We start from the raw sequence: 57,671 nt of genomic DNA on the forward strand, positions 1-57,671 counted from the left end.
CTGGAGTCGCCGCCGTTCCGCTCCAATCAACGAAATATGCTAGCTAATTAGCATTTAGCTAAACGAACCAATAAGAAATATTAGAATCGCTGCACTAAGGCAAAAGTGGCAGCTATCACTAACTGAAAAAATTGCTTATTAAACAGTGAACATGATCTTCACTATATTATGAATCAACAAATAATGTATATTTCCTTAACAGTAATGAGTCGTCTCTAATAAAGTAAACTCTTCGATATGGGAATTCACTGCTTACTTACACGAATTGGTTGAAATGGTCAATACTGGACAATTGTTCTTGTAATACTAATTAATAATGGATTTTTGCTTCGATTCTAATAAAAATTTTGGTATATAAAGTGAGAAAATAATTATTCAGCAAGCTCCTTTGATTTTCGCGGAAGGGCGGCGACTCCAGCGGGATGAAGTGAGACAGATGAAACTTCACATCGCACGCGTAGCGTCGGTGAAGGTTCATCGCTCACCCCGCGGAAAGCGTCCGCCTTGTAGCAAAAATCATTGCGGACACTTTATTCAACTTGCTAAGACGAGTTATCACTGTATTGCAATTAATAAAAATGGCATTCCTTATATTATTTGGGGAAATTATAGACAAAACATAAATTTTATAACTTCTTCAAACATGAAAAAAGCAAAAAGAAAAGCGGAACTTTTCTTCTTGCTTGTTCTATATATAGCACATTAAACACACTTCTATATTGAATTCCATATCCGCTTAAATGTTTTTTGGCCTTCCTGAACTTCAATCAAATAAATGTCAGGATTCGTTATCGTCTGCCACTGATCAAATCCAAAATTTTCATCAATACTATTTAATAATAAAGACATAATAGCCCCATGTGTGACGAGCATCACATTTTCTTCAGGGGAACTTATAACTTCCTCAATGACTGAACTGATTCTAAATAGCGCTTCATTACTAGATTCGCCTCCGATGAATTTTAATGATTTATCTTGAAATGTCATATTAAGTTTATCAAGCCAATCTGAGTAATCCTCCGTACTTAGAATCCTCTCAGAAAGTCTAGTATCTTTTATTATTTCAATTCCTTTATATATACCCAAAGGTTCAATTGATTGAACTGCCCTTACATAATGGCTAGAGACTATTTTGTCAATTTTCACATTTTCAAAATAGTCTCTCAGCATTAATGCTTGAGAATCCCCCTCAGAGGTCAGCTTCGCGTGTTCTTCCTGCCCCTCCGCTTTACAATGTCTAATCATATATATTCTTTTCATCATTTAAACACCTTATCAATTTTTTTCCGATCATAATTTAAGATCCATTCATTATATGTATCGTACATAGTTCGAATTGACTCAGGAGATGTTGCGATCAAATCGCATCCTCGGTCGTCATATACATGAAAAATTGTTCCTCGTTCGGTGTTAATAAAGAAAATGTCATGAAACATAATCGGTTTTAATCCCATATCCTGATTGCAAATTGCTTCTAACAGCGTAGTATACTGGATATCAGAGGACCTACATTCTAGCCAGAACCGCTCGGTTGTCCATTTACCTTCCTCATTATCCTCAGGAAAAACATAGGGTATCGTTTGATGTTGCAATTGATACAAAACAGATTTATTTCGAATATATTTCGATAAAGTAGGAGATTTTCGTGTCCTTCCAAAATAATGTACATTTGCTACAACAAAAATCTTTTCATCATCCTTATGTAATGCACGAAACAATGTAATCGCGCGGTGATACACATCCCTCATATAATGACACTTCTCAGTCATGTCAACACCAAGTTCAAACCGAACCCCAATATCCCATTCATAAAATAAAGGTGGTCTTAACATAAGATTTGGATAATTGCTCCCCATAAATTGTTCTAAATCCATTTTTAATCCCCATTTCCTTCTTCCCAAAAAATACTTGGATATTCCACAATTCCTAATATGTTCGGAAGCGTATCTTCTTTCAATTCCAGTACCATAAATGCTTCATCGGGCACATCGAAAGGAGCTTTTATATGTTGGATGCCCCATTACAATGCCTGGTTAATCAAGAGTTTACCTATTCCTTTGTTCTGTTAAATAGACAATTCTGTAATAGGAGCAAGCGCAAGAGACTCGAAAACTTTATGATCACTCCTTATTTTTAATTTAGATAGAAGGATATGGCCAACGAGTTAAATTAATGTTTTCATTTATCGCAACTAATGACAATTCGGGAACGGAAACGGAAACATCGGATTTTCTAATTCTTGCTACTACCTCATATTCTTTTTTATTACTTAGCTCCATGCTAGCAAATGCATTCTTTACAACATGCTCGGTAATTATATATTCCTCTGTCTGTTCTTTTCTGATTGTGATGTTCAACATTGTTCCCCCTAATTTCACTGGTAGTTATAAGTTACCTAAGTGTATCAAAATATCTTTCATTAAATTGCTTAGAAAATAAAACTAAAACTTGCCTAGAAAACCATTTACTCGGCCCAATCTATTTAATAATAGGAAAAACACCCGAAGAAAAATCAATATTTTTCTTCGGGCGTTATTTTAGCTATTTATTTCTTCTTTTATTTCACCAACATAAACGGATTGCGGGCGGAAAATAGTGTTGTCTCTTTGCTGTTCAATCACATGGGCAGTCCAACCAACCATTCTAGCGACGCTGAATGTCGGAGTAAATAGTTCTGCTGGCATATTAATAGAACGCATGATGGCTGCTGCATAATACTCGACATTCGTATACAATTTACGACCTGGCTTATGTTCAGCAAGTAAATCAATAATCTCTTTTTCAGCTATTGTTGCTAGATCTAACCAGGCATCTTTTCCTTGTAGCTTCGAACATTTTTCACGTAACAAAACAGAACGTGGATCCTCCGTTTTGTATACACGATGACCGAATCCCATTATTTTTTCCCCATTTTTGATTTTATTCTCTACAATTGTTCGAATGGAGGAAGGATCTTTAAACTCATTTAGTAAGTCAATAACTCCAGATGGGGCACCACCATGAAGTGGCCCTTTCATCGTCCCTAGTGCTGAAGTTATAGCTGCTGTTAAATCAGATTCAGTAGAAATCGTTACTCTTGCAGCAAAGGTGGAAGCATTTAACCCGTGCTCCATTGTCAGTTTTAAATACGTCTCTAGTGCTTCCACTTGCACTTCCCTCGGCACTTCCCCAGTCAACATCCATAGATAGTTAGCCGTATGTGACAAGTGCTGATCCGCCTCTATTATTGGGAGGTTATGCTTATTTCGGTAATGCCTTGCAACAATAATTGGAAGAGCTGTTGTCAGGATAACAGCTTGTTCTTCTATGGATTTCTCATTAAACTCTTTATGTCCATACGCGGAAATTGCCGTCCTCATAGCATCCATTAGCGATATTTCTTTAGGAAGTGAATCAATAATTTCTTTAATATGCTTAGGAAGTGCCCGATCATTATTTAGAGGGATGTAATTATTTGACCTGTTTCCAGTCCATAGAAAGTTCGCTAGCTCCTCAAATGATAAGTTAGGTACTAATTCATCCACTCTAACTCCGCGATATCTTAGTTCCCCTATGTCACCTTCCACTGCCGCAATATTCGTGTGCACTGCTACAATATCTTTTAATCCTCTTTGATACATACGTAACCATCTCCTTTTTTATTATTGTATTAGAAAATTTTGATAATTAAAATTAAATATATATAATTATATTAATTAATATTCTTAATTGAAGAGGTGCATATAATGGAATACCAATGGCTTAAAACATTTTGCATTGCAGCAGAAACACTTAATTTCCGAAAAGCATCGGAAAAACTGATGATGTCCCAACCAAGCGTTACAGTTCATATACGATTATTAGAAGAGCATCTTGGTAGCACTCTTTTTGATAGACTAAATAATCGGGTGACGTTATCGGATACTGGGAAATTCTTTTTACCAGAAGCGTTGCAAATAGTGAGAAATATCGAGAATAGCGTAAGTAAAGTACAGGCGTTCGCACAAGGGTATAGACGTAACTGGAGTATAGCAATATCTCCATTAATGGCAGAAACAATTCTTCCAAATGTTTTACACTCATTTATGAAATTACATCCTGATATTGAGATAAGCATCCGAGTTGAAGAATCCCATATGATTGAGGAATTAGTCGACCAAGGGGAAGTAAATATTGGTGTTTCGGCACTGGATGCTATGCGAAAAAGCGTACAATCTATCCCTATGTACGAAGATCCTATATTATTTGTCATGCCCTTCGATGAATATGATGAAGAAAGTGGCCCACCGATTGATGTACAAGATGTACTAAAGAAAAGTTATCTATTTACCCATCACCACCCCGTTTTTTGGGACGATCTTTTAATAAAGTTGAATAAGCATGTGATTGGACTCCGCACGATGAAAGTAACACAAGCATATATAGCCAAAAGATTTATCCAAGACGGTCTTGGTGTTTCCTTTCTTCCACACTCCATTGTGAGACGCGAGTTAATCGAGGGAAAAATTATGCAGCCGCATTTTGACATATTTGAATTACCTTCTGTTTCCACTTTCATCATAGTTAAAAAGAAAGGTGATTTAGAAAAAGAGTTCATCGAACGCATTTCGAAGTACTATTTTGGATAAGATAACCTGTAAATATAAGAAGGGATGCACTATCATACGCTTGTGCTTCCCCTCATATGAACTATTGCTAATATGTATTATCGAGTCTCACATTAAAGTTGTTCCCTCTTTTAGTACCTTTCCTTCATTGATCCATGCTTCTATCATTCGATTAAAGAAAGTAGGATTTGCCATAGGCACCCCATGCCCAATATTGGATATTATCACGCCTCTACAGTTTGGGTTATTTTTCACAATATCCATTGCAGACTTTTTCATCACTAGATTTTCAAATTCCCCTACTGTCACGAGAATTTTTCCCTTTGCTTTATTAAAATTATCAGGTAGTTTAAACGACATATTCTCCTCTAAAATTCTAATAAGGGTTTTTACTTTCATTTGACTACTTTCTTTATAATATTTGTCGAAGTAATCTTCATTAATATAAAGTGTTTTGGATTGAATTTTTGAAAACGTTTTATTTTTTATTAAAGGAAATGTTAATAGAATAGAAGGGGTAATTAGCTTTTTCACAAATCTGATTGGCCTTACTAAGGCACTATTTATAATTGCATGATTGATTAAATCAGGTTTCATACCTAACATTTGAATCGTTATTTGAGCACCTAGTGAAAATCCAATAACATTAATTTCTTTTCCCGCCGCTTTTTCTTCTAATATATCAATGAGTTGTTCAGCACTTGTCTTGATTGAGAAATTAGTTCCGTTCGTACTCTGCCCTTGTTCTTGTAAATCAGGCACGATACAGTGATACTGAGTGAAATATTGAATTTGTTTGTCCCACATCCAGCCACTTACTCCTCCACCATGTAAAAATAGCAAAAGTGGTCCATTCTTATCTCCATATTCTTCATGGTGCATTGGCAAATCACTTCCTCTCTTTTACTATTTACGATAAATTCTAAAGAAAGTTTCAATTTACCCTTCCAATAGGAAAAAACCTTTTTGGAGAAGTACTTTTCTAACTAAGGGTGGTTGCTTCAATAAGGCCCTATTTCCCATCATCTTTGCTCGATATTTTTCCAAATCTCACTAAACCACAATTAAACTAGCAAACGCTTCTGTGAACATTAAAGATTCGAAAGTTTCATATAGCAACATCTCCTTATCATTTATCCCGTTGCTTTTGTAATTAAAAAAAGATTGCCTACAAGTAGATAACTACTTCTGAGGCAATCGTTCTGGTTTGTTTATAAAGGCTTTCTAACTAAGATGTGTGTGAAGATGCTTCCATATCTCACTAATAACGAATCCTTTTCGTATTGGCAAATTGTGCGATTCTTTCTCCAATTTCATCTCGGACACGCTGAAAGAAAGTCCATCTTTCTGCTTCTGTTCCTTCTGCTTTCGCTGGATCATCAAAGCCCCAGTGCTCTCTTTTTACATGAGGTGGCGTCATCGGGCATTTGTCGGCAGCGTCTCCACATAATGTAACGACTAAATCTGCACTGTTTAATATTTCAGGATCAATAATATCCGAGCTTTGCGCAGATATATCAATTCCAGACTCATTCATTGCTTTCACTGCGTTCGGATTTAATCCGTGTGCTTCGATACCAGCACTGTACACTTTCCATTCTTCCCCTAAATATTTCTTTGCCCAGCCTTCCGCCATTTGGCTTCTGCAAGAATTTCCTGTACAAAGGAAATATATTGTTTTTTTAGTCATCATTTCAATCTCCTTTAGAAAAATAATAATGTTAAATACAGTCCAAATAGCGTAATAAATAGAATTGGAATCGTTAATATAATCCCTGTTTTGAAATAAGTACCCCATGAAATTTTAATATCTTTTTGAGATAAAACATGCAACCACACGAGCGTTGCTAGAGAGCCAATAGGTGTGATTTTTGGCCCTAAATCTGATCCAATTATATTTGCATAAATAAGTGCTTCTCGTATTTGTCCAGAAGTATTTGTTTCTGCTATCGCTAATGCATCAATCATTACGGTAGGCAAATTATTCATAACCGATGATAAAAATGCCGCGATGAAGCCCATCCCAATCGTCGCAGCGAATAGACCCTGGTCTGCAACAAATTGAACGACACTTGCTAAAGAACCCGTCAGCCAAGCATTTCCCATTCCATATACAACGACATACATACCTATAGAGAAGAAAACGATACTCCAAGGTGCTCCCTTCACAACAGCTTTCGTATTCACTGCATGACTTCTTCTCGCCATTATTAAAAACAAAATAGCAACTACCGCTGCAATAATAGATATAGGCATTTCAATAAATTCACTAACAAAGTAACCAACAAGTAATATGAATAAAACACCCCAAGATAAATGGAACATCCCGACATCTTTTATTGCTTCTGAAGGCATTCGCAATTTCGATAAATCATATGTTTTCGGAATACTTTTTCTAAAATACATATAAAGTATCGTAATTGTTGCAATTAATGAAAATAAATTGGGGATAAACATTCGAAAAGCATATTCCACAAATCCAATGCCAAAGAAATCTACAGACACAATATTCACCAAATTACTAACGACAAACGGCAAAGATGTCGTATCTGCAATAAACCCACTCGCCATAATAAACGGAAAAATCATCTGCTCTTTAAAATTCAAATGTCGAACCATCGCAAGTACAATAGGTGTTAATATAAGTGCCGCACCATCATTTGCAAAAAGGGCTGCAACAATTGCACCTAATATACTTACATATATGAACATTTTCACGCCATTACCTTTTGCAGCCCTCACCATATGGAGTGCTGCCCATTCAAACAATCCAATTTCATCTAAAATCAATGAAATAAGGATAATCGCAACAAAAGTTAATGTTGCATTCCATGTAATTCCTATTACTTCTTGTACATCTTGAATTCCTACAACTCCTACTAATAAAGCAAGTAAAGCCCCGCCACATGCAGACCATCCAATGGATAAGTTCCTAGGCTGCCAAATGACTAATGTTAGTGTCAGAAGAAAAATCAAAGATGCTAAAATCGCATCTGTCATATTGAAGCCTCCATTAATCTAAAAATTCTATCGTTTACATAGTAATAAATCATCGTTTTGACTAAATTAGCCTTAACTACAGCACGATTTTGCTGATTGTAGCGCAGTATTTACGGTACAGACACCAGTTTCCGGTAATTCCAGTTCTACCCGTTTAGAAGAGTCAATATCTCCAGTAAGATAAGCAACAATTGAACGAACTTGCTCATAACCTGTTGCCATTAAGAAAGTAGGCGCACGCCCATAGCTCTTCATTCCGACCATATAGAAGTTCTTTTCCGGTTGTCTTAATATCTCTTCCCCGTGTGGCCTTACAGTTCCGCAACTATGAAGGTTTGGATCAATTAAAGGAGCAAGAGCCTCGACACTTTCAGTGGAGGAATCTATACTTAGCCTAATTTCTCTTAACAAAGAGAAGTCTGGACGAGTACCGGTATTCGCAATTATTTCATCTATTCCTTGTAAAGTAAATTCCTGTCCATTTAATTCACCAGTTATTTCTATTCCATTTTTCGTTTTGTTTAGTTGTTGTATATGAAATGGAGTAAATACCTTAACTTTATCTGTATCCACTATTTGGTGAATTCGACTTCCTAGCTCTCCTCTTGCTTGAAGAGCATCTTTTTCTTCTCCACCATAAGCGTCTTCTACTTTTTTCTTTCTCATAATCCAATAAATTTCTACTTGTTCACCTAGCTGTGAAAGCTCTAGAATCGTATTAATCGCTGAATGTCCACCACCCACAACGGCTACACGCTTACTAATGTACTTTTCGCGATCTTTCCCCGCTACGTCTGGAATTCCATAGTAAATATTTTGATTAAGGTCTTTTTCTTCTTTTGTCCAAATGCTATCCGCATTAATTGGATTTGGTTGTAACCAAGTCCCAGTTGCATCAATTACAGCTTTAGCTTCGATCCGTTTTGTTTCCCCTTGTTGGTCTATATATAAAACGAATGGTTCTTGATCTCGATTAGCCGTTTTCATTTTATCTGTACTTCTTTTACTAATGGAAACTACGGTTGTGTTCAATAAAATATTAGGAGAAATTTCAGGTAACTTTGATAGATGCTCTAAATAGTTTTCCACTATCTCTTTGCCCAATGGTAATTGCTCTGATGGTGGTGAAACCCATGATCTTTTTTCCAATAGTTTTTTTGCTACTTTATCAATATTGTATTGCCATGGTGAAAATAATCGTACATGACCCCATTTCAGAATATTACTCCCAACTCGAGACCCAGCCTCCAATACAATAAAATCCTCTTCCTTTTCGGCTAAATGTGCAGCTGCAGCTAAACCGATTGATCCGGCACCAATGATAGCAACAGGTAATTTTTTATGGAAACCGTTTGAACTATATTGTTTAGTTTCTGTTTTAGTTCCGCAGCAACTCGAAATATCGATTAAATCAATACTTTTCATGACAGTACCTCCAAATAATAATATTATTTGCAATATGCAAGTATCTAGCTAACCTTTGTTCAAAATTAACACATAGGGGAGCAACAAACATGAGATTTCGACATCGCTTTATTCAGTAATTCTATCGAACGAATGACTGTTTCACGCTCGAATTCATTCATATGCGAAAACACCTCATCCAAATACGCATTCATTGATTGATCGATTGATGTAGCAACAAACTTGCCTTGAACTGTTAGACTTAAAATGTAGATTCTCTTATCTTGTTCCGAAGGTGTTTTTTTTACTAGTTCCATCTTTACTAATTTTTGAATTTGTCTGCTGAAAGTTGTAATATCCATCGCTAATGTATCAGCCACTTGTTGCATAGAAGGTGCATGTTGTTTGTCTATCTCATAAATTATGTGACTTTGAACAGTTGAAATATCCACGCTTCCAATAGAACAACAATTTTTATTTAATAATCCAAATCGCCGAGTTAGAACTTGGAACAATTCACGCTTATTTTCCATGACTTTCACCTCTACATTATTTATAAAAGGATTACTTGTAAAATGCAACTAATACTTCTCTTTATTTTTTACTCTGTATTCTATACGCTACTCAAATGTTCATGAATTAATTTCCATTCTCCATCCTCTGCTCTTATGAAGATATTCGTTGCTCTCCCACTACCAGCAACAAATTCTCCATTGTAATATCCTTCATAATGATACGTATAAATGCATGTTGCTGATCCTTCGTCTACTGTAATCCACTTAACATCTTCTGCTGAATAGACTTCCTCTATTATCAGATTCCATGCATTTTCGAAATAACTTTGTATTTCACTTATAGTCGTACAAGTTGCGTTCGAAAACCAGTAAATTGCCTGTTCATGAAGAAATTTTCTGACATTATTAAAATCATGCGTATTTGTTGCATCTATATATTGACTTAATGCTTTTTCATAGCCCATCGTACAAAACCCCCTAATATATTATAAATCATTTTACTTTTTCAGTTATTAAGCACTCGCACCAAAAACGTTCGACTCCTGGATATTTCTCTCCTATGCTTGTAACGCAAAATCCAATCCTTTTATAAAAACTCACCGCATCTTGATCCGTTTCGGCAGAAATCAAGGAAAGAGAATGTTTAAGCATAATAAAATTTATCATTCTCTTCCCGATTCCAGCTCCTCTTTCAAATGGTGATACGGCTATCTGTTTAATTTCGCAGCCTTGTTGTTCTGTTAATTCAATTCCAATGCAGCCGATGAATTTTTCATTTTGTTTATACCCGTATAATTTTCTATTTTCCAATTGCTTATATAGCTCATACTCTGCGTCAATTTTATTTACAGAAATTGCATACGCTAATAACTCTCTGATAGAAAAAGGAAGAACACTTGTATTTATTTCTTGCACTTCATTTACTTCCTTTTTCATCGTGAATATAGCACTTTGTACGTGATGAAATAAGTTATAAGACCGATTATCGGCAGAGCTGCAACAGCGAACACGGAATACGCTGCTAGTTCATTGAAAAATGAGATAGCCATTGGGAAAAGTGACAGTATGACAAAAGAAAAGACAATAACGACGGAAAATGCTGCTTTAGCCGATTTACCTGTAATTTCGGATTCCCTTTCATCGTCATCCAGGTTTGTTTCTGGAATGACAATTTCTTTCATTAGTATTCTACCGTTATTCCGTTTTTTAGAATTAAAGTATGTGAACCAAACGTTCAGCAAGACTAAGATGAAAAATGGAATAGAATAATAATTAGAATTAATCTGATTTGACACATAAAAATCGTAACTTATCTGTTTATTCATAAGCATATTTGAAAGTTGAGTTGATTTCACAGAAGGGAGCATGTGCATTGCAAATGTTAATATTAGTAGAATGCGTAAAATAATAGTTATTTGTAAATTCCTCATGGTATCCCCCTATTTTATCTAGCATGAAAGTATTTAAACGTTAATAAATAGATGATCAAACCAAAAACCGGTATGGATGCAGTCGTAAATATTGGATACCACGGATAATCTAGAAAATAATTTGGTATAAACATATATGATCCAAGTAGTAGAAAAGTATAAAATAGAATAAAAACAAATGCAAAGCGAACAGCTTTTCCTGTAATCTCGACCGCACGTTCATCAGCGACATCATACTCTGGTAGAATGTACTCTTTCATCTGGGTATGTTTCTTTTTCTTAACTACAATAAAGTCAATAATATTAATAACGGCTAGAAGAATTCCAACTATAAGAAAAAAAGTACCTCTCCATGTTGATACATATACGGAAAATCCATCGATGTATCCTCTTCCCATCATTTCGAAGTACATATCAATTCTTACATAGTCATAAACCATCAATGCAAGTGAAACATAAAGCAAGCATCTTAAAATAACTGTAATATACATCCTCATTTCGTTTCCTCCTCTTTATAAAAAATTTGTTCAATCGGTTCTCCAAACACTTCCGCGATATTCATAGCGAGCAATAATGAAGGGGTATAACTCCCTTTTTCCAATGAAACAATCGTTTGTCTCGTTACGCCGGTTTTTTCTGCAAGATCCCCTTGCGTCAAATTGAATTTAGCACGTAATTCCTTCACTCGATTTTTTAGCAATCTGCTCCCTCCAAACTTTCTTTTATTATTGTATAGTTTATTAGTCATTTTGTATAGTTCATTTTACTTTTTGATTAGTTGACTATACTTCGGCGGTAATAAAAATGACTGAACAAGTAAAAATTATTGATTGGTCCTAGCATTTCTTTTATTTAAATTAGCCATCAGGAACAGGTGAATTAAAAGTTCTTGTTTGAAGTAGACAGTCATTAAATTTACACAGAACCCGCATCATATATCAGATTATGTAAAGTATTCAATGAGAGAAGTCTATAAAATTGGATAGCCCTAAACAAAATCGAGATATACTTGATAACATCCCCCAGCCCATCCGAAATAACGGTGCTGGAGGCTACGATACTGGCCCACGGGATACAATGAGAGATCTTGAAAACCCCGATTTGTTAGTTCCACCTATAACCGATGCAGGCTTGCTCCCTAACATGAAATTTTCGTTTTCAGATACTTCCATGACTTTAAATTTTGGGGGATGGTCTAGAGTAATCACCGTAAGAGAACTACCCATCGCAACCACATTAGCAGGGGTAAATATGTGTTTGACCCCCGGTGGTGTTCGAGAGCTTCATTGGCATCAACAAGCTGAATGAGCCTATATGATATTAGGTCGTGCCCGAATCACTGCAATTGACGCTGAAGGAAGGAACTTTATTGCAGACATTGGACCTGGTGATCTATGGTACTTTCCCGCTGAACTTCCACATTCCATTCAAGGATTGGAACACTGTGAATTCCTGCTTGTCTTCGATGACGGTACCTTTTCTGATTTGAATACCTTATCTATTTCCGATTGGTTTGCTCATACGCCAAAAGACGTACTGTCTTCCAATTTCGGAGTTCCAATTAGTGCCTTTGATCACATTCCTCCAGAGCAGGTATATATCTATTAAGACAAGGTTCCGGGTCCATTGGAAAGTGAAGAAATTGAGTCCCCTTACGGAACCATTCCCCAAAGCTTCAAGCATAAGTTGCTTGCGAAAAAACCAATTATAACACCGGGTGGTAGTGTACGAATCGTAGACTCTACTAATTTTCCAATATCCAAGAATATAGCTGCTGCACTAGTAGAGGTTGAACCATGAGCAATGAGAGAACTGCATTGGCATCCGAATAATGATGAGTGGCAGTACTACCTTTCAGGACAGGTACGTATGACAGTCCTTGCTGGGGATGGCACAGCCCGTACATTTGATTATAGGGCTGGGGATGTCGGATACGTGCCCTTTGCTAATGGACACTATATTCAGAATATCGGTGACCAAACGTTTTGGTTTTTGGAAATGTTCAAGAGCGATTGGTTTGTGGATGTGTCATTGAACCAATGGATGGCGCTTACACCTCGCTACCTGGTTAAAACCAATTTACATGTTGGTCCAGAATTATTGGATGCGCTACGTAAAGTGAAGTATCCGGTCGTCAAATATCCGGGATTTACTTACTATCCTAAATAACGATTGAATAAGTGTTGATTATTCACTAACAATCACACACTAATTAAAAGGTCCTGCATACAATCGCAGGACCTTTACTATTTTGTAACTAATAAAAAAAATTTCCTATTACATAAACAAGCGTAAAATCATAAATGAAATAACACCTGCAAGTACTGTTGCAAGTAAACTACGTGTTTTGATCGCAATGAGAAAAGTAGGTAGCGCTGCGAAAAGTTCCACGTTATTTCTTATAGAAGAAATCTTACCGTCATGCAATAATATTTCCTGGCCTACCAAAGCAGCCATAATAGCAACAGGGACAAAACTTAACCACCGCATTACCCCTTCTGGTAATTCAAAACGGCTAAGTATCATAAGTGGAACAACCCTCGGAACAAACGTTACAAATGCTGCTCCTATAATAATTAAAAAAATATCCCATCTTACTTCCATTTCTCTACCACCATCCCAATCGTTGCAGCTATAATTGTACCAACAATAATACTTAGACTGCTCGACAGCATTAAAGTACTTCCTACAGCAATAACAATGGCGATTATCGCGACAACAACATCTAATTTGATTTTACTTCTGTCCAGTATCGAGATGATAAGAAGTCCAATAAATACCGCTGGTAAGGCAAATTCTAAACCGAATTTTTCAGGGTTTGAAATCCACTGTGCGAGAAGTGCCCCTGCTATATTGGCTACAACCCAATTTAAGTAAGCCGTAATATTTAGACCGTGCATCCATTTTTCGTTAATGCTTTTCTTTTTCGCAGCTTCGTTCATCGCAACCCCAAATGTCTCATCCGTCAGTAAAGCTCCAACTAACATATTCTTAAATGGGGACAACTGTCGAAAATAAGGAGATAATGCTGCGCTAAGTAGTAAATGGCGAAGATTAATAAAGAAAATCGTAATAATAATAGCCATTGAAGTACTTTGTGTTACCAACATTGCAGCAACTATGAACTGAGCTGATCCAGCATAAAGAATTAAACTTAAAAGTGCAATCTCAAATACGCTAAGTCCCGCAGTTTTTTGAACAATACCACAAGCAAATCCTATACTTAAATAAGCGAGCAATGTCGGGACACAAGCTCTTACCCCTTGAATAAAACTATCTTCTTTTGGTGACGAAAATGTATCCAAATGAACGTTATCTATACGCATATATAACTCTCCTTAAAATTATTTAGTAGTTAGTTAAATAACCACTAAGAAATAGGGTAAGAAAAGACGGTTCAAATTACTTGAACCGTTTTCCTGTAACAACATGATACAAATCCTTGTTGTTTTTCCAGAGAGTTTCTACTTTCTGAGGACCCAATTCTTTCGTTAATTCCGCAAAAATAATGTCATGTCTTATGTATTCCATCGCAATTAATACAAGCGCTGGGTCCTGAGTTATTACTGCCCATCCAGTCGCAACTGGGGAAAAGTTTGCAATTAACACTTCTTCATTATCACGAGCAACAATCGTTAAACGACCATTCATTCTTTCCTCTGCTACTTCAGGAGCGGTATAATCATGATGAGTAGTTACACCTAATTTCGTATCAGGTGCCCCAAAAAGCATAGAAAAGACATGTAATCCGTCTTTTACTCGTTTGTTTACAGAATCTTTTATGAATCCTACTTGAGGCTCCCAAATCGACAGCCATATTTCTTCTTTTGCTCTTCCAATGATATCAATCATTTCTGCAACAACATGTTCATCACTGCTGACACGATGTATGACATCTAGTTCCTGTTCACTCTCTAATGCAGATAAGTTTTTTTCTAGAAAATCGAATGATTGTTCAAAGTTATTACGTAATCGATTGATTAATTCTTTTGCCGGTAACGGTGCATAAGTTACAGGTTCAGAAGGTACTGTATAAATAGCACCTTTATCTAATAACTTCCCCAACACTTCGTAAATCATGGACCTTGGTACACCAGTTCTTTTGCTTATCTCATATCCAGTTATAGGAGAGTTTTTTAATAGACCAATGTATGCTTTACATTCATATTGTGAAAAACCTAACTTCTGCAGTTCTTTGTAAATTACGTCCACGAACACCCTCCTAGCTGCTTATCCCTCAAGATAGACTAATAATTTCTTCGCATTTTTAATTAGTAGTTAGTATAATACTTACTAAAAAAATAATCAAGCACTTCTTACAATTTTTATGGGCTTTTGTCTTTTCAATTTAAATTTAGAGTAGGTTGTACAGATTTTTATTGGCAAGCTGGTTATAGGTTTCTTTTAGAAACTATACAAATGAAGAACCAACAGGGGATTTGACCATAGCCTTGCTTCCACCCTCTATTACTTGTATATTGAACATAAATGAAAATCACACATAAAAGAGTGAACCAATTGACTACTAAAAAAGGATATATCACATTGCGTTATCGTAAAATGAGGATAACTTATATAATTGGAATTATTATCACCATTTTCTTAGGACTAGCCTCCAGAAAGTACAGCCACTTTCTTTCGCCATTTGTAGCGCAAAACGCTGGAGATGTGATTTGGGCTATGATGGTCTATTTTGGATTCCGTTTCCTTTTGGTGCGTAAAAGCATAATCATAGCAATTTGGCTTAGTCTCTTTTTTAGCTTTGTTATTGAATTTAGCCAACTGGATCAAGGGAATTGGATTAAACAGATACGTGGCACTTCTCTTGGAGCTTTGATTTTGGGAAAAGGATATCTTATGGTAGATCTGATGCGCTATACAATGGGAATTATGTTAGCGACTTTCTTGGATATAGTGTCACTTGTATTCCTTCAGTATTTCAAAAATCAAACGAATGAAAACGAAACAAGAAGTAAGTTCCGCTAAGTGGTAGTTCTTATTGAAAAATTCTTCTTTCAAGGTTATACTTGCTTTAGAAAATGATTATATTAAAAAAGACTGGCTAGTGCTTCTACACTAACCAGTCTCTGTAATAAAATGGATCGCTTCAAAGACGATCAGCACATTACGTAGTAAACCGTCTTATGCTTGGGAGCTCATGGGCGGTTTACTTTTTGTTTGAAAAAGTATATGACAACGCTAAGATAGCTACAATCAGCGTAGAGAAGCCGACTATCAAGCTAAACGTTTCAAATATTGTCATAGAGCATCATCTCCTTTCCCTTCGTCATAAACTGAAGAAATGGAAAAAAAGATATGCCAACCACCCTTGAAACCCCTATTCTATTACACTTCCATTATACCACACATATGTTCGCATCGCATTGATGTATGATCAAATTTACTAACGTATGATCATCTTTTTTCTAACTCCTACACATCCCTTAGTTGAAAATATTAAATCTCACATCCATCTGGAGTTAAACGTTCTACACGTTTTAAATATGCATTCACTTTTTGATCTTCTTCATACGGATAGTTGAAATCTAAATTACCAGCAACAAAAATTGCGGTACTACGAAACAGATCGCACATTACAAATAACGCTTTCCAAATACTCTCGTAACTTCCAATAGGATATGTAGAAAGAAGTTTTTGCCAATTTTGTTTTGAAAGATAATTCTCCAAGTATTTACCACTTTTACCTATGCTAACCGAATAATCCGTTTCAATACCCACTCTCCACTCGAGCATTTTAAATAGCATGGGTCTGATAATATTATTTAGATGCTCCGCTGCATAAAGAATTTCTTTTCTCCACAACCCTTTTGCCACATAAGTAGATACCCACCAAAATTCATTGCAGCAATCTGCAAAAAAATCAGCGGATGGTCGTCTCACCCAATAATCGCTATCCGTAGGAGCGGGTATTTCCGGTAAAGGGTTATCTTTGTCCATTAAAATAATTGTTAGCTTATCCTCTTTGCAATATTCGTCTTTTTCCTCTATTGGTATTAATGTCAAATCGATTCGATTTCCATCTGTAAACAGCATTAGATAAGAAAATCTTTCGCCTAACTCAGGGGGAAACATGGACATATTTTCGGGTGTTTGCATAATAATTCGCTCGCCAAAAATATCTACCCAGTTTGGATCATTTATAAAAGAATCGATTTCCGTCACAAGATAAGCAATATCATAGTCCTGAAAAATATCTTTTGGAACGTTCGGATTTGTTCTTGATCCATTCAGTCCAACAGCGCGAATTCGTGTATCTTGTTCTGCTACTTTTAGAACTAATTCCATAACTTGCTCTTCTGTCCGCATTTATTCACCTCCTGTATTAATCCCGCCTACATAATTCAAGCTCATACTCCATATGTTCTAAGTCATTTTAGTTTTTGTTTGTCGAATATCCTCTTTGAAAGACACTGGTTTCGTTCTCTACCCAATATTCGTATGAAACATCCGGTTCATTTTTAAAGGTTACTGAAATATAGAATGGATTTAGATGTTCGTAGCCATCTTCGCGATGAGGCACTGTTGAAATCTCCCATTCTTCGTTTGAGTAATGTTGTTCTAAATAGGATTCTAATAATTCAACCTTTTTGTAAATTTGTGCATCAATCCAATAAGGGCGAATAACATAAAATATACCAAATCCCACTGTCAAAACTAAACTAAATAATAAGCCGTACTTACGCCACTTTCCTTTAAAAAATAGGGAGATGGTTACTATTGCTACAATGGCTAAACCAATAATCATAAACTCTATTATTTCTATTGGATGCAGCTTCTTCCACCTCACAGCTCTTTTTCTATATAGGGATAAGCGTATAAATCAATATCAAAATCAGCCCTAATATCAATTGCAAAACGACTCGCTTCTGGACTAATCACTAAGCCTGGGTATTCCCATTGTCCTTTAACATTTATTCACTTATCTATTATCTTTCACTGCTTGGACAATCATAAAATGTGGATTTTTCATGAGCTTTTCATACTTTTCAGGCACTTGCATTTTAAATTCTATTGTAGGTAGAGGTTCAATTAACCTCTCTATAGAAAAATAATCAAGCGTTTCATTTAATATCATATGAAGAGGACGACGGTAAAAAGGAACGTCAATCAATTTCCCATCTCTTTCCCATTGATCGATAATAAGTTCATTGAAAAAGTAATCGCCGTTCACCGAAAGTTTTATATCCATAAAAGGGTGGTGGACTGAAAAAAGCAATGTCCCATTTGGCTTTAATATTCTACGAAACTCGTTAAAAGGCTTACTCCAATCCTGAATGTAGTGAAGAACAAGAGAGCTCATGATGAAATCAAAAGATTCATCCTCAAAAGGAAGTTCATCTTCTAAGTCTAAACATAATACTTCCGCATTTTCTCCTATACGCCTTTTCGTTGCTTCCACCATTTTAGGACTAATATCAGTTGCTGTTACCCTAGCATCTAAGTTGACCAATTGCTTTGTATACCAGCCTGCTGCACACCCGGCATCCAAAACCTTTTTATTTTCTAAATCTGAAGGCAGTAAATGCATCATCGCTGGCCTTTCATACTCTGTGTTAAATAGACTTTTTGTATCCACGTTATGTTCGTAATCATTAGCTAACTGGTCATAGGTTTCTCTCACTTTGTTATTCATCATTCACCTCTAATTTTTTATCTAATTCGTTTCGCTTTCTTATACTATAATTCCACAATGATTTTGGTATTCCTTTTATCTCCAACATACCACTATATATTAAATGCCTAATCCTATATTCTAAAAAGAAAAAACCAACAAACTCATCCATTTGTTTAAATAATTCTTCCAATACTGTCCCAATTTTGATGAAGTCTTTGTTTCCTTGCTGTTTGTGTAGATTTTCAACTATATGTAAAATTATCGAATCAAAGTGATTTTCGGGCACGCCTATTATGTTGCCATTACTCCATATACGGAGCACTTCTTTCGTTTGGGCTAAAGCTTTCCACTCTATTTCCAATTGAATTCGTTCTTTTTCAGATAAGGGATTTTTCGTTTTATTTATTTCAAACAACAGTTTTAGATCCTTAGGTTCGATCTGACTCGTATCGAAAATATGCTGCTGTTCATCTTTGGAACTCATATGTTTGTCATAGAGATCAGTGGAGTTTATAAGAAATATATCATTTGTTTTATCCCTTAGTAAGTAGATTAGAAACCGCATACATACTTGTTCACTTGCGTTATTTCCATACCAGATATGGATGGGAACTTGATAAGGTATATCTTCCAGCTCTCGCAGTGTATTGGCAAATTTAATGGGATATTCTGCTTCTTGCTCGAAGTTAATGTTTTCGATTAGCCAATCTTTTCGATGGGTTTGACCCATTTTTTCATCCAGTTTTCCCAATGGTCCAATGGAAAGGAAATCTGGGATGCCTATAACAGTATTTGGCCTTTCTAGACCACCTCTTAAGGAACCTGCTGCCGATTCAGAGGAAACGATGTGCACCGAACCACTTGTGCGTAATGCGCGATTTTTTTGAATCTGTTTATTAATGAATTCTGCCATCACGATGAGGTCATCCTGCTTGGCAAAGAATGTTCTGCCTACATTAGGATTACCTTCTAGATGGTCAAACATATCAAATTCATTTTCCTCGTTTAAAACGAACGTTTCCCACCTATCACTTTCAAGAAAATCCGAAATACTTATATAATTTTGTCCTTCAATTTTATAAACAAATACTACATTTGGCTCCGTAAAGAAATAGATAAATGGGTGATTCACTTTAGTTTTAATGATTACCGACTCCTATTTTAAGCTACTGTTGATTATCTTACTGGTTTAATCATTACTTAACCTTCTATCAACTATTTTTGTAAATTCATTAATTTGTTTACTCATTTCTTTATATTGTGTCCAATGCAGATAATGGTGTCCTTCTAATATAATGAGTTTATGAAAAGTATCATTATGTAATTGCGATTGATAGAAAGTTTCATTTGATTTTACTTCCTCATCCACTTTTTCTTCTTCCTTTGAAATAATCAATACTGGTAGGTCTGAAGGAAATGACAATTCCTTTGTTTTATCAATGTTATTTTTTATTTCATTGGCTTCTTCTACTACATTTTTGTTATAACCTTTCCATGCAGAAAGTATTTTGGTCAATTTAAAATTACTTTCCGAGTAAGTCCCTTCTTCAGCTAATGGGAGGAAATCTTCTGGATTCGAATATAATACTAATCTTGCAATTCCAGTCGGTGCAATTAGGCTCATATATTTAGGCATTGCTGGAGCAGACTCATCAAAATACTCCAAAGCCCCAGGTAATGTGGGATCTATTCCTATTATTGCTTTAATCTCATCTGGGTATTTATTGGCGTAATACATACTATAAATCCCGGAAATAGAGTGAGGCATTAATATGTATGGACCTTCAACGTTAGATTTTATTAGAGCTGTTCTTATTTCCACTACTAAATTCTCTACTGTTCGTTCCTTACTTGTTAGGTCGCTCCAACCATAACCATATGGTTCTACAACTACGACTTTATTACTTTTTGCCAGCTCATTGATCAAAGGTTCAAAATCTAACACTGGTGCAGTCGTACCTAAACCGCTTAATAATACAATGGTATTTGGACCATCTCCCGTTGTATACACATGTATATTATCTCCATCCACTTCTACTAATTGCCCTAATGCCGGGTATTTCTTTTGTTCATATGCGCTCATCACTTGATGGAATACAATCCAAATAAACAATATGGAAACCATTGACAATAAAATGTTTCTAGTCTTCATAAATCTTATTTTCTTTTTGGCTTTTACTATTTTCACTGCTTTCTAATTATAAATTTGTCAGCTGCTTAGGATAGTTGGCCTTCTATTTATAGTACGATAATCAATTTTATTAGTTTCAATTTTCTATTTTTTACCCAAATAAAATACGATGGAAATTTCCTCCCCGTAACTATCCCGTCTTTAGTCTATTCCCTTGAGTCGCTGAATGTGCTATTAGAAAGTATCCACTGCTCTAGAAAAAATTTCACATTATGTAGAACGCTTCATAACTAGAAGTAGCGCTGTTCATTAGTAACTGGCAAAGCCAACAATCGTTACAATCTTAAAAGGCAACTTCTCTAAATTATCCTCTAGAGAAGTTGCCTTTTTTATTTTTTAATATGTGATTATTCTATACCGATGTAAAAACTAGTGCTGAAGAATGATAGATCTTAGTTTCAATTTCTCCGATCATTCAACCTACTGAAGCACAAATTCCTGCTCTAACAGTTCGTGTAGCGGCTTGTATGCATAACCAAGGTCTTCTGCAACCGCCTTGTACGTGACATGACCTTCTAATATGTTGACGCCTTTAGAAAGTGGTTCATTATCAAGGCATGCTTGCTTATACCCTTTATTGGCAATTTGCAAAGCATATGGGACTGTCATATTTGTCAAAGCCATCGTCGAAGTGTACGGGACTGCACCAGGCATATTAGCAACGGCATAGTGGACGACACCATGCTTTTCATACGTTGGGTTATCATGCGTTGTAATTCGATCGGATGTTTCAAAAATACCACCTTGGTCAATCGCAATATCGACAAGTACTGAACCTGGACTCATCGACTTAATCATCTCTTCTGAAACTAGTTTAGGAGCACGTGCACCCGGTATGAGAACCGCTCCAACAACAAGATCAGAATCTTTCACCGATATAGCTATATTATATGGATTGGACGCTAGTGTCTGAACATCATTTCCAAAAAGCTCTTCCAATTGTCTAAGTCGATCCACACTTAGATCGATAACGGTTACTTGAGCTCCCATACCAATTGCAACACGTGCGGCATTCGTTCCCGCAATTCCACCGCCGATTATTGTCACTTTCCCGCGTGATACACCAGGAACACCACCTAATAGAACCCCTTTGCCGCCATGGATTTGTTCAAGGTATTGTGCGCCAATTTGCGTAGCCATTCGACCAGCCACTTCACTCATCGGCGATAACAGTGGCAATGTATTATTCGGCAATTGTACTGTTTCATAAGCAATTGCAACGACTTTATTATCAATTAATGCTTTCGTCAATGCCGGCTCTGCTGCCAAATGTAAATAGGTGAAGAGAATCAACCCTTCTCTAAAATAGCCGTACTCTTCTGCTAATGGTTCTTTTACTTTCATAACCATGTCAGCTAGCCATGCTTCTTTCGCTGTCTCTACAACAATGGCACCCTCACGGTTATAGTCCTCATCGGTAAATCCTGATTTTAAACCAGCCCCTGTTTCGATGTAGACTTCATGCCCAGCATTCTTCAATGTCACGACTCCACTAGGTGTCATTGCTACCCTGTTTTCATTGTTTTTTATCTCTTTTGGAACACCGATCTTCATTTATATTTCTCCCCAATCAATTCGAATATTTGAGTTGTTTCCCCTTGATACTGCTTAGCCTTTGAAAGATTCGTTTTCTTTAAACACTTTCTTTAAAACTGCGACGATAAAATCAAAATCTTCATCAGTACAAGATAGCGGTGGACTAAGTGCTAGAATATTGTTATAACCGGCAACTGTATCGCCATTTCTTCCAATGATAAGCCCATTTGCCTTACACTCCCCAATAATCTTAGCAACACGCGCATTAGAGGCAGGCTCTTTCGTTTCTTTGTCTTCTACAAGTTCGATACCAAGAAGGAAACCAAGACCGCGAACATCACCAACAAATGGGTGGTCATTTAAGCTTTCTAGCTCTTTAAGGAGACGCTCACCAAGTTCAGCAGAACGTTCAAAAAGATTTTCTCTCTCCATAATTTCTAAATTCTTTAATGCAACCGCACAAGCAGCTGGATTTCCACCAAAAGTATTCACATGACGAAAATGGCTATTTTCTTCTCCTGTATCAAACTTTTCGTAAATATCTTTACGAATCGCAGTTACAGATAGTGGTAAGTAAGCACTTGTCAATCCCTTCGCCATCGTAATGATATCCGGCTTTATATTGAAATGTTGATGACCAAACGCTTTTCCTGTCCGTCCAAAGCCGCAAATTACTTCATCAACAATAAGTAATACACCGTGACGGTTACAAATCTCTTGGACTTTTTCAAGATAAACAGGATGTGGAATTAGGATACCGCCACCGGTAATAAGTGGTTCCATAATAATTCCTGCAATCGTCTCTTTTTGCTCCCAAATGATCTTCTCTTCAAATTCTTGGGCACGTTGAATATTATATTCCTCGATAGATTGCCCTGCTGGTCTACGGTAATTATCTGGTGGTGCTACATGTAAAAAACCTGGCGCAAGCGGCTCATATTTATATTTCCGTAATGCCTGACCTGTTGCTGCTAAAGCCCCCATTGAACTTCCATGATAGGCACGATAACGTGAAATGAATTTGTAGCGGGAAGCTTCCCCATTTTGCTGATGGTATTGACGTGCTAGTTTAAACGCTACTTCATTTGCATCAGATCCACTATTCGAATAAAAAATCTTATAGTCATCGCCAAGCATTTTATTTAATTTTGCTGCCAATTCAATCGCTGGTTTATGACTTTGAGTCATCGGTACATACGCTAGCTTTTTCATTTGCTCGTATGCTGCTTGCGCAAGTTCTTCACGCCCATAACCAACATTGACAGCCCACAGTCCAGACATCCCGTCAAGATAACGGTTGCCGTCATGATCTGTAATCCATGCTCCTTCTCCACTCTCTACGACCATCGGAGGATTCTTTTCATTGTAAGCAGAAATGTGATGCCATACATTTTCACGGTCTTTTTGCACTAATGACTTTGTCGTTTCTTTTGCTGTTGTCAATTGCTCCACTCCCTTTTTTAACTGAAGCCCGCAGAGGCAAGCTCCAGCCTATATCCCTTATTTTGAACGAGTACTTAATTATCAGTGACGTGCCGTCAACATTTTCTTACGCGTGTAAAATTCAATCCCATCTCGGCCATTTGCATGCAGATCGCCGTAGAATGATTTTTTGTAACCCGAGAACGGGAAGAATGCCATTGGTGCAGGTACTCCTAGGTTTACACCAAGCATTCCTGCATCGATTTCTTCTCTGAATTGACGGATTGCTTTCGCACTATCCGTAAATAGGCATGCCCCATTTGCAAACTCCGATTTGTTCGCAAACTCGATTGCTTCCTCCAAAGTATCCACCCTTACAACAGACAATACAGGTGCAAAGATTTCTTCTTTCCAAATCTTCATTTCTTGCGTCACATGATCGAAAATTGTCGGCCCTACAAAATAACCGCCTTCCGAAGTAGACTTATCGCCACGACCATCACGTAATAGCTTTGCCCCTTCTTCAATGCCCGATTCGATATAGCTTAGCGTTTTGTCTTTATGTGAATCTCTAATGACCGGACCAAGGAATACCCCTTCTTCTAAGCCATTACCGATTGTCAGCTTATTCGACTCATCTACTAATCTTTCAACTAACTGATCTGCCACATCACCAACTGCAACGACAACAGCACAAGCCATACATCTTTCCCCAGCCGATCCAAAAGCAGCGTTTATAATATTTGTCACCGTTAGGTCCATGTCAGCATCTGGCATGACAATCGTGTGGTTTTTTGCACCTGCTAATGCTTGGACGCGCTTACCATTCGAAGTTCCTGTTTTATACACATATTCCGCCACTGGCTGAGAACCAACAAACGATACTGCTGGAATATCCGGGTGGCTAAGGATACCGTTCACAATATCATGTGCACCATGTACGATATTGAAGACACCTTCTGGCAGTCCCGCTTCATGCAACAATTCTGCAAGACGATTTGCCAAAAGTGGCGTGCGCTCTGATGGTTTTAGAATGAACGTATTTCCACTCGCAATTGCTAGTGGGAACATCCAACATGGCACCATCATTGGAAAGTTGAAAGGCGTAATACCTCCGATCACCCCGATTGGATAACGGTACATTCCGGACTCAACATTCGTCGCGATATCTGGGAGTTGCGTACCCATCATGAGTGTCGGAGCACCAGCCGCAAACTCTACACATTCAATCCCGCGCAACACTTCACCATAAGCTTCATTGTAATTTTTTCCGTTTTCAATCGTAATGAGCTTCGCCAGCTCATCCCAGTTTTCAGTTAATAATTGTTGATATTTGAATAAAATCCGGGAACGTTGTGGAACAGCAGTTTTTCTCCATTTGACAAAAGCTTTTTTAGCAGCCTTTACCGCATTGTCCAAATCTTCCTGCGTAGAAATCGGAACTTCCGCAATTATTTCTCCCGTCGCTGGATTCGGCACTTCTTCATATTTTTCTGTTGTTGATTTTACCCATTGTCCATTGATGAAATTTGTGAGCGTTTTCTTTTCTACAACTGTAATCGTCATCTTTTATTCCTCCAATTCTATTTCTCTTGCTAGTTGATGTTATTTTCGATAGACTTCATAATATAGTTTACAAAGTATTTTGACTATTGTCACTTTACACTATGTAAAATCATGACCTTATTATTTTTACGTTATGGGGAGGTATCTTTCTGATGAATGAATTGAAATTGACTGTTAGAGATGTTCTTTCTCGTGATTCGTTCAAATGTGCAAATGTTATCGCGGGAGAAACTGGCTTGGAGCGGCAAGTGAAATGGTCACATGTGTTAGAAGTTAATGACTTTGAATCTTTAATAAACGGAGGGGAAATGATTCTTACTACAGGAGGGGGGCTACAATCGGATCTTCCTTCGCAACTAGAATATGTGAAGAAATTGATAGAAAAAGATGTCGCATGTATTTGTATAGAGTTGGGAATTTACTTCAAGGAAATTCCGTCAGAACTCATTGAACTCGCAAACAAGCATTCTTTTCCGATTATCACATTTGAGAATACCGTGAAATTTGTTGATATCACGCAAGACCTTCATACATTTATCATCAATCAACACCATCAAATGCTTTCACAGCTCGATACGCTGTCTAGGAAATTCAATGCTTCGTCTCTTACACCTAACGGTATTTTAAAAATCTTACTGGAGCTACACCAGTTTTTTCAACAAGCTGTTATATTCATTTCTGATAATGGAAGGTCCTATTATTACCCATCCGAATGTAAAGAATTAGAAACAAACATCCGAACTTATCTTGAAATTTCTTCATCTGTCCATACAGAACCGAAAATTTTTACACTTGATGAGCAAGCATTCGCGCTTATGCCAGTTGAAGGACTTGGACAAACCTGGGGGTATCTGTGCCTCCAAGTGAAACAATCCATGTCAGACGATTTCACCTTCCTTATTTTGGATCGTGCAGCGCTTGCTATTGCACAAATTTTGTTGCGTAACCGAACGATTGAAGAACGTAAACAGCATAGCGAGGATGAGTTTGTCCAAAACCTTTTAAACGGTAGAGATGTTGATCAGGACGATCTACAAACTTATTTGCCTGCTACTAGTCGCAATATGTATTATAGAGTTTTTATCATTCGAATGAATTTTCCTGAGTCAAGATTCGATGAAGAAGATTGGGAAGAAATTAAACTACAACGGTCGATGATGATCCGCACACTCTTTAAACGTCATGGATTTTTCCCAGCTGTTTCTTCGAGTAAAAGTGAAATAGCTGTCATCGCTTCTTTTATCGCCGCGGATCATTTAAAACTGGACAAGGACCGTTTTTCTCAAATCATTCATAGTATTATGGCCATGAAAGAGAATCATTTTATAGATCGGAAAGAATGTTCGTTTGGTGTCAGTATGGTGTATAAAGAAATTTCAGATGTAACAAGTGGCTATGAAGAGGCAAATGAAGTACTGCAACTACTCCAAGCGGCAATTTTGGACTCAAACTTTTATGAAGACCTTGGCGTATATCAAATTTTGCTCCCGTTAAAAAAGAGCGGATGTCTTGAAAATTATGTTCAAAATTATTTGGGACCGCTTATTGATTATGACGAGAAAATGGAAAGCGACCTTTTAGAAACACTTTCTGTTTACCTAGAGTATATGGGTTCCAAAAAGGAGGCTGCGGAACGCCTTTTTATCGTCAGACAGACGTTATATCACCGCATCGAAAAGCTGGAACAACTTCTTGGAGATGACTTTATGAAACCTGCGAATCGCCTAGCTCTCGAAACTGCCATTAAAGCATACAGTTTAGTGAAGGGGAAAGCTTACTAAAACAAGAAAGTCGCCATTGCTCCGTGAAGCAAGGCGACATTTCTTTTCTTATAGGCTTTGTTAATTAATATTGTTAATAATTCATAAATAAAGAAAAAGGACCTATTTACTCTCCTTTTTGCGGTATTATTAATTAGCTAACGTAAACGTTAGTTAAGTATGAAGATAATAATTTCACAGATTTTTATCATTCTTCTAATTGTAAGACAGCCATTCTATTACTTCTTCCGCGTTTTTGTCTGGTGGAAAAACAGGATAGAATACTTTTATAATAAGCCCATCCTGTATTATTAGCGTAACTCTTTTATTAAGTAGCTTAGATTCTACCTCAAATAATGGTAGACTTAAAGAATTTGCTAATTTTAGATTTGAATCGCTTAAAAGTGAAAAAGGTAAATGAAGCCGTTCAACTACTTCACTTTGATAATCAGTGTTTTGTGTACTTATTCCAAACACTTGTGTATTAAGTTGTTCTAACTCCTTAAAATGGTCTCGAAATGAACATGCCTGTGGTGTACAACCCCTCGCACCTGGAATTTGATCCCATCCAACTGGGAGACTCTCACCAGGCTTACCTGTTAAGGGATAAAAATATAAAACAATTTTACCCTTTATCCTTGATACATCGACGACATTACCACTTGTAGAAATTAATTTAACTGAAGGTATACTTTTCCCCTTTAAATGATTACAAGCACCATTATCAATAGGTTCTGGAAGATTGTCAGGTAGTACATTAAAATTAATATCCGACATATTATACACTCCTCTATTATTACTTGATAAATTAACCGATCATACTTATTTTCGTTATCGCCTTTTTTGTATTACTCTAATTTAATTGGTAATAAACAGCTTTCTACCATCATTTTGATTATAGAACCATCTCGCTTTTGTCAAATATCAAAAGAGTTATTTAACATAGCCTTTCTTATAAAATGAAACTTCAATCAGCGGGGGGCATCATCTCCTACTGATTGTTAGTTGAACAAATCGGACTTTTACTGGCAGTTGATTCCCCACTTATGCTCCATTGGTAACAGCAAGTCTTGAAGTAGGGGTCTTACTGCCCTTTAAAGCGGGATAAACAAGTTCAACATTTTATCGTTGTGAGAACCTCTTTACTCAAACAAGGATTCCCTAAAATCAAAGCTATTTCATTACTAGTTAAATCCATCACAATACTAAAAACAGTTTCCATCTTTTCATGTGACAACTTGGTTGGATTTTCATGTCTGCAAATAGAATCAGGATAGTTATCATGGTCAGCTAATAAGGAAAAGATATCACTAGCCCTTACATCGCTGCTTAGTGAACTTATCAGTTTATCAATTGCTTTCAGGCGATGATAGGAATCATCATGAGGCTTATCAACAACCACCTTTTGCATAGCAGGTGCGCAAATATGATTAGTATGGATAAGCACCCCATTTTCTGGTTTAATCTGTGCGGTATAGATTGGTGAAACCTCTACACTTATTATTTTCTTCTCTCTTGAAGCGATTAAAAAATGCGCAGGCGAAGCCATCTGGTTGTGACTAACCGCAGATAATGCCTCATCGAACGTAAAAGAATCTAAAATTGCCCGTAATCCAAGATGGATCGGAACTTTTGGCTCACAAGTGCGCGTCATTAATGCATTTAAACATACTCCTACCCCAGCATCATTACAACCAATTTTTCCAATAATACCGCCTTCTGTAACCATTTCAATGTTGGGTTTGTTTTGCTGTTTAATTTTTAAGAATAGAAGAGAATCCGTTTGTTCTCCTTTCCAGTCCCAGTTTTGAGCTAACCATGTTGTAGAACTTCGAGGCTCCGTAATTGCCAATGAAGTACACCCATCCGGAGAATTTGTAAGTGCGATCTCACTTCTTGTATTAAGCGTCAGTATATCTTCAAATTCGACACCAGCGCCTCGGGCAATACCTTCCATTTCCTCTAGATAGTTTGGACGATATGCTTCGATGGCATCCAAGTGTAAAAGCGCTTTTTCTTTCGCTTCTTGCCAAGATAGTGAAGCATAGCCCTTAAATAGTTGCTCATACGTTTCCAAACTGCGATGTACTTCTTTCTTTCCTTGTACACCGTGTTCCCACCCAATCTGAAAAGATGTACCATTTAGTTCAATCGTTTTCAAGACTCCACTCTCCTATTATGAATTTACACTTTGCGACAGTTTTTCATAAACAACTTCACCGTCAATCATCGTAAATTCTACCTGTATAGATGGGATATTCTCTACATTTGACTGTATTATCGATCGATCTAGGATAATTAGATCAGCTAATTTACCGGGCTCAATTGACCCTGTCTCTTTTTCACTAAAAGAAGCATATGCCCCATTAATTGTATACATACGAATTGCATCCAATAATGATACCGTCTCTTTTTCACCAATTACCCTTCCAGTTTGCGAACGTCTCGTAAGAGCACTATGGATTCCCCTCATTGGGGTAAAATCAGTAACTGGGCAATCGGAAGCTACCGCGGCAGGAACCCCTGCTTCTAAATAACTTGCTAGGGGATACATCTGCTCAGCTCTTTCTCCATAACTTTCGCAATAGCCATCCCCATATTCATATAAAAAAGCAGGATTCGGAGTCGGTATGACTCCTGCCATTTTCATCCTTGCAATTAAATCCGGAGAAGCAATCCCTGCATGTTCAATACGATGTCGAGCATCTTCACGCGGAAACTTACGATTTGCCTTTTCAATACAAGTTAGTAGCATATCTATTGCCGCATCACCTTGCGCATGAGCAGTAATTTGCCAACCTTGTTCATGTGCTGGAATAAATAATTCCTCTAACTGTTCCTGTTCAAAATAATGGACCCCATAATTAGATGAATCGCTTGTATACGGCTCTCTTGTCCAAATTGTCGGACCGCTACTACTTCCATCTAGAAAAACTTTCACTGGCCCGACTTTAAAACGGTCATTTCCAAGACCCGTCACAAAACCGGAGGCTAGTAGCGACTTCACTACGTTTTCCGATTCACTAAGTGCTCCACCCATAGCGTATACCCTTTGTTTAATAACCCCTTTTAAGGTGTCTTGTTGAAGCGCTCGGATATTGGAAGTACCATAGCCAGAGGCGTCATGGATAGATGTAATTCCAGATTTTGCAAAATGTTCAGATGCAACGGCATGTGCCGTCCCAATTTCCTCTCTAGAAAATGTAGCCACTTGAAACATTTGCATATGAGCGTTTTCGTAAAGAATGCCCGTCACTTCACCATCCTCGTTCCGGTCTATGATTCCACCTTCCGGATTTGGCATGTTTTTATCGATTGATGCACGGTTAAGGGCATAACTGTTAACAGCGGATATATGACCGCATGCACGGACTACAATTATTGGATGGTTTGTAGTAACGGAATCGAGCTCTTCTTTTGTCGGGAAGCGCTTGTCTGCAATTTTTTGATCGTGATACCCCCAAGCTCGTATCCATTCTCCAGCAGGAGTATCAGATGCTCGCTCTTTCAACTTTTGTAATAAATCATCAATTGATTTTACGGATTCATCCTTGCACGAAACAGAAACCTCATTTGTTCCGTACATCGTTATATGAAGATGGGAATCAATAATTCCAGGAAGAAGACTGCGCCCTTCCAAGTTAACAACTTCACTATTCTCATCTTGCAGCTTCAAAATTTCCTCCGTCGTACCTACCGCAATAATATGCTTTCCTTGCACAGCAACTGCTTCAGCGACCTGATTTTCAGCGTTGACTGTTAGTACCTCACCGTTAATAAATAAATGCTTTCGAGTCAAAAAAATAGCCTCCCTTTAGAATTGTTTTTTAGAATTAAAGTGAAATAGTTTCAGTTACCACGGGACTTTCTGTCAATAAATGATCCCCGCTTGCCAATTTCACAACCGTTCTATATAGTAATTCAGTTCCAAGAGCAATATCTTCCGGAGCTGAATATTCTTTCGGATTATGACTGATTCCATCTTTTGATCGAATAAAAATCATCGCATAATCGCAAACGTAGGACATCGCAAGCGAATCGTGGAAAGGACCACTCATAAGCTCAGGAGTATTGATCCCCATTTCCTCACTTTCACTTCTCATAATATTCATGATTTTATCGTTACAAAAACGAGGTTCACTCTTTGTATCTTCCGTAATTTTATAAGTTAAGCCGTGTTCATTCGCAATTTGGTTAATTGATTGACGCAATTCACTTTCAATTTCATCTCTTCTTGTTTCATCGATGTCCCGTAAGTCCACAGTAAATGTTACTTGTTCTGGAATAATATTACGTGAATCTGGAAACACCTTTAAACTTCCGACCGTTCCTACGGTTGGCGCGCCGGGAATTTTACTTGTCAGTTCATTTAGTTTAACAATTACTTTTGCCGCACCAACGAGAGCATCTTGGCGCATTGGCATTGGAACTGATCCCGCATGACCTGCAAGCCCCGTCAATTCAACTGTCAGCCATAATGGACCCGATATTCCAGTAACGATTCCAACTGCCTCGCCTTTAGCTTCTAATACTGGTCCTTGTTCTATATGAAGTTCTAAAAACGCAGCAATTTTAGAAAGATCATATTCAGATTCCTTGAATTTATCGGGATCACACCCAAATTCAATTAACGCTTCTCTTCTTGTAACACCATCTTTGTCTTGTCGATCTAATTCTCCATCTTCTAGCTTGCCGAGTATCCCTCTTACTCCAAATAATCCTTTATTAAATCTACATCCTTCTTCATCCGAGAATGCCGCTACTTCAATAGAAATAGAAGGGGTAATCTTTTGTTCTTGTAATGTTTGAACTACTTCAAGGGCTCCAAGAACACCCAGAACGCCATCGTACCTCCCACCATAAGGTTGAGAGTCGATATGTGATCCGAGCATAAGCGCTGGTGCATCAGGAATTTCTCCTTCCAACCGTCCTATTAAGTTTCCAAAGTTATCAATTCTCGCCGAAAGGCCGACCTCTTCCATCCAACTTTTCACTTTTAATACGGCTTCTTTATCTTTCTTCGAGTGCGCTAGTCTAGAAACACCTGTATCCCCAATTTTTCCAATTTCAGCAAGTTCTATTAGTTTCCCATTTATTCTTTCAGCATTTATAGTTAGCATCTTCTCTTTATCCCCTCTCAATTTTAGTATAGAAACAATAGTCGGTTATTTAGCTTCTTCTAATTTAGTATGTTTTATTGAAGCGAATACTCTTGAACCTATACTCACAATAAGCATGATTACAATGTTCGAGGTTAATGCAACAAAGGAACCATTGATATCTTGTACCCACTGAGGTGCATGTGGCAACAAATCTCCTATTCCAATTCCTTTCAACGTCATAATCAAAACAACGATGACACCTGTCACAATGCCCATGAATGCTCCTTCTTTTGTGATCATATTGTTTCTTTGAATACTTAGAAACAATGCTGGAGCCAGTTGAACAATCAGACTATAGGACATAATATTTAATATGGCCATCGCCCCTCCGCCCGTTATTGTGAAATATAGAGCGATAAGTGAAATTAACACGATGAATAGTTTAGAAACAGTCAACAAATGCTTGTCAGAAGCTTTCGGAACAATAACCTTATATAGGTTTTGTGTAAGCCCTGCAGCGCTCGACATAAGCATGACGGAACATGGAACTAAAGCGGTTAACAGACCAGCTGCCCCGATAATTCCGATAACCCAGGGATCGAACGTCTTGATAGCTAAGGTAAGGAGGGCAAGATCACCTTGTGCTGCATCAAGTTCAGGAATCACTGTAATGGCTGCAAATCCGACAAAGAAAATAAAGAGTAATAGAATTGTATACAAAGGTAACGTAATTGCGTTTTTCCGCAAACTTTTCGCACTTTTCGCTGATAAAATTACCATAAATGAAGTTGGAAGAATATAAAATCCGATTGCGTTAAAAATAACAGTGGAAGTAAACCACGAATTACTAAACCCAGTCTCCGGCAATGTCAGGAGCTCAGGCTTTACCATTTCAACCGCTTCGAACATCGGCTTGATTCCACCGAAATAATGAAATGGGATGTAAATTCCCAGAAAGATAACAACTATTAAAATCATGAAGTCTTTTATGATCGCCGTCCAGGCTGAACCATGGATACCTGAAACCATAACGTATGTGGCAACAACGGTCGCCCCAATACAACTTGCTACAACAGGAGAAATCGTACCATAAGATGCTTGAGACACAATGATTCCAAGCCCTTTAAATTGAATAACGATGTATGGAATGAGTGCCACACACCCTACTATTGCTACTAATACGCCCAAAGCAGTACTTTTATATTTAGAAACAAAGTAGTCCGGCTGTGAGATAAGGTTGTTTTCTTTACAGTACTTCCAAATTTTAGGTACGAACCAGTAAGATAGTACATAAGCAAGAAAGATATAAGCTGGCACGTAATAAACGGCGGCACCTCGTGTGAATGTCCATCCGCTCCCCCCCAGGAAAGTGAAAGTTGTATACACTTCTCCTGCTATTAAAAAGAAGATAAACAGTGTTCCGAACCCTCGCCCTCCAACAGTCCATTGCTCCATGCTCATCTCTTTTCCTCGAGTAGATGATATTCCAAGATAAAGAGCTAACAATAGAGTTAAGCTAATAATAATTAATGAGATATTCATTCGGTTTCACCTTCCCTATTATCTGGATCCAGTTTATATACAATGACTAATAACATTGGTGATAGTACCATCCAAAGTACGAGCCAAAACAATAAAAACGGCATTCCAAGGATATACGGTTCAATACGGTTTGCCCAAGGTAAGAAACCTAAAAAACCGATAAAAGGAATTAAAATTAATAGTTGAATGTACTTCATAAAGCTCCTCCTAACTCAATTTACACTGCAAAAATAAGAGCAATTATTTTATTTTGAAATCGCTTTCATTAGATTAAACATTGTGCTTTGTGCTGATATCGAGAAATTCCCATGGAATTCTGATTATTATTTAGCACATTCTTCAATACCAATGCTTAAATAGCTAGATTGTATTCTGCTATCCTCGATTACTCTTCACCTTTCAGAAAGCGCAAAGCTGCATCTCTATAAATCGCCGTAGTTACCGCTAGTTCTTCTATGTCGATGTACTCGTTAATTTGGTGAGGGATATCCCTGTCGCCTGCTCCGATTGTCACAATAGGTATACCATGCATATGAAGGAACGTCCCATCAGTCGCCCCAGGAACCCCATTGTAAATAGGCTTCTCTCCTGTCACCGATTCAACTGCATCATAAATAGCCTTTACGACAGGATCATCGGCATCTGTAATCGTAGAAGGTCTATTATCCAAGATTGTCAATTCCAGGTTAAAATCCGAATCATCTTCTTTGAGCCTCTGAATAATAGCATTGATTTTTCCTAATAGTTCATCATGGTTTTGCTTTGGTACTGTTCGAATATCAAGCGTCATCATACAGTGATCTGGTATGACATTTATTTGTGCGTCGCCTTTTACAGGCGCTTGTAAAATGGTTGGTGTAATTGAAGGCCACTTTAAGTACGGATCTTCACCCAATCTGGCTTGCTCTTCCTTCTCTAGCTTTTCCAGTTCCACTATGAGTCTCGCCATTCGCCAATTTGGATTAATACCGCTCCAGGATATTGCACCGTGTGCCATTTTTCCATATACATCTATTCGTATACGCATAGCTCCTCGCTGTGCAATACAGACATTATTTTCTTCTGGCTCGCAAATGATTGCACCATCTACATCATTTGCCCAACCTTGCTTTATGAAGTGCTTGATACCAATCATTAGCCCCTCTTCATCTACAGGGATACACAGAATTATTTTTCCAGTAAACTCCTCTTTATCCTGAATAAGTGAGTGAACCGCTGTGATCATGCACGCCAAATTCCCCTTCGTATCGTTCGTTCCTCTACCGTACATCCTTCCGTCCACAATATGAGCACTAAAAGGATCATACGTCCAAGCGTCCTTATCGCCTTCGGTCACAACATCCGTATGGCCTTCGAAAAGAAGTGTTTTTCCCGGTTTTCCAGAATCGACAATACCAATAACATTCGGTCTGCCTGGAATCACCTCTTCTACATGCGTTTCAATCCCTCTATCTCTCAGATATTGTGCAACATACAATGCCACTTTCGTTTCATTACCATACGGATCATTGTCTCTATAAACACTCGGAATGCGAACAAGATCTGTCGTTAGATTAATCACTGCCTCCCGATCACGTGTATACGTGTCGTACTCTACGTTTGTTTTCATATAATCTCCCTCTCCAATTTTTTCACATACAAATACACCCTTCTAGTTCTCTACCTACAAATTACGCTCAAACTGATGAAGATGTAATAACTCGAAAAATACAGCAATAATAAAACATAAAGAAGACTAGGTTGATTATTCAGAATATTTCTAACTAATTTTATTAAGTATTCTCTTTCATTTAATTAGACAAAGTGTAAATGCTTCACCAATAAATTTATACAGATTGCCTATATGTGGAGAAAACTAGTCTCAACCCCTTGTTTACCGTTCCCTATAAAACTATTAAAGCGGCACTGTTATGCACCTTAAACACTTGTGTAAATTCAGTATGAGAAATCCATAGTCTTGGTTAAAGACAAAATTGAAAACACCTGTGTAAATTGAAGAAAATGTTTACATAAACTGAGCGAAAGTACATTTTAAGGGGCAGTCGGAGCCATAAGACTATCAGCTTGACTTATGACGAGCTGCATCCCGAAGTGTCGAAGTAGGTTTCCAAAGAATTATTTATATCAAAAAAATACGAATAGAAATTTCCCCATGTATTCGCACTTGAAACGCTTAGCCCTTACACATTTTTAACACTTTGTATAATTCAATTTCATATCAATTTACAACTTGTCCAGAAAAACTTATTTTCATTTGTGTATAATTAAAATAACAACTTATAAGAATATTCTAATAAAATTTATGAAAGCGCTTTTATGACAGAGAGGAGGAAATAATATCACACGCTATGAATATTACTTGCACATCAATTAATGGACAGGTTACGCTAATTTAAGAATGGAATTTTAGGAGAACCACGACTTTCACAAGGGGGAATGTAAATGACGAGTCAACAAGAACAGTTAAAATCCGACTTAAAGATCCGACATATCAGTATGATTTCCATTGCTGGAGTTATCGGCGCAGGTTTATTTATCGGAAGTGGTGCAGTCATTAATGCTTCAGGACCGGGTGCAATTTTGTCTTACGCATTTGCGGGGGCAATTGTCGTATTGGTAATGAGAATGCTTGGTGAAATGGCGGCAGCCCATCCAACAAGCGGCTCATTTTCAACATACGCGAGCGACGCGATCGGACCATGGGCAGGTTTTACTATCGGATGGTTGTATTGGTTTTTCTGGGTCGTCGTAATTGCGATTGAAGCTATTGCAGGTGCAGCTATTATGCAATATTGGATACCAGATTTTCCTCTTTGGCTAATGGCACTCATCTTAACTGTTTTATTAACGCTTACAAATCTTTTTTCCGTGAAGTCCTTTGGTGAATTCGAGTATTGGTTTTCACTCATAAAAGTTATTAGTATCGGTTTATTCCTTGTTCTCGGTCTTTGTGTAATTTTTGGATGGTATCCTGGTGTAAACGCACCTGGAACGGTAAATCTCTTAGGTGCTGGTGGATTCATGCCAACCGGATTCGGTTCCGTTTTGTTAGGCATTACAGTAGTCATCTTTTCGTTCATGGGTACTGAAATCGTTGCCATTGCAGCTGGTGAATCAGAGCATCCAGCAAAAGCGGTGCGGATTGCAACAAATAGCGTCATTTGGCGTATTCTGATCTTCTATATAGGCTCTATCGCGCTAGTCGTTACACTATTACCATGGAATTCGGCTAATATACTCGTTAGTCCGTTCGTAGCAGTTCTCGATTATATCGGTATTCCAGCTGCCGCTCAGATTATGAACTTTGTTGTGCTAACAGCAGTTCTTTCATGCTTAAATTCTGCTTTATATGCAAATTCTCGTATGTTGTTCGGGATGGCCAAGAAAGGCGATGCTCCAAAAGCATTTCTAAAGCTAAGCAAGAAAGGTGTTCCTGTCCGAGCAATCCTGTTCAGTACATTATTTTCATATGTTGCGGTGATCTTTAGCTATGCTTCTCCTGACAAAATATTTTTGTTTTTAATAAATTCATCGGGGGCTGTGGCGCTATTAGTCTACCTCGTCATCGCATTCTCCCATCTACGAATGCGAAGAAAGTTGGAAAAGGAGAACCCGGAAGTACTTCAACTTAAGATGTGGCTATTCCCTTACTTGACGTATGCAACTATCTTTATTATCACGGGTATCTATGTCGCAATGCTCATCATTGAATCTTTGCGAATACAAGCTCTGCTCACTTTGCTGATCGCTAGCTTGACCATTGCTTCTTATTTCATTTTTGTTCGGAAGAAAGATAGAGTCGGGGAATTGAAGGAAGGTATTTTACAAACTTCTTCAAGGACGATTCGCTAGTCGTAATAAAACAGACGGTATCGCTAATGTAGCGATACCGTCTGTTTTTCGAATCATTGTTTAGCTTTTGGGATACGCTTCGTCACTAATATACCTGTCTTTTATAATATTACAATGATGAAGCTCATGACCAGCAATAATAGCTATGAGTGCACGGACAGATACTTCCGTATTATTGGCAGTTCCGCGACGAAGCAAATCTTCCTGCGCTAAGCTTTGAATAAGGTGAATTGTAGATTGGCGGATAATGTACAAATTTTGGAGAAGGTCTTTTATTGACTGTTTATCAAATGATGCATTTTGGACATATTCATTCTCGTTATAACCTGGAAGAGAAACAGTCTCCCCTCGTGCGATGGAAAGGAGCCTATACGCCATTATGCGCTCTGTATCTCCCATATGCCCAAGCACTTCTTTTATGCTCCATTTTTTTGGAGCGTAACGAAAATGGGCTTGATCATCAGAAATGTCCAGTAGTAAGCCAATTGTCTTTTCCATTTGCTTTCTTAAATTTTGTACAAAGTCCCCAACAGGTACTAATTTTACATAACTTGAATAATATGGTGCATACTCATCTTCCCCAAGCAATTTGTACATTTAGATTCTCCTTTACTTTTAATACTTTTACATATTCGATGACTCTTCTATTTATTCGTTTTACCAATTTTGATAGGATCAAGATCTTCTTTTATGATGGAGTACATATATAAATCATCGAATTTACCGCATGTATATTCATAATGTCTTAGCAGTCCTTCTCTTTGAAACCCTTGTTTTTCTACTAGTTTTTGGGATGGAAGATTAGTTGGTTCAATTAATGCCTCAATTCTTTCTAACTGAAAATGCTTATAACCATAATTAACAACAGCCTCCAAAGCTTCACTAGCTATCCCTTTACCCCAGTATTCTTTGCTTAATTCATATCCAATTTCGGCTCGGTAATGTTTGGTGCTCCTATTCAGAAAACCACAACTTCCTATTACCTTACCAGAATCTTTTAGTGTGATTCCCCATCTAATACCTGTCCCTTCTATGTATATAGATTGATACCATCTAATTTCATCCCATACGTCTTCTACTGTTTCAAAAGGCTCTAGCCCCATAGGCTTCACGACATCATGATCAGTCAAATATGTATACATATCTTTAGCATCGTCTATTGTTACTTCCCTTAAGATTAATCTGCTTGTTTCTATTATAGGAAATTCTTTTTCCATTGAATTTCCCTCCTTTCAAATTCCGGTTTAATTCGTTGAATTCTTGCATTGCAATAAATCACTCATAGCTTCTTCTATTCGCGTAATCAACTAGATTTCCCTTTATTTTATATGCGCATTCTTTCCCGTCAGGAAAAACCTATAGATAGCTTTCCTTGAACATCACGTAAGAGAAATTAAAATTGGAGAACTAGCTTTAAAAACTGGCATTACTAGGCGAACTATTGATCATTATATCAATCTTGCTTAATAGAAGCTGAATGTTCTAATTCGAATTATCGTTACTATTCTATAAAGCTATTGGGCGGTTTAAGTTCATTCAGAAAAGGAAAGCTGAAGGAATACCTTTAGAAAAGATTAATAATGTGTTAGAAAGGGTAAAAGGACAAAGCTAACCACACACGCATTATTCCAACCATTATTATACTTATCACATAGGAGGTGAGGTCTTACTTTATAGTAAGACAACATATTGACAATATTAAATTTAACGATATTCATTATTTTATTGGCATTAACAGGTTTTTTTGTCGCGACAGAGTTTGCCATTGTAAAAGTACGACACTCACGAATCGACCAGCTTGTTGCAGAAGGTCGTAAAGGATCCCTTGCTGCAAAGCATGTAACCACACACTTGGATGAATACTTATCGGCGTGTCAGTTAGGTATTACTGTAACCGCTCTTGGAATTGGTATGGTAGGTGAATCGACATTTGAATTCATATTACATCCATTATTCGAAACGATTGGGATAAGCACTGATTATATCCAATACTTCACTATAGGTGCTGCTTTTGCAATCGCTACTTTTTTACATGTAGTCGTCGGGGAACTAGCACCTAAAACAATTGCAATTCAAAAGGCAGAGGCAGTGACACTTGTTTTTGCAAAACCGATTATGATTTTCTATAAGATTTTGTATCCATTCATTTGGCTCTTAAATGGTGCTGCTCGTGTGTTAGTTGGTTTAATAGGTATGAAGCCAGCTTCAGAACATGAACTTTCACACACGGAAGAAGAACTTCGAATATTGTTAGCTGAAAGTTTTAAAAGCGGTGAGATTAATCAAAACGAATTGAAATATGTCAATAATGTTTTCGAGTTTGATGATCGCATTGCTCGTGAAATTATGGTGCCCCGAACAGAAATTGTTGGATTCGAAAAAAAATGCAGCGTTTCATGATGTATTAACAGTTATTTCAGAAGAACGTTATACACGTTATCCTGTTTACGAAGAGGATCGGGATAATATTGTCGGTTTTATAAATATTAAAGACTTTTTAACTCAAGGGATTAGCAATCGAATTAAAGCAGAAACATTTGACTTGGAAAAGTTCACGAACCGTATAATCAAAACAATCGAGACAACACCAATCAATAATTTATTAATAAAAATGCAAAAGCAACGTACTCATATTGCAATTTTATTGGATGAATACGGTGGCACATCGGGTCTTGTTACAGTCGAGGATATTTTAGAAGAAATCGTTGGTGAAATTCGTGATGAATTTGATGACGATGAAATAGCAGATATTCGAAAATTAAAAGAAGACCACTATTTAATTCATTCAAAGGTGCTATTGGATGAAGTAGCAACATTATTAAGGATTGACAAAGAAAAACCCAGACGTAAATACAATCGGTGGATGGTATTTCACACAAGATATAGATCTAGCAGAAGATAATTATATTGAGCATGCTGGATATACGTTCTCGATTTATGAAAAAGAGGGGCACCAGTTGCATTTTATTGAAGTGAAAAAAACAGCTACTTATGCATAGTATTGTGGAAACTCCAGGGTATCTAATACCTTGGAGCTTTTTGCACTTACTAACTTAAAAACAAAATGAATCCTAATTTCCTAATATTTCTTAGATTACATGTAACGTTGCTTTCAAGTTTTCAATTACTTTCGTTAAAGTGGAAATTGAAGTAATCGTATTTAATTTTTCATCATCTAAAGAATGGTTTGCACCGTGGATTAACTCAATCCCCAAAGGGGTTTGCTTTTTTATTTGTTCTACTTGCTCTAAGTTGTAATGAGGATCTTTGTCACCGATAACTATAAGGCCCTCGTGTTTGCTTTTTAATAGATCTGTGTATATTCTATCAAGTTTCAGCAAAGGGGTAAGTAATATCATCTTTGACTTATTAAATACTTCTCTTTTCATAATATCGCTAACTACTGGAATTGTTCCAAGTGATTTCGCAAGGAAAATCGTTTCGGTGTAGCGAGAACTATTAAGAACATGATCCATAACAGGGTCTACATCGTTCATAATGATTTCAATTATATCTTCCAATGATTGTTCAAATAGATCTTTTTCGTATGAATAATGTATATGTACAACATCAATGTTCTTTTCTAGCATTGCCATAGTAGCATAATAAAATAAAGGTTTATCATAGGTGTATCCAGCACCTGAAAACATAAAACAGATACTTTTAGAACCTGTTTGAATATGCGTATACTCTATTTTCTTTTGACTATCCCTACTAAGTATATTAATTTTATTATTTTTCATCATTATCCCCCTTTTTGGTTTCGGTAATTATAAATCCAACCTTCCATCTTTTGAATAATCAACATTTCTATAGTCCACTATTTAACTGTTTCACCACTAGATGAAGAAGAAATGCTATCATGTATTCGACCACATAAAATATACAAACCTCACGTTTTGAGCATTCATTATAAATTCTTCATTACTTGTTGAGACTTGCGTAAAGCCGTTTTTCTCTAATACTTTTTGTGATGCAATATTATTGCTTGTTGTTTTTGCATGAACTTGTTTAATATTTTTCATTGAAACCTTCATTAACAGTAGTTTTAAAGCTTTATTTGCAATTCGTTTTCCAGTATGTATTTCTCCAACTCTATAACCAATATGACCTATACTTTTGTTTCTATCAATATCAACCAGGTTCATCCTCCCTACAATTGATCCGGTTTGATCTTTTATTAAATAAAAATAAGATATCCCCTTCTCTTGTTCTTCCAACAATTCTTTATGTCTTTTTTGAAAAGTTTCAAAACCATAATACTCTTCCCCACGACTCGGTACATATTTTTCAAAATAGGCTCTATTTTCACTTTCAAAATTAAATAATTCTTCTGCATCCTGTTTTTGTATCTTTTCAATTGAAATCTCCATTGTAAGACCACCATTCTATTGATTATAGTCTATCTCTCGTCATTGAAATAGTCCGACACTTCTATCTAATCGAACAAGCCTTATTTGCTTTTTATAGCGAGCTTGATGGATACATTTATTTGTTCTTAATAAATTCCAGTATTATCACTTACTAATAAATCAGAGAACCTTTCCGCTAATTGGCCAGTTCCACATCCTAAATCGAGCATCTGGCCGCTACCATCCAAAGAAAACCTTTCAACTAAAAATCTAATTAATGAAGCTGGATGCATTGGTCTAAAACGGTAATAAAAACTAGCTGTTCCTTCAAATAAATCTTTACCATAAGCTGCCATTGTTCTTGCTACCTCCTCACACTTGTATTAGGCTTTTAAAAAGTCTAATACTTCACTTACAAATTTCTCAGTTTCCTCAAGGTCAGGAAAATGAGCACTTTTATTAAATAAGATCCATTCACTGTTAGAAAGATTTCTATTTATTAGATTGGATATAGGAATTCCCGTATTTCGATCATAAACACCTGTGATGATTAATGTCTTATGATGAATATCGTTAAGTCGTTCATATAGTGGAGGAGTTACTGGGTTTTCTTGCAAAGCCGCTAGCATAAGCCCTGTATTGTGTAGATTACTTTCTTGTATGAACTGTCGGAACTTTTTAGCAACGTCCTGATTCACAAACAATAAACGGTCAATTGTCTCCTCATCAACAATCTCCCATATTTGACTGTATTTACTTTCAATCGGGGTATTTTCTTGAAGTATTTCATCAATCTTAGTTACTAGAGTTTGTTCTGCGATAGATAGGAAACCGGATATTTGTATCATATATTGCGTTTTTAGATTTATTAAACTAGGTCCAGATAATATTATTTTGTTAATAAGCTCCGGAAAGGCAAAAGCAAATTCAAGTGCTAATTCTCCACCAAAAGAATAACCTAATAAATCAACTTTTTCGCTTTCCGTCCATTGAATAATTTTGCAAAAGTCGCCAACTAATTCATTGATAGTATAAGCATTTTCGGCAATTGATTTGCCACTTCTACCGCATCCTCGCTGCTCGTAGTATATTACTGTTCTATCTTGTAGAAAAGGACCGACAGTTCTTTCGAAAGTATAAAGATTTCCTCCTGGACCTCCATGAATAATAACTAGAGGGATTGTATTATTTTCTTTTCCCTCTACTTTTATCCAATGTATTACTCCATTTATATCTATTTGATATTCGCCATTTTCCATATTCATCATTGCTCCTTCGAAAATTTATATACACCGATTAGTAAACATAACATACTTAAAGCCCAAATAACGCCAGAAATCCCTATCCGTAGTGAAATCTCTTCAGATGCCATTGGATGGTAATAATCAAAGGAGATTGCCTTCAATAAAAAGTAAACGGCAACTGAGAATAGAAGTAGATGTAATAATGTCCAAGTTATGCATAACTGTTATGTTTATTTTTAAACCAAAGTAGCAATGTTGTTACAATTGCAATTCCCATAACAATAGCAAAGCCACCTATTAACAAACCAATTACTTCTTGTTCTAATGGCATAAGTAACCAGCTTTCAATTTCACACTGTAAAACCGCATTGCCTTTGGAACCCCTTCTATTTCAAAAATTCCTTCTAAAATTAGTTGGCGTACACGGTATTCGAAAAATACATCGCCAACATATTGATCTGAGTGTCCAAGTACTTCCCCAATTAGTCTGGCTGATTTCATGAAATCATTTGTTCCTAGTTCCTTATGTAAATAACGAGCTTTTTCGATAATGAATGCATCGAAGTGACTTTCTGACACACATTTAATTTGGTCGTCCTCCCAAATGCGCAGGACTTCAGTTGTTTCGTCAAGTTTTTCCCATTCGTCTGCTAGCATGTTACGGAGTTGTTTCGTTAATGGCTGTTCGTTTTTATAAGTCTCATAGATTATTTTTAATTTTTCAGCTGCCAATTCCCCTGTATGAACTGGAATAATGTTTGGCCATAGTTTTTGAAAAGCTGTACTGATGTTAATGAGACGTATGTCGTTCTTCTTTTCTTTCAAGATATGCAGGATAAATCGTGCAGCGGTTTGTTCATGTGCATTGTTTGCTGTCCATATGTAGATTGGTATGTTCGTAGGTATGTTCTTTATGTCCTCTACCGTTTTTTGAAACTCTTCTATATAGTTAAATGTGCGCTGTTCGTCCATATTTATATGTAGGAACAACCATTTTTTTCGTTGTTTGAGTCCTTCTTCGTTGTGAAGCTGGTTCACGGGGCCGATAGAAAATAGGTCAGAAAATCGAATTACCTTTTCATCTCTTGGCAGTGCTATTTTTAAGCTTCCCGCCGCAGAATCTCCAAACACGATATGTATGGTGTTATAGTTTGTTTGCTTTGAATTAGATGCAGATTGTAATAAGTCATGATATTCTTTTTTCATATCTTTTAGAAATTGTTCTTCTGGATAACTCGTTTCCTCCAACATTTGAACTCGTAAAAAGTGTTGTAATAACAGCGACTTTGCTTCTCGCTCAGATAATTGTTCTACATTTTTTTTGATTTTATGTATCATTGAAATCATTCTCCTTTTGTTATTCTCTCTTCGCAAAATCTCCACTTTCTACATTAAATAGATAAGTTCCTTCTATTGTATATATCATATAATGACCGATGGATCTTTTTATTTCTTTTGTTTGAATCATTTTTTCTCCAGTTGCATTTTCAACTTTTGCTACTGCTTCTTTATATGTATAAGTAGGTAAAAACCCAAAAAAGAGAACGGCTAGAATGATTAACCGATTATGTAAGTAGCGAAGACTCGTTTCCATTTTATATTTCCATCACAAAAATAAATAAAAATAATTCCACTGATACCTAAAAGGAATGTTCCTATACCATATTTCCCAGTATCATCAATAAAAGCGTACTTGCTTGCAATGAAAAGCATCCATGCAGACAGGAATATGCCAACTTCACTCAAACTGTAAAAATACTTCTTTTCCATAGATTCCCTCCTCATATTATTGTTCTACTTTAAAACTGGAAAGTCCTTCTTAAACAGGAAATAAAAAAGACCAAACGTATGTAAATGTTCGGTCTTTTCTCTATTTTTTATGCCCTCCAAGCAATCCAGCACGTTTTCTTGCAGTTCCCGCTTCCGTGTAGGAAACAGCACGCAATATTGCACTAGAGCCATATTTACCTCGGAGGTAATCCATTGTTTTTCCTAGTTCTCGAACTTTCCATTTGTCTTCTTCAAATAGGTTTAGTTGCATGGAGTACTCTGGTTCTAAATTGGTAATGGAAATCGACAGTTTGCGAACGGGTCGGTGATCGTAAAATTCATCAAAAATTTGTTCGCATACTTTATATATGGTCATCGTAGCATTTGTTGGTTCATCAATTGAACGGGAACGATTAAATCCTCCACCGAATGCCTCTTTACTGTAAATGATGGAGAGATGGACCGTTCTTCCGACCATTTCAGCTTCGCGAGCACGTCTCGCCACGTCTTCACACATTTCTAATACGACAGTCATTATCTCTTCTTTGGAACGGTAATCACGAAATAGCACTTGCCCCTTGCCGTAACTAATTTGGCCTTCTGCTAAAGGCGCACCAAGTTCTGACAAATCAATTCCCCAAGCATGGTGATATAACTGATTTCCCATTACGCCAAACTTAGCTTCTAATGTCGCAAGCGATGTGTTTGCTAGTTGCCCAACGCTTATAATACCCATATTATTTAATGTTTTTTCTAAACGCGAACCAATTCCCCACATTTTGGAAAGCGGAGCAATAGGCCATAGCTTTTGTGGCACATCTTTATATGTCCATTTTGCAAAGCCTGTTTTTTTGGCTTCCAAGTCCAGGGCAAGCTTTGCGATTAGCATATTTGGACCCATTCCAACAGCACACGGTAATTGAAACTGGTTATATAGTCCATCCTGCATTCGCTTAATTGTGTCTTCTACTGGCCCCCATAATTTTTCGGTTCCTCCCAAATCAGCAAAGCATTCATCGACGCTATACACATGAATTGCTTCGCTTGGAACGAATTGATTTAAGTAACGTGTGATTTCCATGGAAACGCGAACAAAAAACTCCATCTTCGGCTCGATTAAATGAATTGACGGATGATCAGGAATTTCAAAGAGCCGTGTTCCTGTCTTTACTCCAAATTTCTTTTTCATCATGGGAGATGCCGCAAGCACAATACTTCCCTTTTGTTCTAAATTTCCGATAACCGCAATCGGTGTATTCATAATGTCTAGTCCAGCATCTGCAGCCGCACAGCTTGCGTAAAAGCTCCGTATATCAATGCATATAATTTTTCGATTTTCTAAACCTTCATGCATTGTCTCTCTTCTCCTTCAATAAAGAACGTTTGTTCTTATTATATGCCGAACATTCGTTTTTATTCAAGAAGATTTTATTGGTAATAGACCAAAATAATTGGAAATAACATATCCACTAATAAAACAACAATTAATATCGCTGTACCTTCAGCGTCTCTTTTAATGTGTTTTTTTTTCGGTTTTACAGAATTATTTAATTTACACGGAAGTAAATTTACCTAACCCTTTAGCCTTTTATTAACTCCATTATTTTATCCAATTTCATTTCAAACTCATTAAGTTGATGCTTTTTTGCCTGTTGATTCAAGAGTAATCTCCTAATAAATAGTGTAAACGATACTACAAATAAAACGATAAGCCCCAATACTATAATCTGATAAATCATGTCTCCCACATTAAACATAAAAACATCCCCTTGTATAGAAATGGTCAAGCATAACTTTACATCTACCTCTCACATTCCTTAATTACTTTATTTTAACATTTAATGTTGGTAATTAGATTCTTTATTAGTAATTCCTTCTTGATGTTTTGGACGTAAAAATAGACCATCGAAATGAACTGCCCCGTAAAAGTTAGACACCAACTAACATTTACGGGGTGTTTTTATGTCTAAATATACAATAGAAGTTAAATTAAAAGCGGTGGAACGCTATTTAACTGGAAACGAAAGCTATCACACTATCGCAGAAAGTATTGGCGCAGCTAAATCTCAAGTCATTACTTGGGTGAAATTATTTGAAGCACAGGGTAAAAAGGGTTTTAAGAGAAGCTATACAAGCTACTCATCTGGATTTAAACTAGACGTACTTAATTTTATGAGCGAGACAGGTGCGTCTTTTCTAGAAACGGCAAGCAAATTTAATATTTCTTCTCCGAGTATTATTTATCAGTGGGAGGAGTTGCTTAAGACAAAAGGATTGGACGCGCTAAAACCAAAGAAAAAGAGGCGTCCATCCATGAAAAAGGAAATCAAATCGAATGACAAAAAAACAGCTCCAGTTGAGGGTTCTATGGAAGCTCTACGAGCTGAAAATGAACGTTTGCGTATGGAGAATGCCTACTTAAAAAAGTTGAAAGCTTTAGTTCACGAACAAGAAAAATTACAAACAAAATCAAAGCGCAAGTAATTTTTGAACTGAAGAAACATTATGAAGTCGTGGATTTAGTTCAAGTCGCTGACATTCCACGCAGTACTTATTACTATTTGGAAAAACGATTGAATCAAGTAGATAAATATGAAACAGTAAAAGAAGCTATCAAGATCATTTATCACGAACATAAGGGTCGTTATGGCTACCGCCGCATCACGAAAGAACTGAAGAAATACGGATTTAGGTATGACCCGAAGACCATCAATCGCTTGATGAATGAAATCGGTTTAAAATGTGAGGTCCGTATGAAGAAGTATCGTTCTTATAAAGGAAACGTCGGGAAAATCGCTCCTAATGTATTACAACGTGATTTTAAGGCTGAGAAAATGAATCAAAAATGGGTAACAGACGTGACCGAATTCCATCTCTTTGGAGAAAAACGTTATCTGTCACCTGTTCTGGATTTGTGTCATGGTGAAATTATCTCATATAAAGTCATGAATCGACCGGTCTATCAACTTGTAGGTGATATGTTAGACGAAGCTATTCTGCGCCTTCAACCGGAAGATGAGGTAATTCTTCATTCCGATCAAGGCTGGCATTATCAGATGAAAAAATATCAAAAAACACTACAAGAGCACCAGATAACACAGAGTATGTCCCGTAAGGGTAACTGCTTAGATAATGCAGTCATTGAAAATTTCTTTGGCTTATTAAAATCAGAACTGCTTTATTTACAAGGGTTTGAGAGTATGGCGCATTTTGAAAAGGAATTAGAAGAATATATGGAGTATTACAATCACAAGCGAATGAAGGCAAAATTAAAAGACCTGAGCCCAGTAGAATACCGAACTCAGATCTTAGAAGCCGCCTAAAATATTTGTCTAACTTTATTGGGTCAGATCAAAATGATGGTCTTGTTTAACTAAAGCACCCGTTAGTCTGACTCCAACGACCACGGTTCATCACAGACTGTCTCGCTCCCTTGCAGGAAGCACTCATGGGAGATTAATCCTACTCTGGTTATTGCACCAGCCTTGCCTTTATTCTAAGAAGAATGGAGTTGATTCCTGATTTACCTATTAACTCAATATAAACATACTGAAGGCTCAGCCTTTTTTTAAAAAAGCTTTTTCTGAGTCTCTTTTGTTATGCAATTTTATAGATTTTGGGTATTTTTAATTTTCATGGGAGTTAAAATAAAAATCTTCCTTTATCCCTTCCAAGACAAGATTACAACTAATTAATAACCTTATCTAAAAAAGTTGTACTTCTCTTGGAGAATTTATAATAATGACTTTCTTATCATTGGGTAATTATTCAAATTTCTTTAAAACAATAGGTTTCTTTGTTTTTGGGTAATCCCAAACCCATTTCAGAAAGTAAAAATCGAACCTCTCATTGACGCCCTCTGCCATATCTGATCTCGATTTTCCACGATATTGAATCATCCTCTTGAAAACTCTATAGATGCATATTCCCCTACTGATATCAACAAAGATAATGGTGTCTACTTCATTCAGTCTTATATCCATTGTAACTTTGTAATTCCCATCAATAATCCATTCTTCTTTTTTAACCAATTCATTTTGAACTTTTCTTTGTTCCTCTTTTGATGTTTACTTCCAAAACATTGCATCTAAATGATAAGATCATAGAATCAGCCAATAATCGCTGCGTCATATCCATCCTTTTCTGCCTTGTGATGATCTCTAGCAATTCTGGCATAATCATAACTTCATAACTATTATATTCAAGATGAATTGGGCCTGGTTCCGGGTTTAACGAGATAACATCCACAATCGTATCTGATTGTTTTACCTTCTTATATTCATCTGTTGGATTAAGTTGGAGAAGGACACGGTACACGTGTGTACTGTGTCCTTTCCACTAGAATTCAAAGTCACATTCTCCTAAACCTTAAAAATTGATATTGATGGACACCTTTTACGCCTCTCCATTAAGGTTATTTTATATCTTGCTATTCTACAGTTAATATTTAATTAGCTCTTCACCAATGCATATACCAATTGGCAAGCGCTATCGCCTTCATTCACACACCAATGTTGTTCTCCCGCAGGAATATAAGACGCTTCACCCTCATTGATTTTATAGGGATTTCCGCCGCTTTTACCGGATAAAGAACCTTTAATGATATAAGAATATTCGTGTTCCTCATGGAAAGTCGTTCCTTCTTTAGGAAGACGTTCTCCCGCTGGGATAGAGACGAAGCCAAACTTCACTTCTGTTCCTTGGAAACGATCCTGAAAAAGTGTTTGTACAATTTCTTCTGTTACTTTTGGTTGTTCAATTTTCATTTTAATACCTCCAAATTATGATAATCTACCTGATAGTTCTATATAATCGAAAGTTTCCGGATTAACTTCAACTAGGAAGTGTTCTTTTGCCTCTTCAATAGTGAAATACCCGTTTTTCACATCTTTTGCTACTTGAGCCGCAGATCGTTTCAGCGGACTTCCATAACCTCCGCCTGTTCCTGTCATCAAGCGTACGACATCATTCTTTTGAAGCTTGTACCGCGGGTAAACACCGTATGGTCCATCGACCTCACCATTGGCCTTATGAATATAAAACTCGTTTGGTGAGCCTTCATGCCCTTTATTCATACCCCAAGGATAAAATTTATTTCTACCGTAAGTGACTGTGGCAGATTGGCCATCGGACAATGCTCGGTAGGCACGTATAACCCCTTTACCACCTATATATTCGCCTGCGCCTGCACCATTGCCGTCTTGGCGGAGGCTGTACTCATCAAGCAGGACGCCATAGCGTGTTTCCGCCACCTCAATAGGTACGTTGTAGGTCTCACCGTCAGCTACACAGAACTGCCCTGAAGCACCATCTTGTCCCATTGCTCCACCCCAACCTCCGACAGAAGGTTCAACGATAAGGAAAGGTTCTTCCGTATCTTGGTGGTTACCAGATAATGTCACGGAACATACCGACAAATGATGCCCAGCAGTCAAACGGTTTGGCAGATGCGGAGCTAAAGCTTTCCATACTAAATCCAAGCTGCCTAGAAGAGTTTCAAAATAATTGGAAACAGGAACTGGCCTTTCAGCTGACATAATCGATTTTTTATCAACAATAACCTTAAGCGGTCTGAATACACCATCATTGACGTCTTGCTCTGGGTTTGTCATGGCTAAGAAAATTACCCGTACGGCTGACATAAGCCCTGTATAGGAACAATTCATTGGACCAGGAACTTGTGGATGGCTTCCGCGAAAATCACAAATAAATTCGTCATCCGTAATGGTCACCTTTACTTTAATCTTGAATGGCCCGTTGCCTATACCATCCGTATCGATGTAGTCTTCTGCTTCAAAAACACCTTTTGGCAATTTTTTAATTTCTTGACGTGAGATGGTTTCACCGTGATCCAATAGGTAATTGACAGCTGCTAAAATTGTTTCTTTACCATGTTTGTCACAAAGTTCTTTCAGACGACGGTCACCTGTACGTAATGCGGCAACCTGTGCCCACATATCTCCTAACGATAGATCCGGGAAGCGGACATTGGAACGAATGATTTCAACGATACCTTCGTTTAAGCGGTCTTCGTCATATAATTTGATGCAATTAAATTGAAGACCTTCCTGAAAAATGTCTACCGCATCATTTGTAAATGAACCAGGGTCTTTTCCACCAACTTCCGTCCAGTGTGCCTTGTTTGCGGAAAATGCGATTAGCTCTCCTTCATAGTATATCGGCATGACCAGTCCAACATCGGAAAGATGGGATCCCCCTCCGTTATAAGGATCATTGATAATGATGACATCGCCGGGCTTCAGCTTATCTCCTGGATACTTTTTAAGTGTCTCTTTTACCATAAAGGTTAGCATTCCGATAAATCCTGTTACACCGTTTCCTTGAGTAAGCAGGTTTCCCTGTGCATCGGTTAAACCACTGGCATAATCGAGTACTTCATAAATAATTGGACTCATCGACGTGCGGGCCAATGCGACGAACATTTCGTCTCCTGCTGCTAACAGAGAGTCTTTAACAATTTCCAGTGTAAATGGATCCACTTTTACAGAAGTTGTCATATTACTTTTCCTCCATTTCGATAATGATATTTCCGAAATCATCTAACTGTAATTGTTGACCGTCATAAATTAAAGTGACAGCTGCTTTTTCTTCTACTACGGCAGGTCCATGGATTACTTCATTTGGCGGAAGCTTATCACGGTCGTAAACCGGCGTATTGATCCATCCCTTTTTCTCGTAGTAAATGTTGCGATTTTCTTTTTTAGCTTCATCCACGGAACCGTTACGTGTGATTTTACCGATTTCCGGTTTAGGTACCTTACCGAAAGCCGTTACATGGATATTTACGATTTCAGTCGGTGAATCTTCCAGTTTGAATGTGAAGTTCCTTTCATGAAGATTATGGAATTCTTTAATGATTGCTTGCTTATCTTCTCCAGACCATTGTCCATTAGGAACAGGCACTTTAACCGTATGCTCTTGCCCTAAGTAGCGCATATCCGCAAACCGATGGAACTCGACATTTTCGGCAGCCATTCCTTCATCTTCATAATGAGCAAGTGCTTGTTTTTCAATTTCTTCCCACTGCACATCTATTTCAGAAAGAGAAAGTTCGTTTAACCGTTTGATATATGTTTGAATGTAATCATGTCGCAAGTCAGTCATCAGCATTCCCCAGGCCGAGAAAACTGGTGAAGCGATTGGCACAACGACTTTTTTCACGCCGAGCTCAATAGCAAGTGCAGGGGCATGCATCGAACCTCCACCACCAAATGCGAGCAATGTGAAATCTTGTGGGTTATGACCTTTTCGGATTGAAATTAACTTCAATGCATTTAGCATGTTTGAATTAGCGATTCGTATGATGCCAAGTGCTGCCTCTTCTGCGGAAATTCCGAAATGATCACCGACTTTTTGCTGTATAGCTTCTTTTACATTGTCCATGTTCACATCGTAATCAAAGTTTTTAGGAGACAAACGACCCGTTAACAAGTTGGCATCTGTTGTCGTAGGTTCCGTACCCCCTAATCCGTATGCGACTGGCCCAGGCCTGGCTCCGGAAGATTGCGGACCGACTTTCAATGAACCTGCGTTGTCAATCCATGCGATGGACCCGCCACCGTTTCCAATTTCTACGATGTCAACGACCGGTGCTTTAATCGGGTATCCCGCATTTCGGCTATCTCTTTCAATGTAATAATCTGTGGAAACCTTTACTTCCCCGTTTTCGATGAGTGAGCATTTTGCTGTCGTCCCACCGATATCAAAAGCAATGATATTTCTTTCACCAATTAGTTCCCCCAAGACAGCTGCTCCGAAAATACCGGCAACCGGCCCGGATTCAACCATGTTGATAGGTGCTTTCTTTGCATTATCGAACTTTGTTGTTCCGCCATTCGATTGCATTATGTAACGCTGATTACCGTCGATATGCTCGCGCAATTCCTTATCCAATTTATCAATGTAGGTTGTGGCAACAGGTTGGACATATGCATTTAGAACAGCTGTATTTGTTCTCTCGTATTCCCGCCATTCTTTTGTAATATCACTCGATGCTGTCACGAGTACCTCCGGCCATAGCTCCTTTATAATCTTTACCGTTTCCACTTCATGCGATGAATTAACATAAGAGTGCATGTAGGAGATAGCAATCGCCTCAACACCTTCTTTTCTAAAATGCTTCACGCATTCTTCGATATCTTTTCGGCGTAAAGGCGAAAGGATTTCCCCTTTATAATTCAGACGTTCATCTACCTCGAGTCTCAAATGGCGTTCCACAAACGGCTCTGGCTTTTTATAGCGGACATTAAATAGATCTGGTCGGTTCCCCCTCGCAATTTCTAAAATGTCCCGGAAACCTTTTGTTGTAATCAGACCTGTTTTTGCACCTTTTCGTTCAGTCAATGCGTTAATAATAACCGTTGTCCCGTGAATGAACATAGATAGCTGTTCTCTTTTGACGCCAGCATTCTCAATAACGTCTAGTACCCCTTTTTCAAAATTAGGTGGAGTAGTATTACTTTTCGCAATCCCAATAGAACCATTTTTATCAACGTATACAAGATCTGTAAAAGTACCTCCAATATCTGTTGCAACTCTCATTTGTTCCACACTCCTTTATATTAATTAGAAAATGATAGGTGTTGTTACACTTAATATGACTGTTTCCTCTGAAGTTGGATTTTCCCATGCATGCAATAGCTCAGAGGGGAAGTGGACTATATCTCCAGATAACACATGGTGGTGGTCTTCGTTTAAATTGAAAACCTCCCCCTTGCAAGATGTAATAAAATTCCTCTCCTGAGTGACTGATGCTATGATCCTTTTTCATGTATGTCCCTCTTCTAAAAGTTGAGAATTGTTAAAAGTAACATATGGTTCTTCATGTACATCAATCCCTAAACCATGTCCAGTTCGATGTGTAAAGTAGGAGCCATAGCCTGCTTTAATAATAATATTTCTTGCAACCTGTTCAATATGTTTTAATGGCAATCCAGGTTTTACAGCATTCATTGCTTCTTCCTTCGCCATTTTGACAGTTTGATAGACTTTTTTCATTTCTTCAGTTGGTTCTTCCCCCACACAAACGGTTCGCGTCATATCTGAGCAATAGTAATCTTTAACTTCACCCATATCAATTACAACCATGTCCCCTGATTGATGATGTGGAATAGCGCCATTCTTCCCAGCACCGATAATTGGTTAAAAGGAGAATTGGTCGACATGATTCAACGCAAAAAGCCGTTTGATTTCTTCAGATACCTCCTTTTCCGTAAGTCCAGGCCTAATATAACCAATTACCTCATTCAAAACTTTATCAGCAATAGCCCCCGATTTCTTAAGTAAGTCAATTTCCCCCAAAAGAGAGTTGTTCATTTAAGTTCATTAGTTGAATTAAGTTTTGGCTTGGCAGAGATTTTCAATTGCTACAATACCCCTATCAGGTAATGTTTTTAGTAAAAGTTCAAGCGATTTTTCCCCATCTTTCCAAAAAACAGTTTCATATAATCCTTTTATTTTTATTTCCTCTTTCGACATTTCATGGATAATCATTGTCGGCTTCCCTGTTTCGGGAATAACAATTGCTTGTAACCGTTCATGTGAGTCAATCCAGGTTCCGCTAAAATAGAAAAAATTTGATGGGGTGATTACTACTACTGCTTGTAAACCAGAGGCATTTAAAAAGGAAGAACTTGCTACATGCAAGTTCTTCAATAATGCTCAAAACAAACTCCTTTTAGCTACTTTATTAAACCTTAAAATCAGCCACTACTCTAGTATCTTTCCCTCAGTTTCCGGAAGAAACAATATTGTTATCATTGTCACCACAACAAATGCCTCTATAAATGAAACGGTTGCACCAAACGTCCAGCCCATTCCAATTACGAAACCGATTATAGAAGGGGCAAAAGTATTTGCCCAACGTTGTGATGCTGCACCGAAGCTGTAGCCAGCACCTCGGACATTTGTCGGATAAACTTCTCCAAACCATGTATTCCAAACAGCCCATGCCCCTTGATTAAAGAAAGAAAGTAGGAAATTAAAGGCATACAGTTCAACCATATTAGAAGAAAAAGCAAATAAGAAACCGCTGATGGCTGCACCAGTTACAAATAGGAATAAAATCTTTTTCCTTCCGAACTTAGCTGTAAGATGGGAGGCAGCCATATAACCTGGTATCTGCATAATGGAAGTCAAAGCCAGGAATCCTAAGCTCTGTGACATGGATAACCCTTTTTCCATTAACAATGTCGGAATCCACGTATATAGTCCCCAATATCCAAATGCAAGAGTAAAGTTTACAATTGTTTGCAATAGGGTTAACTTTAGCCATTTCCCTTTAAAAATCTCAAAATAGTTGGCTTGTTTTACATTTAAAACATTTAATTTTGTATTTTGATCAAGAACAATTTGATCTTTACTTAAGTATTTAATAACTTCCCTTGCTTCCTCCTGCCTTCCTTTTCCAGCCAGCCAGTAAGGAGACTCAGGTATTTTCAGTAACATAAATGCCCATAACCCGCCTAAAGAACTAATAAATAGGACAACTCTCCAGCCGCCAAGAGCACCTTCAACCTCCATAAATAAAACAGTAACTCCTACGGCAATGAGGACACCAATCGGCCATCCTGCTGATAAATAACCGCCGTACTTTCCTCTTTGTTTCACAGGAAGCATTTCCTCAAAATAAGGGAAAATACAAACTAGCATTCCTGCCAACGCTATACCTGCTAATAGCCTGCCTGCATAAAGCATTTCAAAATTAATAGAAAACACACTGATTAAAGAAAACAATGTATAAAGCAACAAACTATACATCATTGTTTTTTTACGGCCAATCTTATCCGAAATGAACCCCCATATATAAGCCCCGGGAATCATTCCTAGAAAAATAGCCCCAATGATTGAACCTGTTTGTACCGCTGAAAGGTTAAATTCAGCTGCAATCTCTCCACTTAGGAAGATGATGATCATCATTTCCCATGCTTCTACTACAAATGCAAAGAATAGAACTATCCCTACAAATGCATGCCGGCTGTTAATGGGCATGTCCTTAAATAATTCTCCTACTTGCAAAACTGACTCAGCTTTAGATTTCAAGGCAATATTGGTCATATATTTTGTCATCTCCCATTGAAACTGAATACTCAGCAATATTAAAATTTGACTTTACAAACAGAGTTTTAGCTAAACCTAACTTTCCAACTTCTCAATATAAATCTTTTCTTTTCCTTCAAGCCAAATTCGTTCGCCAATTTGTACAAGTTTGTCAAATTCCGGATAGTCGACTTGTGCAATAACGTTAACAGGCTCACTGCCTTTGTGGCTTCTTGCTAGCTCAGCCCCATAGTAAATGGCTAAAGCTTGGGGGAGAGTGCCTTCCTCTTCCCAATTCCAATCCCGCCAATAACACACTTCCCCAAGACTGGTATAAATGGTCTGGTTTTCTCTTGTAGGCAAGTCCTGTTCGTTATAGGTAAAATTTAATTCCCTGCCTGACCATCTGGATTGGGTAACGATACTTTCTAATGGAAGTGCATTCCAAATCTTCTCGCACGTTAACGGGGCTTTCTCCTCCAGCAAGGTTGCCGAAACTTCTCCCCCGCCTTCAAACCGAAATCTTATTCTTTTCAACGCTGCTACACATCCTCTTAAGTTTATATTTGCATTAAATTCTGAATCATCTGTCCCGGTTAGGTAAAAATGGGGGAAGGCATTTTTTTAACCATGAGCTCAAGGTGTATATTCTTACTCGCTGCTTTTTTGTTTATTTTCCGGTAACATATTCATTTCTTAAATCTTTTTCAGCATCCTCAGAAGATCTTTCGGACGGATCCCCAAAGCCGCCGCCACCGCCGGTCATTACTTTGACAATATCGCCTTTGCGTACTTTTCTTCCGTTTACCTTTAGTAAATGTTCAACCTCTCCGCCTGAAATAATTTCTACATTAGGCTTCGCGCCTGGCTGGCCTCCGAATAGTCCCCATGCTGGGGTCTTGGATCTCTCAAACCATAAGGAAACTGTCGTGTTTTCACTATGAATCTCATATTCTCTTACAACTCCAAGACCGCCGCGATACTGGCCGACTCCTCCAGAGTTTTGTCTTAATCCATATTGATTAATTCTAATTGGATACTTGGACTCAAATACCTCAATAGGAAGATTCTTAAAGTCCCCGCTTACGTGGTTGATTAAGGCAGATTGGCCGTTACCATTATGGAATGCTCCCCATCCTCCAGCTGTAGCTTCCACGCTTAAGAATGATTCTTTTGTTCTTTCATCTTTTCCCGCAAATGTTACAACCATCGAATCCCCATAGTGAGCACCTGCTGCTTTATCCTTCATTTCAGGGGATAAGGCTTTAATAATTAAATCAATCAATAAGCCCAGTGGAGTAAAATACCAGCCGCAAGGAGCAGGCTCCACAGCATGGAATATGGTTGCTTCTGGAGCAATAACTTTCATTGTCCTGAAGTTTCCGCCTGTTACAGGCGTATGCGGGCTAATTAAATCTTTGAAGGCCACGCGGCAGGCTGAAATGGTCTGTGCGTATCCGCAGTTTGTTTGTCCAAATCGCTGTTCGCTTGAGCCTGTGAGATCAATCGTAATATAATCACCCTCAACTCTTACCTGCACTTTAACGAGAATCGGTTCATCCTTAACTCCATCATTATCTAAATAACCTTCCGCTTCATACACGCCATCAGGTATATTACGAATAACGCTGCGGTCCATTTCTTCTGATTGCTTAAAAATGTCATGGATACAACGGTTAATACGATCAATGCCAAAACGCACAAT

At 37.5% G+C, this 57,671-nt stretch carries 57 protein-coding genes and 5 pseudogenes (1 of these 62 running past the window's edge); 7 read left to right on the forward strand and 55 right to left on the reverse strand.

All coding sequences use genetic code 11. The features are described 5' to 3' along the window. Positions 1 to 714 precede the first annotated feature (714 nt). From BMZ04_RS10235 to BMZ04_RS10250, 4 genes and pseudogenes are all read right to left on the reverse strand, one after another. Positions 715 to 1,260 carry a histidine phosphatase family protein gene (locus BMZ04_RS10235; RefSeq protein ID WP_093269277.1) on the reverse strand — a complete coding sequence of 182 codons (546 nt, stop codon included), beginning with the start codon at positions 1,258 to 1,260 and terminating at the stop codon, positions 715 to 717. Further along, positions 1,260 to 1,874, reverse strand: a complete 615-nt coding sequence (locus BMZ04_RS10240) for a DUF3885 domain-containing protein (RefSeq protein ID WP_093269281.1) — start codon at positions 1,872 to 1,874, stop codon at positions 1,260 to 1,262. Before BMZ04_RS10240 ends, BMZ04_RS10235 begins: the two co-directional genes overlap by 1 nt. Before the next feature lie 2 nt (positions 1,875 to 1,876). After that, positions 1,877 to 2,360 (reverse strand): annotated as a pseudogene (locus tag BMZ04_RS10245) (GNAT family N-acetyltransferase). A 177-nt stretch (positions 2,361 to 2,537) separates the two neighbouring features. After that, positions 2,538 to 3,620: a citrate/2-methylcitrate synthase gene (locus BMZ04_RS10250; protein WP_093269285.1), complete on the reverse strand. Its 1,083-nt coding sequence runs from the start codon at positions 3,618 to 3,620 to the stop codon at positions 2,538 to 2,540. A 105-nt stretch (positions 3,621 to 3,725) separates the two neighbouring features. Between BMZ04_RS10250 and BMZ04_RS10255 the strand changes: the two genes are divergently transcribed. Then, entirely contained in the window at positions 3,726 to 4,607 is an 882-nt protein-coding gene (locus tag BMZ04_RS10255) for a LysR family transcriptional regulator (RefSeq protein ID WP_093269288.1), read from the forward strand. A gap of 87 nt (positions 4,608 to 4,694) precedes the next feature. Here the strand turns inward: BMZ04_RS10255 and BMZ04_RS10260 are convergent, their stop codons facing one another. The 10 genes from BMZ04_RS10260 to BMZ04_RS10305 all read right to left on the reverse strand — a co-directional run bounded on the left by BMZ04_RS10260 (position 4,695) and on the right by BMZ04_RS10305 (position 11,635). Next, positions 4,695 to 5,474 carry an alpha/beta fold hydrolase gene (locus BMZ04_RS10260; RefSeq protein ID WP_143128292.1) on the reverse strand — a complete coding sequence of 260 codons (780 nt, stop codon included), beginning with the start codon at positions 5,472 to 5,474 and terminating at the stop codon, positions 4,695 to 4,697. A gap of 373 nt (positions 5,475 to 5,847) precedes the next feature. Next, the gene (gene arsC, locus BMZ04_RS10265; RefSeq protein ID WP_093269296.1) at positions 5,848 to 6,276 is read right to left on the reverse strand and encodes an arsenate reductase (thioredoxin); all 429 of its coding nucleotides are present in this window, start codon (positions 6,274 to 6,276) and stop codon (positions 5,848 to 5,850) included. Between the two features lie 14 nt (positions 6,277 to 6,290). Then, entirely contained in the window at positions 6,291 to 7,586 is a 1,296-nt protein-coding gene (locus BMZ04_RS10270) for an arsenic transporter (RefSeq protein WP_093269299.1), read from the reverse strand. A gap of 72 nt (positions 7,587 to 7,658) precedes the next feature. Then, positions 7,659 to 9,011 carry an NAD(P)-binding domain-containing protein gene (locus BMZ04_RS10275; protein ID WP_093269303.1) on the reverse strand — a complete coding sequence of 451 codons (1,353 nt, stop codon included), beginning with the start codon at positions 9,009 to 9,011 and terminating at the stop codon, positions 7,659 to 7,661. A gap of 65 nt (positions 9,012 to 9,076) precedes the next feature. Next, on the reverse strand, positions 9,077 to 9,523 hold the full coding sequence (locus BMZ04_RS10280) for a MarR family winged helix-turn-helix transcriptional regulator (protein ID WP_093269310.1): 447 nt from the start codon (positions 9,521 to 9,523) through the stop codon (positions 9,077 to 9,079). Between the two features lie 80 nt (positions 9,524 to 9,603). After that, positions 9,604 to 9,969, reverse strand: coding sequence for a YybH family protein (locus BMZ04_RS10285; protein ID WP_093269313.1), 366 nt, complete (start codon positions 9,967 to 9,969; stop codon positions 9,604 to 9,606). Positions 9,970 to 9,997: 28 nt separating this feature from the next. Then, positions 9,998 to 10,441 carry a GNAT family N-acetyltransferase gene (locus BMZ04_RS10290; protein WP_255367879.1) on the reverse strand — a complete coding sequence of 148 codons (444 nt, stop codon included), beginning with the start codon at positions 10,439 to 10,441 and terminating at the stop codon, positions 9,998 to 10,000. Beyond that, positions 10,438 to 10,935: a hypothetical protein gene (locus BMZ04_RS10295; RefSeq protein ID WP_093269317.1), complete on the reverse strand. Its 498-nt coding sequence runs from the start codon at positions 10,933 to 10,935 to the stop codon at positions 10,438 to 10,440. Before BMZ04_RS10295 ends, BMZ04_RS10290 begins: the two co-directional genes overlap by 4 nt. A gap of 14 nt (positions 10,936 to 10,949) precedes the next feature. Further along, on the reverse strand, positions 10,950 to 11,432 hold the full coding sequence (locus BMZ04_RS10300) for a hypothetical protein (protein WP_093269320.1): 483 nt from the start codon (positions 11,430 to 11,432) through the stop codon (positions 10,950 to 10,952). Next, entirely contained in the window at positions 11,429 to 11,635 is a 207-nt protein-coding gene (locus BMZ04_RS10305; protein ID WP_255367880.1) for a helix-turn-helix transcriptional regulator, read from the reverse strand. The genes BMZ04_RS10300 and BMZ04_RS10305 overlap by 4 nt, the downstream gene beginning before the upstream one ends. Before the next feature lie 377 nt (positions 11,636 to 12,012). On the opposite strand from BMZ04_RS10305, the pseudogene BMZ04_RS10310 reads away from it, so the two are divergent. Further along, a pseudogene (locus BMZ04_RS10310) lies at positions 12,013 to 13,104 on the forward strand (cupin domain-containing protein). Between the two features lie 108 nt (positions 13,105 to 13,212). On the opposite strand, the gene BMZ04_RS10315 reads toward BMZ04_RS10310, so the two are convergent. The 3 genes from BMZ04_RS10315 to BMZ04_RS10325 form a co-directional block, all read right to left on the reverse strand. Further along, a complete protein-coding gene (locus tag BMZ04_RS10315; protein WP_093269327.1) occupies positions 13,213 to 13,539 on the reverse strand; it encodes an AzlD domain-containing protein in 327 nt (108 codons plus the stop codon). Continuing rightward, positions 13,530 to 14,261, reverse strand: a complete 732-nt coding sequence (locus BMZ04_RS10320) for an AzlC family ABC transporter permease (protein ID WP_093269330.1) — start codon at positions 14,259 to 14,261, stop codon at positions 13,530 to 13,532. Before BMZ04_RS10320 ends, BMZ04_RS10315 begins: the two co-directional genes overlap by 10 nt. Before the next feature lie 76 nt (positions 14,262 to 14,337). Continuing rightward, on the reverse strand, positions 14,338 to 15,147 hold the full coding sequence (locus tag BMZ04_RS10325; RefSeq protein ID WP_093269333.1) for a TrmB family transcriptional regulator: 810 nt from the start codon (positions 15,145 to 15,147) through the stop codon (positions 14,338 to 14,340). Between the two features lie 297 nt (positions 15,148 to 15,444). Here BMZ04_RS10325 and BMZ04_RS10330 point away from each other — a divergent pair, with 297 nt between their 5' ends. Further along, complete coding sequence (locus BMZ04_RS10330; protein ID WP_369802649.1) at positions 15,445 to 15,921, forward strand: ribosomal maturation YjgA family protein; 477 nt, start codon at positions 15,445 to 15,447, stop codon at positions 15,919 to 15,921. A 181-nt stretch (positions 15,922 to 16,102) separates the two neighbouring features. On the opposite strand, the gene BMZ04_RS23150 is transcribed toward BMZ04_RS10330, so the two are convergent. The 9 genes from BMZ04_RS23150 to BMZ04_RS10370 form a co-directional block, all read right to left on the reverse strand. Next, positions 16,103 to 16,198, reverse strand: a complete 96-nt coding sequence (locus BMZ04_RS23150) for a putative holin-like toxin (protein WP_369802650.1) — start codon at positions 16,196 to 16,198, stop codon at positions 16,103 to 16,105. 194 nt (positions 16,199 to 16,392) lie between these two features. After that, complete coding sequence (locus BMZ04_RS10335; RefSeq protein WP_093269340.1) at positions 16,393 to 17,262, reverse strand: aminoglycoside 6-adenylyltransferase; 870 nt, start codon at positions 17,260 to 17,262, stop codon at positions 16,393 to 16,395. A gap of 67 nt (positions 17,263 to 17,329) precedes the next feature. Next, a complete protein-coding gene (locus tag BMZ04_RS10340; protein WP_255367882.1) occupies positions 17,330 to 17,701 on the reverse strand; it encodes a hypothetical protein in 372 nt (123 codons plus the stop codon). A gap of 174 nt (positions 17,702 to 17,875) precedes the next feature. Continuing rightward, positions 17,876 to 18,589, reverse strand: coding sequence for a class I SAM-dependent methyltransferase (locus BMZ04_RS10345; protein WP_093269343.1), 714 nt, complete (start codon positions 18,587 to 18,589; stop codon positions 17,876 to 17,878). Then, the gene (locus BMZ04_RS10350) at positions 18,582 to 19,703 is read right to left on the reverse strand and encodes a DUF1835 domain-containing protein (protein ID WP_093269346.1); all 1,122 of its coding nucleotides are present in this window, start codon (positions 19,701 to 19,703) and stop codon (positions 18,582 to 18,584) included. Before BMZ04_RS10350 ends, BMZ04_RS10345 begins: the two co-directional genes overlap by 8 nt. 57 nt (positions 19,704 to 19,760) lie before the next feature. Beyond that, the gene (locus tag BMZ04_RS10355) at positions 19,761 to 20,723 is read right to left on the reverse strand and encodes an alpha/beta fold hydrolase (RefSeq protein WP_255367883.1); all 963 of its coding nucleotides are present in this window, start codon (positions 20,721 to 20,723) and stop codon (positions 19,761 to 19,763) included. A gap of 459 nt (positions 20,724 to 21,182) precedes the next feature. Then, positions 21,183 to 22,316: an alanine dehydrogenase gene (gene ald, locus BMZ04_RS10360; protein ID WP_093269350.1), complete on the reverse strand. Its 1,134-nt coding sequence runs from the start codon at positions 22,314 to 22,316 to the stop codon at positions 21,183 to 21,185. Between the two features lie 54 nt (positions 22,317 to 22,370). Further along, positions 22,371 to 23,741: an aspartate aminotransferase family protein gene (locus BMZ04_RS10365; RefSeq protein ID WP_093269353.1), complete on the reverse strand. Its 1,371-nt coding sequence runs from the start codon at positions 23,739 to 23,741 to the stop codon at positions 22,371 to 22,373. Positions 23,742 to 23,822: 81 nt separating this feature from the next. Beyond that, on the reverse strand, positions 23,823 to 25,286 hold the full coding sequence (locus BMZ04_RS10370; protein WP_093269357.1) for a CoA-acylating methylmalonate-semialdehyde dehydrogenase: 1,464 nt from the start codon (positions 25,284 to 25,286) through the stop codon (positions 23,823 to 23,825). 152 nt (positions 25,287 to 25,438) lie between these two features. Here BMZ04_RS10370 and BMZ04_RS10375 point away from each other — a divergent pair, with 152 nt between their 5' ends. Further along, positions 25,439 to 27,067 (forward strand): PucR family transcriptional regulator, encoded by a 1,629-nt coding sequence (locus BMZ04_RS10375; RefSeq protein ID WP_093269360.1) that lies wholly within the window; start codon positions 25,439 to 25,441, stop codon positions 27,065 to 27,067. A 195-nt stretch (positions 27,068 to 27,262) separates the two neighbouring features. Here BMZ04_RS10375 and BMZ04_RS10380 read toward each other — a convergent pair whose 3' ends face one another. The 7 genes from BMZ04_RS10380 to BMZ04_RS10410 all read right to left on the reverse strand — a co-directional run bounded on the left by BMZ04_RS10380 (position 27,263) and on the right by BMZ04_RS10410 (position 35,299). After that, complete coding sequence (locus BMZ04_RS10380) at positions 27,263 to 27,823, reverse strand: peroxiredoxin (RefSeq protein WP_093269363.1); 561 nt, start codon at positions 27,821 to 27,823, stop codon at positions 27,263 to 27,265. A gap of 337 nt (positions 27,824 to 28,160) precedes the next feature. After that, entirely contained in the window at positions 28,161 to 29,207 is a 1,047-nt protein-coding gene (locus BMZ04_RS10385) for a C45 family autoproteolytic acyltransferase/hydolase (protein WP_255367884.1), read from the reverse strand. Positions 29,208 to 29,222: 15 nt separating this feature from the next. Next, the gene (locus BMZ04_RS10390) at positions 29,223 to 30,845 is read right to left on the reverse strand and encodes an amidohydrolase (protein ID WP_093269366.1); all 1,623 of its coding nucleotides are present in this window, start codon (positions 30,843 to 30,845) and stop codon (positions 29,223 to 29,225) included. 34 nt (positions 30,846 to 30,879) lie between these two features. After that, the gene (locus BMZ04_RS10395; protein ID WP_093269369.1) at positions 30,880 to 32,166 is read right to left on the reverse strand and encodes a M20 family metallo-hydrolase; all 1,287 of its coding nucleotides are present in this window, start codon (positions 32,164 to 32,166) and stop codon (positions 30,880 to 30,882) included. 45 nt (positions 32,167 to 32,211) lie between these two features. Then, positions 32,212 to 33,690 carry a sodium:solute symporter family protein gene (locus BMZ04_RS10400; protein WP_093269372.1) on the reverse strand — a complete coding sequence of 493 codons (1,479 nt, stop codon included), beginning with the start codon at positions 33,688 to 33,690 and terminating at the stop codon, positions 32,212 to 32,214. Then, entirely contained in the window at positions 33,687 to 33,887 is a 201-nt protein-coding gene (locus BMZ04_RS10405) for a DUF3311 domain-containing protein (RefSeq protein WP_093269376.1), read from the reverse strand. Before BMZ04_RS10405 ends, BMZ04_RS10400 begins: the two co-directional genes overlap by 4 nt. Before the next feature lie 188 nt (positions 33,888 to 34,075). Then, positions 34,076 to 35,299 carry a M20 family metallopeptidase gene (locus tag BMZ04_RS10410; protein ID WP_093269379.1) on the reverse strand — a complete coding sequence of 408 codons (1,224 nt, stop codon included), beginning with the start codon at positions 35,297 to 35,299 and terminating at the stop codon, positions 34,076 to 34,078. A gap of 833 nt (positions 35,300 to 36,132) precedes the next feature. Between BMZ04_RS10410 and BMZ04_RS10415 the strand changes: the two genes are divergently transcribed. Continuing rightward, complete coding sequence (locus tag BMZ04_RS10415) at positions 36,133 to 37,542, forward strand: amino acid permease (RefSeq protein ID WP_093269383.1); 1,410 nt, start codon at positions 36,133 to 36,135, stop codon at positions 37,540 to 37,542. 60 nt (positions 37,543 to 37,602) lie between these two features. Here BMZ04_RS10415 and BMZ04_RS10420 read toward each other — a convergent pair whose 3' ends face one another. After that, positions 37,603 to 38,139 (reverse strand): DinB family protein, encoded by a 537-nt coding sequence (locus tag BMZ04_RS10420; RefSeq protein WP_093269387.1) that lies wholly within the window; start codon positions 38,137 to 38,139, stop codon positions 37,603 to 37,605. A 47-nt stretch (positions 38,140 to 38,186) separates the two neighbouring features. Further along, entirely contained in the window at positions 38,187 to 38,759 is a 573-nt protein-coding gene (locus tag BMZ04_RS10425; RefSeq protein WP_093269393.1) for a GNAT family N-acetyltransferase, read from the reverse strand. A gap of 472 nt (positions 38,760 to 39,231) precedes the next feature. Here BMZ04_RS10425 and BMZ04_RS10430 point away from each other — a divergent pair. Continuing rightward, a pseudogene (locus BMZ04_RS10430) lies at positions 39,232 to 40,541 on the forward strand (hemolysin family protein). A 90-nt stretch (positions 40,542 to 40,631) separates the two neighbouring features. Here the strand turns inward: BMZ04_RS10430 and BMZ04_RS10435 are convergent. The 9 genes from BMZ04_RS10435 to BMZ04_RS10480 all read right to left on the reverse strand — a co-directional run bounded on the left by BMZ04_RS10435 (position 40,632) and on the right by BMZ04_RS10480 (position 46,665). Then, positions 40,632 to 41,285 (reverse strand): alpha/beta family hydrolase, encoded by a 654-nt coding sequence (locus BMZ04_RS10435; RefSeq protein WP_093269398.1) that lies wholly within the window; start codon positions 41,283 to 41,285, stop codon positions 40,632 to 40,634. Positions 41,286 to 41,402: 117 nt separating this feature from the next. Continuing rightward, the gene (locus BMZ04_RS10440) at positions 41,403 to 41,915 is read right to left on the reverse strand and encodes a GNAT family N-acetyltransferase (RefSeq protein WP_093269402.1); all 513 of its coding nucleotides are present in this window, start codon (positions 41,913 to 41,915) and stop codon (positions 41,403 to 41,405) included. Positions 41,916 to 42,040: 125 nt separating this feature from the next. Next, positions 42,041 to 42,250 (reverse strand): class I SAM-dependent methyltransferase, encoded by a 210-nt coding sequence (locus BMZ04_RS10445; protein ID WP_093269408.1) that lies wholly within the window; start codon positions 42,248 to 42,250, stop codon positions 42,041 to 42,043. Between the two features lie 27 nt (positions 42,251 to 42,277). Next, complete coding sequence (locus tag BMZ04_RS10450; RefSeq protein ID WP_177184404.1) at positions 42,278 to 43,153, reverse strand: alpha/beta fold hydrolase; 876 nt, start codon at positions 43,151 to 43,153, stop codon at positions 42,278 to 42,280. Positions 43,154 to 43,459: 306 nt separating this feature from the next. Next, a complete protein-coding gene (locus BMZ04_RS10460; protein ID WP_093269417.1) occupies positions 43,460 to 44,476 on the reverse strand; it encodes a DUF1835 domain-containing protein in 1,017 nt (338 codons plus the stop codon). A 19-nt stretch (positions 44,477 to 44,495) separates the two neighbouring features. Then, a complete protein-coding gene (locus BMZ04_RS10465; protein ID WP_093269421.1) occupies positions 44,496 to 44,732 on the reverse strand; it encodes a hypothetical protein in 237 nt (78 codons plus the stop codon). Beyond that, positions 44,696 to 44,908, reverse strand: a complete 213-nt coding sequence (locus tag BMZ04_RS10470; RefSeq protein WP_093269426.1) for a hypothetical protein — start codon at positions 44,906 to 44,908, stop codon at positions 44,696 to 44,698. Before BMZ04_RS10470 ends, BMZ04_RS10465 begins: the two co-directional genes overlap by 37 nt. Positions 44,909 to 45,008: 100 nt before the next feature. Beyond that, complete coding sequence (locus BMZ04_RS10475; RefSeq protein WP_093269429.1) at positions 45,009 to 46,262, reverse strand: Y-family DNA polymerase; 1,254 nt, start codon at positions 46,260 to 46,262, stop codon at positions 45,009 to 45,011. Positions 46,263 to 46,488: 226 nt separating this feature from the next. Then, positions 46,489 to 46,665, reverse strand: coding sequence for a DUF4083 domain-containing protein (locus tag BMZ04_RS10480; RefSeq protein ID WP_093269433.1), 177 nt, complete (start codon positions 46,663 to 46,665; stop codon positions 46,489 to 46,491). A gap of 205 nt (positions 46,666 to 46,870) precedes the next feature. Between BMZ04_RS10480 and BMZ04_RS10485 the strand changes: the two genes are divergently transcribed. Further along, a protein-coding gene (locus BMZ04_RS10485; RefSeq protein ID WP_093269437.1) for an IS3 family transposase occupies positions 46,871 to 48,231 on the forward strand; the annotation gives its coding sequence in 2 pieces (ribosomal slippage) (positions 46,871 to 47,327 and positions 47,327 to 48,231; 1,362 coding nt in all). 444 nt (positions 48,232 to 48,675) lie between these two features. Here the strand turns inward: BMZ04_RS10485 and BMZ04_RS10490 are convergent. The 11 genes and pseudogenes from BMZ04_RS10490 to BMZ04_RS10530 form a co-directional block, all read right to left on the reverse strand. Beyond that, positions 48,676 to 48,990 (reverse strand): annotated as a pseudogene (locus tag BMZ04_RS10490) (AAA family ATPase); the annotation flags it as partial. Further along, on the reverse strand, positions 48,941 to 49,225 hold the full coding sequence (locus tag BMZ04_RS22370; RefSeq protein WP_177184406.1) for a hypothetical protein: 285 nt from the start codon (positions 49,223 to 49,225) through the stop codon (positions 48,941 to 48,943). The pseudogene BMZ04_RS10490 and the gene BMZ04_RS22370, both read right to left, overlap by 50 nt. A 134-nt stretch (positions 49,226 to 49,359) precedes the next feature. Further along, positions 49,360 to 49,674 carry a cupin domain-containing protein gene (locus tag BMZ04_RS10500; RefSeq protein WP_093269442.1) on the reverse strand — a complete coding sequence of 105 codons (315 nt, stop codon included), beginning with the start codon at positions 49,672 to 49,674 and terminating at the stop codon, positions 49,360 to 49,362. Between the two features lie 15 nt (positions 49,675 to 49,689). After that, on the reverse strand, positions 49,690 to 51,468 hold the full coding sequence (locus tag BMZ04_RS10505; protein ID WP_369802652.1) for a hydantoinase B/oxoprolinase family protein: 1,779 nt from the start codon (positions 51,466 to 51,468) through the stop codon (positions 49,690 to 49,692). After that, positions 51,428 to 53,470 carry a hydantoinase/oxoprolinase family protein gene (locus BMZ04_RS10510; protein WP_093269450.1) on the reverse strand — a complete coding sequence of 681 codons (2,043 nt, stop codon included), beginning with the start codon at positions 53,468 to 53,470 and terminating at the stop codon, positions 51,428 to 51,430. The genes BMZ04_RS10505 and BMZ04_RS10510 overlap by 41 nt, the downstream gene beginning before the upstream one ends. A 24-nt stretch (positions 53,471 to 53,494) precedes the next feature. Continuing rightward, positions 53,495 to 53,689 (reverse strand): cupin domain-containing protein, encoded by a 195-nt coding sequence (locus BMZ04_RS23155; protein ID WP_143128294.1) that lies wholly within the window; start codon positions 53,687 to 53,689, stop codon positions 53,495 to 53,497. Between the two features lie 6 nt (positions 53,690 to 53,695). Then, positions 53,696 to 54,244: pseudogene (locus BMZ04_RS22795) on the reverse strand (M24 family metallopeptidase). Positions 54,245 to 54,262: 18 nt separating this feature from the next. Continuing rightward, positions 54,263 to 54,583 (reverse strand): aminopeptidase P family N-terminal domain-containing protein, encoded by a 321-nt coding sequence (locus tag BMZ04_RS22800; RefSeq protein ID WP_255367886.1) that lies wholly within the window; start codon positions 54,581 to 54,583, stop codon positions 54,263 to 54,265. A 54-nt stretch (positions 54,584 to 54,637) separates the two neighbouring features. After that, a complete protein-coding gene (locus BMZ04_RS10520; protein WP_369802653.1) occupies positions 54,638 to 55,969 on the reverse strand; it encodes an MFS transporter in 1,332 nt (443 codons plus the stop codon). Positions 55,970 to 56,062: 93 nt separating this feature from the next. After that, positions 56,063 to 56,503, reverse strand: coding sequence for a DUF3830 family protein (locus BMZ04_RS10525; RefSeq protein WP_093269459.1), 441 nt, complete (start codon positions 56,501 to 56,503; stop codon positions 56,063 to 56,065). Positions 56,504 to 56,636: 133 nt separating this feature from the next. Beyond that, positions 56,637 to 57,671, reverse strand: partial view of a hydantoinase B/oxoprolinase family protein gene (locus BMZ04_RS10530; RefSeq protein ID WP_093269464.1) — the 3' portion only. The gene runs 621 nt beyond the window's last position; 1,035 of the gene's 1,656 nt are visible here — the last part of the coding sequence; the start codon falls outside the window, past its right edge; the stop codon is at positions 56,637 to 56,639.

Source organism: Psychrobacillus sp. OK032, assembly GCF_900111345.1.
Lineage (GTDB): Bacteria > Bacillota > Bacilli > Bacillales_A > Planococcaceae > Psychrobacillus.

What these genes read in the sequence shown, in the direction of transcription:
- BMZ04_RS10235 (WP_093269277.1), bottom strand. Translation starts at nt 1,260, where the DNA reads ATGAAAAGAATATATATGATTAGACATTGTAAAGCGGAGGGGCAGGAA.
- BMZ04_RS10240 (WP_093269281.1), bottom strand. Translation starts at nt 1,874, where the DNA reads ATGGATTTAGAACAATTTATGGGGAGCAATTATCCAAATCTTATGTTA.
- BMZ04_RS10250 (WP_093269285.1), bottom strand. Translation starts at nt 3,620, where the DNA reads ATGTATCAAAGAGGATTAAAAGATATTGTAGCAGTGCACACGAATATT.
- BMZ04_RS10255 (WP_093269288.1), top strand. Translation starts at nt 3,726, where the DNA reads ATGGAATACCAATGGCTTAAAACATTTTGCATTGCAGCAGAAACACTT.
- arsC (WP_093269296.1), bottom strand. Translation starts at nt 6,276, where the DNA reads ATGACTAAAAAAACAATATATTTCCTTTGTACAGGAAATTCTTGCAGA.
- BMZ04_RS10270 (WP_093269299.1), bottom strand. Translation starts at nt 7,586, where the DNA reads ATGACAGATGCGATTTTAGCATCTTTGATTTTTCTTCTGACACTAACA.
- BMZ04_RS10275 (WP_093269303.1), bottom strand. Translation starts at nt 9,011, where the DNA reads ATGAAAAGTATTGATTTAATCGATATTTCGAGTTGCTGCGGAACTAAA.
- BMZ04_RS10280 (WP_093269310.1), bottom strand. Translation starts at nt 9,523, where the DNA reads ATGGAAAATAAGCGTGAATTGTTCCAAGTTCTAACTCGGCGATTTGGA.
- BMZ04_RS10285 (WP_093269313.1), bottom strand. Translation starts at nt 9,969, where the DNA reads ATGGGCTATGAAAAAGCATTAAGTCAATATATAGATGCAACAAATACG.
- BMZ04_RS10290 (WP_255367879.1), bottom strand. Translation starts at nt 10,441, where the DNA reads ATGAAAAAGGAAGTAAATGAAGTGCAAGAAATAAATACAAGTGTTCTT.
- BMZ04_RS10295 (WP_093269317.1), bottom strand. Translation starts at nt 10,935, where the DNA reads ATGAGGAATTTACAAATAACTATTATTTTACGCATTCTACTAATATTA.
- BMZ04_RS10300 (WP_093269320.1), bottom strand. Translation starts at nt 11,432, where the DNA reads ATGAGGATGTATATTACAGTTATTTTAAGATGCTTGCTTTATGTTTCA.
- BMZ04_RS10315 (WP_093269327.1), bottom strand. Translation starts at nt 13,539, where the DNA reads ATGGAAGTAAGATGGGATATTTTTTTAATTATTATAGGAGCAGCATTT.
- BMZ04_RS10320 (WP_093269330.1), bottom strand. Translation starts at nt 14,261, where the DNA reads ATGCGTATAGATAACGTTCATTTGGATACATTTTCGTCACCAAAAGAA.
- BMZ04_RS23150 (WP_369802650.1), bottom strand. Translation starts at nt 16,198, where the DNA reads ATGACAATATTTGAAACGTTTAGCTTGATAGTCGGCTTCTCTACGCTG.
- BMZ04_RS10335 (WP_093269340.1), bottom strand. Translation starts at nt 17,262, where the DNA reads ATGCGGACAGAAGAGCAAGTTATGGAATTAGTTCTAAAAGTAGCAGAA.
- BMZ04_RS10340 (WP_255367882.1), bottom strand. Translation starts at nt 17,701, where the DNA reads ATGATTATTGGTTTAGCCATTGTAGCAATAGTAACCATCTCCCTATTT.
- BMZ04_RS10345 (WP_093269343.1), bottom strand. Translation starts at nt 18,589, where the DNA reads ATGAATAACAAAGTGAGAGAAACCTATGACCAGTTAGCTAATGATTAC.
- BMZ04_RS10355 (WP_255367883.1), bottom strand. Translation starts at nt 20,723, where the DNA reads ATGAAGACTAGAAACATTTTATTGTCAATGGTTTCCATATTGTTTATT.
- ald (WP_093269350.1), bottom strand. Translation starts at nt 22,316, where the DNA reads ATGAAGATCGGTGTTCCAAAAGAGATAAAAAACAATGAAAACAGGGTA.
- BMZ04_RS10370 (WP_093269357.1), bottom strand. Translation starts at nt 25,286, where the DNA reads ATGACGATTACAGTTGTAGAAAAGAAAACGCTCACAAATTTCATCAAT.
- BMZ04_RS10375 (WP_093269360.1), top strand. Translation starts at nt 25,439, where the DNA reads ATGAATGAATTGAAATTGACTGTTAGAGATGTTCTTTCTCGTGATTCG.
- BMZ04_RS10380 (WP_093269363.1), bottom strand. Translation starts at nt 27,823, where the DNA reads ATGTCGGATATTAATTTTAATGTACTACCTGACAATCTTCCAGAACCT.
- BMZ04_RS10395 (WP_093269369.1), bottom strand. Translation starts at nt 32,166, where the DNA reads ATGCTAACTATAAATGCTGAAAGAATAAATGGGAAACTAATAGAACTT.
- BMZ04_RS10400 (WP_093269372.1), bottom strand. Translation starts at nt 33,690, where the DNA reads ATGAATATCTCATTAATTATTATTAGCTTAACTCTATTGTTAGCTCTT.
- BMZ04_RS10405 (WP_093269376.1), bottom strand. Translation starts at nt 33,887, where the DNA reads ATGAAGTACATTCAACTATTAATTTTAATTCCTTTTATCGGTTTTTTA.
- BMZ04_RS10410 (WP_093269379.1), bottom strand. Translation starts at nt 35,299, where the DNA reads ATGAAAACAAACGTAGAGTACGACACGTATACACGTGATCGGGAGGCA.
- BMZ04_RS10415 (WP_093269383.1), top strand. Translation starts at nt 36,133, where the DNA reads ATGACGAGTCAACAAGAACAGTTAAAATCCGACTTAAAGATCCGACAT.
- BMZ04_RS10420 (WP_093269387.1), bottom strand. Translation starts at nt 38,139, where the DNA reads ATGTACAAATTGCTTGGGGAAGATGAGTATGCACCATATTATTCAAGT.
- BMZ04_RS10425 (WP_093269393.1), bottom strand. Translation starts at nt 38,759, where the DNA reads ATGGAAAAAGAATTTCCTATAATAGAAACAAGCAGATTAATCTTAAGG.
- BMZ04_RS10435 (WP_093269398.1), bottom strand. Translation starts at nt 41,285, where the DNA reads ATGAAAAATAATAAAATTAATATACTTAGTAGGGATAGTCAAAAGAAA.
- BMZ04_RS10440 (WP_093269402.1), bottom strand. Translation starts at nt 41,915, where the DNA reads ATGGAGATTTCAATTGAAAAGATACAAAAACAGGATGCAGAAGAATTA.
- BMZ04_RS10445 (WP_093269408.1), bottom strand. Translation starts at nt 42,250, where the DNA reads ATGGCAGCTTATGGTAAAGATTTATTTGAAGGAACAGCTAGTTTTTAT.
- BMZ04_RS10450 (WP_177184404.1), bottom strand. Translation starts at nt 43,153, where the DNA reads ATGGAAAATGGCGAATATCAAATAGATATAAATGGAGTAATACATTGG.
- BMZ04_RS10460 (WP_093269417.1), bottom strand. Translation starts at nt 44,476, where the DNA reads ATGATACATAAAATCAAAAAAAATGTAGAACAATTATCTGAGCGAGAA.
- BMZ04_RS10465 (WP_093269421.1), bottom strand. Translation starts at nt 44,732, where the DNA reads ATGGAAACGAGTCTTCGCTACTTACATAATCGGTTAATCATTCTAGCC.
- BMZ04_RS10470 (WP_093269426.1), bottom strand. Translation starts at nt 44,908, where the DNA reads ATGGAAAAGAAGTATTTTTACAGTTTGAGTGAAGTTGGCATATTCCTG.
- BMZ04_RS10475 (WP_093269429.1), bottom strand. Translation starts at nt 46,262, where the DNA reads ATGCATGAAGGTTTAGAAAATCGAAAAATTATATGCATTGATATACGG.
- BMZ04_RS10480 (WP_093269433.1), bottom strand. Translation starts at nt 46,665, where the DNA reads ATGTTTAATGTGGGAGACATGATTTATCAGATTATAGTATTGGGGCTT.
- BMZ04_RS10500 (WP_093269442.1), bottom strand. Translation starts at nt 49,674, where the DNA reads ATGAAAATTGAACAACCAAAAGTAACAGAAGAAATTGTACAAACACTT.
- BMZ04_RS10505 (WP_369802652.1), bottom strand. Translation starts at nt 51,468, where the DNA reads ATGATTTCGGAAATATCATTATCGAAATGGAGGAAAAGTAATATGACA.
- BMZ04_RS10510 (WP_093269450.1), bottom strand. Translation starts at nt 53,470, where the DNA reads ATGAGAGTTGCAACAGATATTGGAGGTACTTTTACAGATCTTGTATAC.